This window comes from Streptomyces sp. NRRL WC-3742 (assembly GCF_000720635.1).
In the GTDB taxonomy this organism is placed as follows: domain Bacteria; phylum Actinomycetota; class Actinomycetes; order Streptomycetales; family Streptomycetaceae; genus Kitasatospora.
Genome location: NZ_JOCF01000003.1, coordinates 57,672 through 115,342 on the forward strand (window position 1 = coordinate 57,672; position 57,671 = coordinate 115,342).

At 74.0% G+C, this 57,671-nt stretch carries 43 protein-coding genes, 1 pseudogene and 1 riboswitch (1 of these 45 only partly in view); of the genes and pseudogenes, 33 read left to right on the plus strand and 11 right to left on the minus strand.

The annotated features are described in order from the left end of the window. The first annotated feature begins 52 nt into the window (after positions 1–52). Positions 53–2,038: a TIM-barrel domain-containing protein gene (locus tag IH61_RS0102715; protein WP_078910775.1), complete on the plus strand. Its 1,986-nt coding sequence runs from the start codon at positions 53–55 to the stop codon at positions 2,036–2,038. Positions 2,039–2,126: 88 nt separating this feature from the next. Here the strand turns inward: IH61_RS0102715 and IH61_RS0102720 are convergent, their stop codons facing one another. Then, positions 2,127–2,780: a GOLPH3/VPS74 family protein gene (locus IH61_RS0102720; protein WP_031064282.1), complete on the minus strand. Its 654-nt coding sequence runs from the start codon at positions 2,778–2,780 to the stop codon at positions 2,127–2,129. A gap of 157 nt (positions 2,781–2,937) precedes the next feature. Then, a complete protein-coding gene (gene xylA, locus IH61_RS0102725) occupies positions 2,938–4,110 on the minus strand; it encodes a xylose isomerase (RefSeq protein WP_031064283.1) in 1,173 nt (390 codons plus the stop codon). Between the two features lie 99 nt (positions 4,111–4,209). Between xylA and xylB the strand changes: the two genes are divergently transcribed. From xylB to IH61_RS0102745, 4 genes are all read left to right on the plus strand, one after another. Next, positions 4,210–5,640, plus strand: a complete 1,431-nt coding sequence (gene xylB, locus IH61_RS0102730; RefSeq protein WP_031064287.1) for a xylulokinase — start codon at positions 4,210–4,212, stop codon at positions 5,638–5,640. Between the two features lie 12 nt (positions 5,641–5,652). After that, the gene (locus IH61_RS0102735; protein WP_031064290.1) at positions 5,653–6,882 is read left to right on the plus strand and encodes an ROK family protein; all 1,230 of its coding nucleotides are present in this window, start codon (positions 5,653–5,655) and stop codon (positions 6,880–6,882) included. Positions 6,883–6,923: 41 nt separating this feature from the next. After that, positions 6,924–7,868 (plus strand): alpha/beta hydrolase fold domain-containing protein, encoded by a 945-nt coding sequence (locus IH61_RS0102740; protein WP_031064293.1) that lies wholly within the window; start codon positions 6,924–6,926, stop codon positions 7,866–7,868. A 105-nt stretch (positions 7,869–7,973) separates the two neighbouring features. Beyond that, a complete protein-coding gene (locus IH61_RS0102745; protein ID WP_031064295.1) occupies positions 7,974–8,762 on the plus strand; it encodes an SDR family oxidoreductase in 789 nt (262 codons plus the stop codon). Between the two features lie 18 nt (positions 8,763–8,780). Here the strand turns inward: IH61_RS0102745 and IH61_RS0102750 are convergent, their stop codons facing one another. Further along, complete coding sequence (locus tag IH61_RS0102750; protein WP_031064298.1) at positions 8,781–9,956, minus strand: serine hydrolase domain-containing protein; 1,176 nt, start codon at positions 9,954–9,956, stop codon at positions 8,781–8,783. A gap of 184 nt (positions 9,957–10,140) precedes the next feature. Beyond that, positions 10,141–11,400, minus strand: a complete 1,260-nt coding sequence (locus tag IH61_RS0102755) for an MFS transporter (RefSeq protein ID WP_420713820.1) — start codon at positions 11,398–11,400, stop codon at positions 10,141–10,143. A gap of 230 nt (positions 11,401–11,630) precedes the next feature. Between IH61_RS0102755 and IH61_RS0102760 the strand changes: the two genes are divergently transcribed. Then, positions 11,631–12,161: a hypothetical protein gene (locus IH61_RS0102760; RefSeq protein ID WP_031064303.1), complete on the plus strand. Its 531-nt coding sequence runs from the start codon at positions 11,631–11,633 to the stop codon at positions 12,159–12,161. A 151-nt stretch (positions 12,162–12,312) separates the two neighbouring features. Here IH61_RS0102760 and IH61_RS0102765 read toward each other — a convergent pair whose 3' ends face one another. Both IH61_RS0102765 and IH61_RS0102770 read right to left on the minus strand, forming a co-directional pair. Continuing rightward, entirely contained in the window at positions 12,313–14,457 is a 2,145-nt protein-coding gene (locus IH61_RS0102765; RefSeq protein ID WP_051836148.1) for an alpha-galactosidase, read from the minus strand. Positions 14,458–14,787: 330 nt separating this feature from the next. Further along, entirely contained in the window at positions 14,788–16,977 is a 2,190-nt protein-coding gene (locus IH61_RS0102770) for a glycoside hydrolase family 9 protein (protein WP_031064309.1), read from the minus strand. Positions 16,978–17,322: 345 nt separating this feature from the next. On the opposite strand from IH61_RS0102770, the gene IH61_RS0102775 reads away from it, so the two are divergent. Continuing rightward, positions 17,323–18,588 (plus strand): cation:proton antiporter, encoded by a 1,266-nt coding sequence (locus IH61_RS0102775; RefSeq protein ID WP_234326996.1) that lies wholly within the window; start codon positions 17,323–17,325, stop codon positions 18,586–18,588. 9 nt (positions 18,589–18,597) lie between these two features. Here the strand turns inward: IH61_RS0102775 and IH61_RS0102780 are convergent. Continuing rightward, positions 18,598–19,062, minus strand: a pseudogene (locus tag IH61_RS0102780) (LuxR C-terminal-related transcriptional regulator); the annotation flags it as partial. Positions 19,063–19,234: 172 nt separating this feature from the next. Between IH61_RS0102780 and IH61_RS0102785 the strand changes: the two are divergent. Both IH61_RS0102785 and IH61_RS0102790 read left to right on the plus strand, forming a co-directional pair. Continuing rightward, complete coding sequence (locus tag IH61_RS0102785) at positions 19,235–22,297, plus strand: glycoside hydrolase family 2 TIM barrel-domain containing protein (protein ID WP_031064317.1); 3,063 nt, start codon at positions 19,235–19,237, stop codon at positions 22,295–22,297. 340 nt (positions 22,298–22,637) lie between these two features. Next, positions 22,638–24,128: an APC family permease gene (locus tag IH61_RS0102790; RefSeq protein ID WP_031064319.1), complete on the plus strand. Its 1,491-nt coding sequence runs from the start codon at positions 22,638–22,640 to the stop codon at positions 24,126–24,128. 58 nt (positions 24,129–24,186) lie between these two features. Here IH61_RS0102790 and IH61_RS0102795 read toward each other — a convergent pair whose 3' ends face one another. Together IH61_RS0102795 and IH61_RS0102800 are read right to left on the minus strand one after the other, a co-directional pair. Further along, complete coding sequence (locus tag IH61_RS0102795; protein WP_031064323.1) at positions 24,187–25,305, minus strand: fatty acid desaturase family protein; 1,119 nt, start codon at positions 25,303–25,305, stop codon at positions 24,187–24,189. An 8-nt stretch (positions 25,306–25,313) separates the two neighbouring features. Continuing rightward, complete coding sequence (locus IH61_RS0102800; RefSeq protein ID WP_031064325.1) at positions 25,314–26,375, minus strand: ferredoxin reductase; 1,062 nt, start codon at positions 26,373–26,375, stop codon at positions 25,314–25,316. A gap of 87 nt (positions 26,376–26,462) precedes the next feature. Here IH61_RS0102800 and IH61_RS0102805 point away from each other — a divergent pair, with 87 nt between their 5' ends. Both IH61_RS0102805 and IH61_RS42405 read left to right on the plus strand, forming a co-directional pair. Then, on the plus strand, positions 26,463–27,602 hold the full coding sequence (locus IH61_RS0102805; protein WP_031064327.1) for a PucR family transcriptional regulator: 1,140 nt from the start codon (positions 26,463–26,465) through the stop codon (positions 27,600–27,602). A 254-nt stretch (positions 27,603–27,856) separates the two neighbouring features. Next, positions 27,857–29,533, plus strand: coding sequence for a caspase, EACC1-associated type (locus IH61_RS42405; protein ID WP_078910777.1), 1,677 nt, complete (start codon positions 27,857–27,859; stop codon positions 29,531–29,533). Between the two features lie 37 nt (positions 29,534–29,570). Here the strand turns inward: IH61_RS42405 and IH61_RS0102815 are convergent, their stop codons facing one another. Then, positions 29,571–30,023: a MarR family winged helix-turn-helix transcriptional regulator gene (locus IH61_RS0102815; RefSeq protein WP_031064333.1), complete on the minus strand. Its 453-nt coding sequence runs from the start codon at positions 30,021–30,023 to the stop codon at positions 29,571–29,573. 114 nt (positions 30,024–30,137) lie between these two features. Between IH61_RS0102815 and IH61_RS0102820 the strand changes: the two genes are divergently transcribed. The 4 genes from IH61_RS0102820 (at position 30,138) to IH61_RS0102835 (ending at position 33,001) form a co-directional block, all read left to right on the plus strand. Beyond that, positions 30,138–30,524 (plus strand): nuclear transport factor 2 family protein, encoded by a 387-nt coding sequence (locus IH61_RS0102820; protein WP_031064336.1) that lies wholly within the window; start codon positions 30,138–30,140, stop codon positions 30,522–30,524. A gap of 78 nt (positions 30,525–30,602) precedes the next feature. Continuing rightward, entirely contained in the window at positions 30,603–31,796 is a 1,194-nt protein-coding gene (locus IH61_RS0102825) for a hypothetical protein (RefSeq protein WP_031064338.1), read from the plus strand. Continuing rightward, the gene (locus tag IH61_RS0102830; RefSeq protein ID WP_031064341.1) at positions 31,780–32,535 is read left to right on the plus strand and encodes an alpha-ketoglutarate-dependent dioxygenase AlkB; all 756 of its coding nucleotides are present in this window, start codon (positions 31,780–31,782) and stop codon (positions 32,533–32,535) included. The genes IH61_RS0102825 and IH61_RS0102830 overlap by 17 nt, the downstream gene beginning before the upstream one ends. 325 nt (positions 32,536–32,860) lie before the next feature. Continuing rightward, complete coding sequence (locus tag IH61_RS0102835; protein WP_158844558.1) at positions 32,861–33,001, plus strand: hypothetical protein; 141 nt, start codon at positions 32,861–32,863, stop codon at positions 32,999–33,001. A gap of 330 nt (positions 33,002–33,331) precedes the next feature. Next, positions 33,332–33,522, minus strand: a riboswitch (cyclic di-AMP (ydaO/yuaA leader). Between the two features lie 269 nt (positions 33,523–33,791). Here IH61_RS0102835 and IH61_RS0102840 read toward each other — a convergent pair. Beyond that, positions 33,792–34,634 carry a hypothetical protein gene (locus IH61_RS0102840; RefSeq protein ID WP_031064346.1) on the minus strand — a complete coding sequence of 281 codons (843 nt, stop codon included), beginning with the start codon at positions 34,632–34,634 and terminating at the stop codon, positions 33,792–33,794. Positions 34,635–34,780: 146 nt separating this feature from the next. Between IH61_RS0102840 and IH61_RS0102845 the strand changes: the two genes are divergently transcribed. The 18 genes from IH61_RS0102845 to IH61_RS0102930 form a co-directional block, all read left to right on the plus strand. Beyond that, positions 34,781–35,380, plus strand: coding sequence for a DUF4255 domain-containing protein (locus tag IH61_RS0102845; RefSeq protein ID WP_031064350.1), 600 nt, complete (start codon positions 34,781–34,783; stop codon positions 35,378–35,380). Between the two features lie 11 nt (positions 35,381–35,391). Next, entirely contained in the window at positions 35,392–36,240 is an 849-nt protein-coding gene (locus tag IH61_RS0102850; RefSeq protein WP_158844561.1) for a hypothetical protein, read from the plus strand. Between the two features lie 36 nt (positions 36,241–36,276). After that, the gene (locus tag IH61_RS0102855) at positions 36,277–38,169 is read left to right on the plus strand and encodes a phage tail sheath family protein (protein WP_031064356.1); all 1,893 of its coding nucleotides are present in this window, start codon (positions 36,277–36,279) and stop codon (positions 38,167–38,169) included. A gap of 38 nt (positions 38,170–38,207) precedes the next feature. Next, positions 38,208–38,663: a phage tail protein gene (locus IH61_RS0102860; RefSeq protein WP_031064358.1), complete on the plus strand. Its 456-nt coding sequence runs from the start codon at positions 38,208–38,210 to the stop codon at positions 38,661–38,663. Continuing rightward, positions 38,660–40,618 (plus strand): phage tail sheath C-terminal domain-containing protein, encoded by a 1,959-nt coding sequence (locus IH61_RS40255; protein WP_037971462.1) that lies wholly within the window; start codon positions 38,660–38,662, stop codon positions 40,616–40,618. Before IH61_RS0102860 ends, IH61_RS40255 begins: the two co-directional genes overlap by 4 nt. Positions 40,619–40,621: 3 nt before the next feature. Next, positions 40,622–41,182, plus strand: a complete 561-nt coding sequence (locus tag IH61_RS0102870; protein WP_031064363.1) for a phage tail protein — start codon at positions 40,622–40,624, stop codon at positions 41,180–41,182. After that, on the plus strand, positions 41,182–42,486 hold the full coding sequence (locus IH61_RS0102875; RefSeq protein ID WP_031064365.1) for a hypothetical protein: 1,305 nt from the start codon (positions 41,182–41,184) through the stop codon (positions 42,484–42,486). The genes IH61_RS0102870 and IH61_RS0102875 overlap by 1 nt, the downstream gene beginning before the upstream one ends. Beyond that, complete coding sequence (locus tag IH61_RS0102880) at positions 42,483–42,668, plus strand: hypothetical protein (protein ID WP_158844564.1); 186 nt, start codon at positions 42,483–42,485, stop codon at positions 42,666–42,668. Before IH61_RS0102875 ends, IH61_RS0102880 begins: the two co-directional genes overlap by 4 nt. Next, entirely contained in the window at positions 42,661–43,746 is a 1,086-nt protein-coding gene (locus tag IH61_RS0102885) for a phage late control D family protein (RefSeq protein ID WP_031064371.1), read from the plus strand. Before IH61_RS0102880 ends, IH61_RS0102885 begins: the two co-directional genes overlap by 8 nt. Next, positions 43,746–44,411: a phage baseplate assembly protein V gene (locus IH61_RS0102890; protein WP_051836150.1), complete on the plus strand. Its 666-nt coding sequence runs from the start codon at positions 43,746–43,748 to the stop codon at positions 44,409–44,411. Before IH61_RS0102885 ends, IH61_RS0102890 begins: the two co-directional genes overlap by 1 nt. Continuing rightward, on the plus strand, positions 44,408–45,997 hold the full coding sequence (locus IH61_RS46695; protein WP_031064375.1) for a hypothetical protein: 1,590 nt from the start codon (positions 44,408–44,410) through the stop codon (positions 45,995–45,997). The genes IH61_RS0102890 and IH61_RS46695 overlap by 4 nt, the downstream gene beginning before the upstream one ends. Before the next feature lie 31 nt (positions 45,998–46,028). After that, positions 46,029–48,734 (plus strand): hypothetical protein, encoded by a 2,706-nt coding sequence (locus IH61_RS42410; protein ID WP_031064378.1) that lies wholly within the window; start codon positions 46,029–46,031, stop codon positions 48,732–48,734. Positions 48,735–48,770: 36 nt separating this feature from the next. Next, complete coding sequence (locus tag IH61_RS0102905) at positions 48,771–49,220, plus strand: GPW/gp25 family protein (RefSeq protein ID WP_078910778.1); 450 nt, start codon at positions 48,771–48,773, stop codon at positions 49,218–49,220. 21 nt (positions 49,221–49,241) lie between these two features. Beyond that, entirely contained in the window at positions 49,242–51,434 is a 2,193-nt protein-coding gene (locus tag IH61_RS0102910) for a putative baseplate assembly protein (RefSeq protein WP_031064385.1), read from the plus strand. Next, positions 51,434–53,554, plus strand: coding sequence for a phage tail protein (locus tag IH61_RS0102915; protein ID WP_031064388.1), 2,121 nt, complete (start codon positions 51,434–51,436; stop codon positions 53,552–53,554). Before IH61_RS0102910 ends, IH61_RS0102915 begins: the two co-directional genes overlap by 1 nt. 133 nt (positions 53,555–53,687) lie before the next feature. Further along, on the plus strand, positions 53,688–55,253 hold the full coding sequence (locus tag IH61_RS0102920; RefSeq protein WP_158844568.1) for a hypothetical protein: 1,566 nt from the start codon (positions 53,688–53,690) through the stop codon (positions 55,251–55,253). Positions 55,254–55,322: 69 nt separating this feature from the next. Further along, positions 55,323–57,404 (plus strand): ATP-binding protein, encoded by a 2,082-nt coding sequence (locus IH61_RS42415; RefSeq protein WP_031064392.1) that lies wholly within the window; start codon positions 55,323–55,325, stop codon positions 57,402–57,404. Then, a protein-coding gene (locus IH61_RS0102930; protein ID WP_031064395.1) for a hypothetical protein crosses the window boundary here: on the plus strand, positions 57,401–57,671 show its 5' end (the start). It continues 1,235 nt past the right edge of the window; the window shows 271 of its 1,506 coding nt (coding positions 1–271); its start codon is at positions 57,401–57,403; its stop codon lies beyond the right edge, outside the window. The genes IH61_RS42415 and IH61_RS0102930 overlap by 4 nt, the downstream gene beginning before the upstream one ends.

The following is a 57,671-nucleotide window of genomic DNA, read 5'->3' on the forward strand; positions in this document are numbered from 1 at the left end:
CAGTGGACCGCCGCCGCGTCCGGGCGGTCGGGACGACCAGAGGAGCCGACCCTTGTCCTACACCATGCGCGCGGGCGGCCTGGAACGGCACACGGCCGCGGAGATCCTCCGCATCGAGCCCTGGGGACCGGACTCCGTCCGGGTACGGGCGTCGTCCGGGACCATCGACCCTACTGCCCCCGGTGCGTTGGAGAGCCCCGCGCCCTGCCTGGACGCCAAGGTGTCCGTGTCGGACGACGGGCGCGCCGGCCTGGTCAACGGCCGCATCGCCGTGGAGGCGTCGGCGGACGGCCGGCTGACGTTCCGCCACGCCGCGTCGGGCCGCGAACTCCTCGCCGAGAAGAACCCGCGCCTGCATCCCGCCGGCCCCCGCGTCCACGCGGCGGGCGGCCGGACGGAGCAGCACTTCGAGGCGTACGACGGCGAACGGCTGCACGGCCTGGGGCAGCATCCGCACGGCCGCCTGGACCAGAAGGGCTGCGTGATCGACCTCGTCCAGAGCAACACCGTCGCCGCCGTCCCCTTCCTGCACTCCTCGCGCGGGTACGGACTGCTGTGGAACAACCCCGCCACCGGCCGCGCCGAACTGGGCGCCGACACCACCCGGTGGACCGCCGACGCCGGCGGGCGCATCGACTACTGGATCACCGCCGGCGACACCCCGGCCCGGATCCTCGACGCCTACACCAGGGCGACCGGCCGCCCGCCCCTCCTGCCCGAGTGGGCCTCCGGCTTCTGGCAGTCGAAGCTGCGCTACCGCACCCAGGACGAACTCCTGGCGGTGGCGCGGCAGTACAAGCAACGCGGACTGCCGCTGTCCGTCATCGTCTGCGACTTCTTCCACTGGCCGAGGATGGGCGACTGGCGCTTCGAGGAGAGCGAGTGGCCCGACCCCGCCGCCATGGTCAAGGAGCTGGACGATCTCGGGGTCAAGCTCGCCGTCTCGGTGTGGCCGACCGTCGAGCCCGGTAGCGACACCTACGACGAACTGCGTGCGAATGGACACCTCCTCCGGGACGCGCACGGCGGTCTGCTGACCTTCCCGTGGCCGTCCCGGTACGCCGGGGAGGCGTTGCTCCGCCCGATGGCGTACTACGACGCCACCCACCCCGGCGCCCGCGCCGCGCTCTGGCAGCGGCTGAACGACAACTACCGTTCGCTGGGCGTGACCTGCTTCTGGCTGGACGCCTGCGAACCCGACCTGCTGTCCCGGGAGACCGCCGGGCGAGCCGTCTACGCTGCCGGGCCGGCCGCCGAGGCCGCGAACCTCTACCCGCTGGAGCACGCCCGCGCCGTGGCCGACGGCCTGCGAGCCGACGGCGAGGACCGGCCGCTGTCGCTGATCCGCTCCGCCTGGGCGGGCAGCCAGGCCCACGGGGCCCTGCTCTGGTCCGGGGACATCCCCACCACCTTCGACTCCCTCGGACGCCAGATCAGGGCCGGGCTGAACGTCGCGATGAGCGGCATCCCCTGGTGGAACACCGACATCGGCGGCTTCTTCGGCGGCGACCCCGACGACCCGGCCTACCGCGAGCTGCTGATCCGGTGGTTCCAGTACGGCACCTTCAGCCCCGTCATGCGGCTGCACGGGGACCGCGCGCCCAACTTCCCCGCCTTCTCGGCTGACATGACCGGCGGCCCCAACGAGGTCTGGTCGTACGGGGATCAGGCGTACGGCATCCTGCGCACCCACCTGGCCCTGCGTGAACGCCTGCGCCCCTACCTGAGGATGCTCTCCGAGGACGCCCACCGCACCGGAGCCCCGCCGATGCGCCCGCTGTTCTTCGACTTCCCCGAGGACGAGCGCGCCTGGGACGTGGACGACCAGTTCCTCCTCGGCCCCGACGTGCTGGTGGCACCCGTGTACGAGGCCGGCGCCCGCTCCCGCCGGGTGTACCTGCCCGCCGGCGCCCGCTGGGTCGACCCGGTCACCGGGATCGTCCTGGACGGTGGGACGACGCTCGACGCGGACGCCCCGCTGGAACGCCTCCCGGTCCTCGCCCGGGAAGGGGCGGAGGTCGCGGGCCTGCTCCGCTGACCCGGGCCGGGGCCGGTCAGGCCGTGTCCTTCGGCCCACGCCCGGCGGCGACCGCCCGGCGTGGGCCGAAAGGCACGGGTCAGAACGCCTAGCTCCCGCCCATGCCGCCCTGGGCGGCGACCATGGTCAGGTTCAGCCCGTTCACCGCCCGGGCCAGGCCCGGGGTCCCGTCGGCGAGCCGGGCGGTGAGCGCGGCGATCCGCTCGCCGTGGGCATGGCGCTCGTGCCCCGGGAGCACCAGCCGCAGGTGTCCGTGGGCGGCCAGTGCCGCGAGGACCGCGTCGGCGTACGGCACCTGGGCGACCGGTGCGCCGCCGCGGACGGCCTCGGCCACCCGCGCCTGGAGGTCCAGCGCCTCGCGCGGATCGTCCACCGCCACCGTCCGGTGCGGCGCGACCGGGCCGTACGGGTCGCGGTCGGCCATGGTCACCACGCCGAGCACCGCGAGCCGCTCCTCGACGGCCTCCAAGGTGTCCTCGCGGCCGCGCCTGATCCACGCCTTCCAGGAGCGGGGCCGCTCGGCCACCTCCGCGAGCAGTGCGTCCAGGACCGGGTCGCCGGTGGCGGCGGCGGAGACGATCCGCACCCGGCCGGCCCCGTCCTCGTCGACGGCACCCCGGTGGGCGAGCTCGGCCAGGGCGGCGGCGCGCACCAGGAAGCCGGCCCGGGCACGGTCCTGGAGCGACTGCGCCCGGGTGTCGAAGGCCAGCAGGTAGGCGTCCAGATGGAGTCCTCGGCTCATGACCCCGACGATACGGCGCGCCGGGCCGACCGCCGTCGACCTGCGGGACGACCCGCCCTCCACCTGCGGGAGCACGGAGAAGGACGGCGCCCCTGTGCGTGGAGCCGGCGAGCCGGGTCGTGCCGTCCGCACGACCCGGCCGGGGCGCCGGTTCCGGTCAGCGGGCGCCGAGGAGGTGCTCCAGGGCGAGCTGGTCCAGCTGCTCGAAGGCCATGCCGCGCGCGGCGGCCGTGTCGACCTCGAACTCCTCGAAGGCGGAGCGGTCGGCCAGCAGCCCGGCCAGGCCGTCCTGGGCCGTGGGAACGGCGAGTTCGGGCAGCCGGGAGGCGGCGAGCGCGGCCTGCACCTCGGGGTCGGCCCGGAAGGCGCGGGAACGCTCCGCCAGCAGGAGGTAGTTGCGCATGCAGGCCGCCGCCGAGGCCCAGACGCCGTCGAAGTCCTCGGTGCGCGGCGGCTTGAAGTCGAAGTGCTTCGGGCCGTCGTAGCCGGCCGACTCCAGCAGGTCGACCAGCCAGAACGCCTGGCGCAGGTCGCCGGCGCCGAAGCGGAAGTCCTGGTCGTACTTGATGCCGGACTGGCCGTTGAGGTCGATGTGGAACAGCTTGCCGTGCCACAGGGCCTGGGCGATGCCGTGCGGGAAGTTGAGCCCGGCCATCTGCTCGTGGCCGACCTCGGGGTTGAGGCCGACGCGGTCGGGGCGCTCCAACTCGTTGATGAACGCCAGGGCGTGGCCGACCGTGGGCAGCAGGATGTCCCCGCGCGGCTCGTTGGGCTTGGGCTCGATCGCGAACCGCAGGTCGTAGCCCTGCTGCTCGACGTACTCGCCGAGCAGGTCGAAGGCTTCCTTCAGCCGGTCCAGCGCGGTGCGCACGTCCTTGGCCGCGCCGGACTCGGCGCCCTCGCGCCCGCCCCAGGCGACGTAGACCGAGGCGCCGAGTTCGGCGGCCAGGTCGATGTTGCGGATGGTCTTGCGCAGCGCGTAGCGCCGTACGTCGCGGTCGTTGGCGGTGAAGGCGCCGTCCTTGAAGACCGGGTGGGTGAAGAGGTTGGTGGTCGCCATCGGGACCTTCAGCCCGGCGGCGTCCAGCGCGGCGCGGAAGCGCTTGACGGTCGCCTCGCGGGTGGCGTCGTCCGCGCCGAAGGGGATCAGGTCGTCGTCGTGGAACGTCACGCCGTGGGCGCCGAGTCCGGCCAGGCGCTGCACGGTCTCGACCGGGTCGAGGGCGGGGCGGGTCGCGTCGCCGAAGGGGTCGCGGCCCTGCCAACCGACGGTCCACAGGCCGAAGGTGAACTTGTGCGCGGGGGTGGGGACGAGCGGGTCACTGGACATGGAGCGGCTCCCGATCAGTGCCAGGGGGTGTTTGTCAGGACTCTCAACAAATTAGTATGCCGGGACGTCGGAAGGAAACCCCCCGCACCGGAGGAACGCATGGCAGAGCAACGCGTCGTGATCGGCTTCGACAGCTCGACGCAGTCCACCAAGGCCCTCGCCGTCGACATCGACACCGGCACCGTCCTGGGCCAGGGGCGCGCCCCGCACACCGTCAGCACGGGCGCCGGCCGCGAGAGCGACCCCGAGCAGTGGTGGCGGGCACTCGGCGAGGCCGCGGCGGCGACGGGCTGGGCGGACCGCGCGGCCGCCGTCTCGGTCGCCGGCCAGCAGCACGGCCTGGTCACCCTCGACGCGACCGGTGCGCCGGTACGCCCGGCGCTGCTCTGGAACGACGTCCGCTCCGCGCCCCAGGCCGCCGCACTGTCGGCCGCGATCGGCGCGGCGGAACTCGCCCGCCGCACCGGCAGCGTGCCCACCGCCGCCTTCACCGCCCCCAAGTGGGCCTGGCTGCGCGCCCACGAGCCCGCAGCCGCCGAGCGGGCGGCCGCCGTACGGCTGCCCCACGACTTCCTCACCGAGCGCCTCACCGGGACGGCCGTCACCGACCGGGGCGACGCCTCGGGAACGGGCTGGTGGGGGCCGGACGGCTACGACCGGGACATCCTCGACCGGATCGGCCTCGACCCGGGCCTACTGCCGGAGGTCCTGGCCCCGGGCGCCCGGGCCGGCACCGTGCGCCCCGGAACGCCGCTGCGCGAGGGCACACCGGTGGCCACCGGCACCGGCGACAACATGGCCGCCGCCCTCGGCCTCGGCCTGCTCCCCGGCCAGCCGGTGCTCAGCCTCGGCACCTCCGGCACCGTCTACGCCGTGGGCCGGGCCAGGCCCGCCGACCCGACCGGCACCGTCGCGGGCTTCGCCGACGCCCTCGGCGACTGGCTGCCGCTCGCCTGCACGCTCAACTGCACCCTCGCCGTCGACCGCTTCGCCGCCCTCCTCGGACGGGACCGCGAGGAGGTCGAGGAGGGCGGCACCGCCGTCGTCCTGCCCTACCTGGACGGCGAACGCACCCCGGACCTCCCGGGCGCCTCCGGCCTCGTCCACGGGCTGCGCCACGACACCACCCCGGGCCAGCTGCTCCAGGCCGCCTACGACGGCGCCGCCCACGCCCTGCTCGCCGCCCTGGACGGGGTGCTGAGCGAGGGCGGCGCCGACCCGGCGGGCGAGGAGCCGCTGCTGCTGATCGGCGGCGGCGCCCGCGGCCGCGCCTGGCAGCGGACGGTGCTGCGGCTCTCCGGCCGGGCCGTCCAGGTGCCCGAGGCGCAGGAACTGGTTGCGCTCGGCGCGGCCGCCCAGGCCGCCGCACTGATCACCGGCGAGCGGGCCGACGAGGTGGCACGCCGCTGGCGGACGGCCCGGGGCCCGGTGCTGGAGCCGGTGAAGCGGGACGAGGACGCGCTGGCGCGGATCGGCGATACCCTGCGTCGGGCCGGGGCCTTGCAGGGCGCCCCGGCCGGGGACCGGTAGGAGGGACGGCGCGTGACAGCGGTCGGCAGGGCGGCGAGCAGGGGAGCGGAGCACGGGCCCGCCTCGCTGCAGGACATGCGGCGGCAGAACCTGGCGGTCGTCCTCTCCGCCGTCGCCGCGCACAGCCCGCTCTCCCGGGCGGACGTCTCCGGGCGCGTCGGACTGACCAGGGCGGCCGTCTCCTCACTCGTCGACGAGCTGATCGGCCGCGGAGCGGTGACCGAGGCCGCGGCCACCGCCAGCGGACGGGTCGGCCGGCCCGGCCGCGCCCTGACCGTGGCCGGCGAAGGCCCGGCGGGCCTCGGCCTGGAGATCGGCGTCACCCACCTCGGCGCCTGCGTGGCGGACCTGCGCGGCGAACCGCGGCTGTGGCGCCGGGTGGAACGGGCCAACGCGGGCAGGCCGGCCGAAACCGTCCTGGCGGAACTCGCCGCGCTGGCCGACGAGGCGCAGGCCGAGGCCGCCGCCCTCGGGCTGCGCGTCGCGGGCCGCGTCCTGGCCGTGCCCGGGGTGGTGCCCAACACGCCGCACGGACTGCTGGAGCGCGCGCCCAACCTCGGCTGGCACGGTGTCCGGCTCGCCGACCACTGGCCGGACCCGGACACCGTGCCCGACCCCGAGAACGAGGCCAACCTCGGGGCGCTGGCCGAGTACTGGAACGCCGGGAACCCGGAGGAGACCTTCGTGCACGTCTCCGCCGGGGCCGGGATCGGCGCCGCCCTGGTCATCGACGGGCGGCTGTTCCGGGGCGCCCGCGGCTTCGCCGGCGAACTCGGCCACATCCCCGTCCACCCGGACGGCCCCCGCTGTGCCTGCGGCGCCCGTGGCTGCCTGGAGCAGTACGCGGGCGAGGCGGCCGTGCTGCGCGAGGCCGGCCTCACGCAGCACGGCGCCGCTGCCACCGGCGACCCGGTCGCGCTGCTCGCCGAACGGGCGGCGGCCGGCCACCCGCCGACCCTGGCGGCGCTGGACCGCGCGGGCCGCGCCCTCGGCCTTGCCCTCACCTCCGCCGTCGACCTCATCGACCCGGACCGGCTCGTCCTCGGCGGCGCCTACGCCGAACTCGCCGGATGGCTGCTGCCGTCCGTCCGCGCCGAGCTGGCCGAGCGCGTCACTGTGCGGCCCTGGGCCGAGGAGGCGCTGCGCCCGGCCGCCCTGGGGCGGCGCGGGCCCCTGCTCGGCGCGGCGCTGACGACGGTCCGTCGCATCATGGCCGATCCGACGCTGCTGCCCGCCGGCTGACCAGGAGCCCGTGTCGCCGACCACATGTCCGGAGCACCCCCATGCCTCTCGATCCCTTCCTCGCCGACAAGATGCACCTCCTCGACGGCCTCGACAGGCCGGACGCCCACAGCGACCCGCAGTCCGCAGCGCGGCTGAGGGAGTACCTCCGCGATCCCGGCGAGTGGACCGCCCCGGACGTCTCCGTGGAGGACCGCACGGTGCCGGGCCCCCACGGGCGGATCCCGGTCCGGATCTACACCCCCGCCACCGAGCCCGGCCGGGCGCTGCTGTGGCTGCACGGAGGCGGTTTCACGGGCGGCGACCTCGACATGCCCGAAGCGCACCAGGTGTCCGCCGAACTCTCCGCCCGGGCCGGAGCGCTGGTGGTATCGGTCGACTACCGCCTGGCCGTGGACGGCACGCACTATCCGGTTCCCGTCGACGACGCCCACGCCGCCTGGCTCTGGCTCAACGAAACCCTGCGGCTGCGCTCCGGCCCGTCCGGCTCGTTCGGCCCGGTCGCTCTCGGCGGCGCGAGCGCGGGCGCCGCCATCGCCCTGTCCACGGCGATCCGGCTCCGCGACCTGGGGCAGTGGTGCCCGGACGCCCTGCTGCTCGCCTATCCCTTCGCACACTTCCCGAACCCGGCGCTGGACCCGGACACCCGGGCCGAGATGGAGCCGCTTCCGCCGCTCCTGCGGTTCACTCCCGAGGGGATCGAGTCCATGGTGAGGAACTACGTGGGGCGCCTGAGCGACCTACCCCCGTCGGCGATGCCCGGAGCGGCCAACCTCCGCGGCCTTCCCACGACCGGAATCGTCCTCGCCCAGTACGACGACCTGAGGCCCTCGGGCGAACTGCTCCAACGGCAGCTGAACGAGGTCGGAGTCGGCGTACGCTCCTACCTGGCCGCAGGCATGACGCACGGCCACCTCAACCGCAGCCCGTCCCTCAAGGAGGTCGACCGCTCCCTCGACTTCCTCGCCGCCGTACTCACCGCCTGACGGAACGGCAGCAGGAGGCACGGGGCGCGTGGGACTGCGCCATGTCGTGGAGGTGCGGAGAAACGGGTTGCGGTGCCCGGGCGGTGGGCCGAAGGATTGCGCCCTGTGACGACCGTAGAGAACAAACCGCCGTCGGATGCCGCCAGGCCGGTCGCGTTGGTGACCGGTGTCGGCCGCTCCGCCGGGATCGGCGCGGGTATCGCGCACCGACTGGCCGAGGCGGGCTGGGACCTCGCCTTCACGTACTGGACGCCGTACGACGCCCGAATGGCCTGGGGCGCTGAGGCCGGGGCCGCGGACGCCATCGCCGCAGCCCTCGCCGAACGGGGCGCCGCCACGGTGGGGGTGGAGGCCGATCTCGCCGACCCCGCAGCCCCGGAGCGGGTCTTCGAGGAGGCCGAGCGCCGCCTCGGCACCGTCAGCGCCCTGGTGATGTGCCACTGCGAGTCCGTCGACTCCGGCCTGCTCGACACCACGATCGAGAGCTTCGACCGCCACTTCGCGGTCAACGCGCGCGCGACCTGGCTGCTGGTCAGGGAGTTCGGCCGTCGCTTCCGCGGGACGCCGGGAACCGGCCGCGTCATCGCTCTCACCAGTGACCACACCGTCTTCAACCTGCCCTACGGGGCGAGCAAGGGCGCGCTCGACCGCATCACCCTGGCGGCCGCCCACGAACTCGCCCACCTCGGCATCACCGCCAACGTGATCAACCCGGGACCGGTGGACACCGGCTGGATGTCCGAGGAGATCCGCGGCCAGGTCCTGAGCGGAACCCCGGGCGGGCGACTGGGCAGGCCGCAGGACACCGCTCACCTCGTGGAGTTCCTCTGCTCGCCGCAGGGCGAGTGGATCAACGGGCAACTGCTGAAGAGCAACGGCGGCTTCGCCTCCTGACCGGCTGCCCGTGGGGCGTCAGTTGGGGGCGTCCTTGCACAGGGCGTTGTCGACGAGGGCCTGGTAGAGCCGGTCGGTCCGCTCGGGGTCGCTGCGGTCGTACTCGGTGACGGACAGGGCGAGTTGGCGGCTGCCGTCGGCCGTGCCCAGCAGGGCGGTCGAGTAGCCGGGCATGTCGCCGATGTGCCCCCAGGCGACGCCGCAGGAGAGCTGGTAGCGGGTCACTCCGAGGCCGTACTCGTCCTTGCTTCCGGGGACGTCGGCGGTGGTGGTCATCTCGGCGAGCTGGGCCGGGGCGAGCAGTCGGCCGCCGAACAGGGCCGCGTGGAAGCGGTTGAGGTCGGCGGTGGTGGAGACGGCGGCGCCGGCCGCGTCCGCGACCGTCGGGGAGATCCGGGTGATGTCGGCCGGGCCCTCGGGGAGCTGGACGTAGGCGTGCGCGTGCGGGCCGGGGATTCCGGTGGAGGTGGCGGGCAGGGTGGTGTGGCGCAGCCCGAGCGGCTGCAGGATCCGCTCGCGCACCTCCTCCCGCCAACTGCGGCCGGTGACCTGCTCGATGAGCATGCCGACGAGGACGTAGTTGGTGTTGGAGTAGTGGAAGCCCTGGCCGGGGGCGAAGTACGGCGGCATGGCGGTGCCCATGTCCACCAGCTTTCGCGGGCTGTAGCGGACCCACCGGCCGGCGGCGAGGTACGCCCGCTCGCCCGCGTCGTCCCGGGGGCGGATCCGGGGATCGTCGGAGTAGTCGTGCAGCCCGCTGGTGTGGTTGAGGAGTTGGCGCACGGTGATGCCGTCGCCTCCGGGTACGACGCCCGGCAGGTAGTGCTCGATCCGGTCGTCGAGCGCGATCCGCCCCTCGGCGACCAGCTGGAGGGTGGCGGTCGAGACGAGGATCTTGGTGACGCTGCCGGCCCTGAACCTCCCGTCGGCGCGCGCAGGGCGCCGCGTGACCAGGTCCTGGACACCGGCCGCTGCCCGCCAGCGGACCTGCCCGTGGTCGCGCACCTCCGCGAGCGCGGCCGTGCCGCCGCCCTGTTCGACCAGGGCCTTCAGCTCGGGCGGTGGGCCGAAGGTGCGCCCGGGTGGGGCGGGCGGAGCGGCCACGGCGGCGGGGGCGAGCGCGGTGACGGCGACGGCGGCGACGGCGGCCGAGGCGAGCCGTACACCGGGACGGCGGGAACGATCGACTGTCATATCGTCAGACTCGCAGCGAGGGAGGTCGGTTGGCATCGTCCTGCCGGTGTCCTCGCTTCTGCATCTTTCGGTGGACGATCGACCACCGGGGGAGGGGGCCCGAGGGCGCTCCGGACCCGTCAGGTGGCTGGGGCTGGGGCTGGGTCCGTGGCGTCGGCGGGCCGGGGCCGGGTGCGATGCGCCGTCACCGCAGGTCCCGGCCCGGACGGGTGGCGCGCACGAGCCAGAGCGTCGCGGCCAGGCACAGGGCGGAGACGGCGCCGAGCACCAGCGGGACGGAGCGCACGCCCAGCGAGTCGATGCCCGCGCCGAGGGCCGGCCCCGCGACGACACCGCCCACCATGGAGGCGGCGATCACCAGCGCGCCGGCCCGGCGGGCCCGCGGCGCGGCCCGGTGCAGCCAGGGCAGCCCGGTGGGGAAGATCGGCGCGATGAACAGCCCGACCCCCGCGTAGGCGTACGGGGCGATGCCCGGGACGGCCGCCAGCGCGAGACAGGCCGTCATCCCCGCGCAGGACACCGCGATGATCGACTCCGCGGAGTGGCGCAGCGCGATCGGGACCACCAGGAAGCGGCCGACGGTCATCATCAGCCAGTACCCGGAGGTCGCGGTGGCGGCGATCCCGGCGCCGTAGCCGACCGTCTCCAGATGGGTGGGCTCCCAGCCGCCGACCCCCGCCTCGACGCCGACGTGCAGGACGTACAGGGTGACGAACACGGCCAGCACCGAGCCCAGGCTGCGGCGCAGCGCGCTCCCGGCGGCCCCGCCCGTACCGCTGTGACCGGTCGGGCGCTCGCCCCGGTCGCGCACGTCGCCCCGGTCGCGCACGTCGCGCACGTCGCGCACGCCGCGCAGGCACAGCAGCAGCGGCAGGTTGGCCGCGGCGAAGGCGAGGAAGACCGCGGGATAGCGGTCGGCGCCGACCGCGCCCACGACGGCGGGCCCGAGGATCGCGCCGATGCCGAAGTGGGCGTTGAGGACGTTCAGCATCGCCGCCGAGCGATGGCCGAAGCCGGTGGCGAAGAGCTGGTTGAGGCCGTAGTCGATGCCGCCGAAGCCGAGGCCCGCGAGCAGCGCCGTGGCCAGGGCGAGCGGCCAGTTCGGTGCCAGGGCGAAGCCCGCCGCGCCCACCGCCATCAGCAGGTAGGACGCGCCGAGGATCACGCGGTTGCCGATGCGCCCCAGGAGCCGGTCGAAGAGGAGTACGCCGGCGACACCGCCGACGAAGTGGGCACTCAGGCCGAGGCCCGCGGCCGCGGGGGAGAGGTGGAAGGTGTCCCGGAACGCGGGGACGGCCGGCCCGTACAGCGCCTGGAGCGCTCCGATGAGCACGAATCCGGCGCAGGAGGCCACCACCGCCGCCGGACTGAACGTCCGTACGTCGGGGGCGGTCGGGATGGTCGGGGCGGTCGCGAGGGGTGGGGCGGTGGAGTGGTCGGTCACGTGATCTCCGGAGGATGGGCCACGGTCTCGTGGGGGCGTGATCATTCCCTGCCGCGCGGCCCGCGCCGCGTACCGGCGGGGGTGCCGCATGCCTGGGGATGTGAACGCTCCCACTCTTGCTCGGCGCGAGTCAAGGGTGTGCGAACTGACCGGCGGAGTAAGGCGGTTACGCCAGAGGTGAGCCGTGCGTCCGGTTCGGTCAGGTGCACCAGAACAGGAACGGCTTGCAGGTGGGCGTCGCCGTTGCCGTGGGCGCGGTCGGGCTGGGCGAGTGCCCGGTGGGCGGCGCCGTGGTGGGCTGCGGAGCGGCCGGCTCGGTCGAGGCGGCGCGCGACGGAGCGGCGGTCGTCCGCGACTCGCTGGGCCGGGCGGTGGTGGCCGACGGCTGCGGCGTGGTGCTTGCGCTGCGCGGTGCGGCACTCGCCGTGATGGGAGCGCGCACATTCGCCTGGGCGGACGGCGTGGCCGCCGAGGAGGACGCCGTCGTGTCCGCCGGGGGAGGGACCGCCGCGCCGTCGTCCTGGGCGAGGGCCACCACGGCGGTGGCCAGTCCGCCTGCCACCACACCGAGTGCGGCCAGGGCGAGCCGGGCGCCGCGCCGCCGGGTCGTTCGCCGCCTGGCCCTCCGGGGCGCGGAAGCCATGGCGGGCCGGTCCGCGACCGGGCGTTCCGGCTCCTGTCGCGGGAGTTCCTCCTGCGGCCGCCCGCAGCCCGGGCAGGAAAGCGCGCCGTTGAGGTGGCGTTGGCAGAGCGTGCAGTAACTCATTCGATCTTCCGTAGGCGCCCGTGTGTCGCACCGGGTCATCTGCGGAGCGTACGCAGATCCACCCCGCTCGCGACACCGGTCCGGGGCGAGGCTTCTGCGGAGATCACGTGTGGTTCACGTGATCTCCGCCGAGGAACGGGGCGGGGTCACTCCTGCGGGGCGGGCACCTGCGCCTGCGCCTCGACCACCAGGGCGTGGCCGGGGAGGTGGGCCAGGCCCGGGGCCGCCAGGCCGACCTGGGCGAGGTACCGGCCGGTCAGGGTGAGCGGGGTCGTCCGCCGGGCCCAGGCGGGCCAGGTGGGCTCGGGGGACGAGAGCTCGGGGCGCACCCGCAGGGTGTAGCGGGTTCCGGGCTCCAGCCCCGGGAGGCGCACGGGCGCGCCGTTCTCTGGGACGGAGGTCTCCAGCTGGACGTACGCGAAGAGGGCGTGGGCCCGGTCCCGCGAGACGACGCCGTGGACCCAGGCGGCCGGGTCGGGGTGGTCGGTGCGCACGACGTCGCCGCCGTGGAGCAGCGGCCGCAACTGCTTGTAGGCGTCGATCCACGCGGCGAGCGCGGCCAGGTCCTCCTGCGGCCAGCCGGAGATGTCGGACTCGATGCCGGCGTGACCGAACAGGGCGGTGGCGCAGCGGAAGGCGAGTGCGGTGTCGCGGCGGGTGATGTGGGCGGGGGAGGAGCCGACGTGGGAGCCGATCAGCTCGTAGGGCAGGAGCAGGCCGGTCCAGCGCTGGATGGCCTGGCGCTCGATCGGGTCGATGTTGTCCGATCCCCAGATCCGGTCCGTACGTTCGAGGATGCCGAGGTCGGCGCGGGCCCCGCCGGAGGAGCAGGACTCGATCTCCAGCCCGGGGTGGCGGCCGCGCAGTTCGTCCAGGAGCCGGTAGACCGCCGTCGTCTGGGCGTGCACGCCGGGGCGGCCGTCGTGGACGGCGTCGGCGAGGTCGCGGTTGTGGTCCCACTTGACGTAGTCGATGCCCACCTCCCCGACGAGGGTGCTGATCCGCTCCAGCAGGTAGGCGTAGGCGTCGGGGTTCGCGACGTCCAGGACGTGCTGGTTGCGCTGCTCGTACGGGAGGCGTTCGGGGTCGGCGAGGAACCAGTCGGGGTGGGCGCGCGCCAGGTCGGAGTCGGGGTTGACCATCTCGGGTTCGAACCAGAGGCCGAACTGCATGCCGAGGCCGTGGACGTGGTCGGCGAGCGGGCGCAGGCCGTCGGGCCACACCTTCTCGTCGACGTACCAGTCGCCGAGGCCGGCCCGGTCGTGGCGGCGGTGCAGGAACCAGCCGTCGTCCACGACGAACCGTTCCACGCCGACCTCCGCCGCGGTCCGCGCGAGGGCGTGCAGCCGTTCGGGGTCGTGGTCGAAGTAGACGGCCTCCCAGATGTTCAGGGTGACGGGCCGGGCGGTGGCCGGGTGCTGCGGCCGGGCCCGGAGCATGTCGTGGAATCCTCGGCTGATCCCGTCCAGGCCCGTGCCGGAGGCGGCGAAGTACACCCACGGGGTCCGGTAGGACTCGCCCTCCACCAGCCGGACCTCACCGGCGTCCAGCAGTTCGCCGCCGCCGAGGACCGTCGTCCCGTCGGCCAGCCGCTCCGCGTACTGGACGTGGTTGCCGCTCCAGGCGGGGTGCACGCCCCAGACCTCGCCGTGCCGGAAGCCGAAGCCCTCGGTGCCGGTGAGCAGGAGCCCGGCGTCGAAGCCGGTGCGGCCGCGGCGGTTCTCCCTCGACCAGACGCCGTGCCGCAGCGGGGCGCGCTGCGGGGAGCGCTCACGGGCCCAGCGGCCGGTGAAGTCCAGCAGTTCCGCGGCGTGGGCGGGTACCGGCAGCACGCACGCCAGCACCTCCAGGGTGTAGGGGTCCGGCGCCGTGTTGGTCAGGGTGTGGCGCAGCCGCACCACGCCCTGTTCCGTCATCTGGAGTTCGGTGTCCAGGGCGAGCCCCGCGCCGGGGTCCAGCGCCCGCACCTGGACGGTGCCGCCCCGGCCGTCCTGGGCGCGTACGGCGACCGGTTCGGCGAGTCCGAAGCGCGGGGGGCGGACCCGGCCGTCGCGGTGCCCGGCCAGGGCCGGGCGGCCGAACCAACCCCAGCCCCGCCCCTGGGAGGGCATCAGGCTCCCGGCCTGGTGGCGCGAGGTCCGGCCCATGGCGTCGAGCACCTGCTCGGCGTCACCGGAGCGGAAGCCGGGGTCGACGCCCCAGTGCAGGACCCGGGGCAACTCGGGTCCGGTGACGTCGAGCGCGAGGGCCGCATCACCGGCCGACAGCACGACGAGGTTCGCCTCAGTCATTTCGTCCTCAGTTCAGGGGGTGGTCCTGGACCGCTGGTTGTGGGAGCTGTGTGAGCGTTAACAAGCACTTCAGGCCGACGCGTTCGCCCGGTACGGACCCCGCGATCGGCGGGCCGATCCTGGGCCCCCGCCGACAGCGTGCACCCCTAGAGATAGCACGTTCGCCCTTCCACGGACATCCCATGTCCAGAACCCAGACGCGCGGGTCACGGCGTCGAGCCAGGGCGCACGGATCGGCTCAACAGGCGCTGTCACGAGCAGGATTGAGGAACCGGCAGCAGACCACCGCGGTCCATGGACATCCGATGTCCATGGACCGCAGGACTGCGCTCAGGCGCAGCCGGCGCCGTTCAGGGTGAAGCCGGCCGGCGTCGGGTTGGCGGCGGAGTACGTCGCCTGGAAGCCGAAGCTCGCACTCCTTCCGGGCGCCAGCATGCCGTTCCAGCCGGAGTCCCGCGCGGTGACGGTGCTGCCCGACTGGGCCACCGCCGCGTTCCACGCGTTCGAGATCCGCTGGTCACCGGCGAAGCTCCAGCCGAGCGACCAGCCGGGGACGGTGGAGGTGCCGGTGTTGGTCACGGTCACCGTCGCCGTGAACCCGTTGTTCCAGGCGTTGTCGACCTTGTACGCCACCGAGCAGGACGCCGTGGGCGGCACCGGCACCGGCACCGACGGCCGCTCGGCGGCGAAGGCCGCGAGCCACGCCAGGGAGGCGTTCCAGTTGATCGCCACCTCGTTGGTCGAGTACGAGCCGATGTCGTCCACGTAGCACGCCGCCGGTGCGCAGCCGGGCAGCTGCGCCTTCGCCACCGGGTCCTCCAGTCCCTTGTTCGGCCCGCCCGCCAGGGAGCCCGCCGGCGGGTGCGGCAGCGAGGGATCGTTCTGGTGCGCCCAGAACCGGTGGTGCTGGTTCTCGGAGGCACGTGGGCCGTAGCCGGTGACGTACGAGTGGTCCAGGGCGTTGCGGCCCAGCAGGTAGTCCAGCGACTCCAGGGCTCCCGTGCGGTAGCGCTGTCGGCCGGTCAGCTCGTACGCGACGGCCATCGTCGTCGCGTTGTTGAGGACCGAGCTGTTGGAGCCCCACACGTAGCCGTCGGCGGGGATCGGCACCGCATAGCCCTGGCCCGCCATGGTGGTGAGGTAGCCGTCGGCCGCGGAGGTCAGCAGGCCGCGCAGCCGGGCGAGGTCGTCGGCGGGCAGGGCGACGCCGGGGACGGTGGCAAGGGTGATCCGTCCGAGCGTCGCGGTGCCGCCCCACCAGAACGCGCCGACGGCTCCGGTGTGGTGCGGGGAGGACGTCACGGCGTCCCGGTACTGCGACTCGCCGGTGGTGGCGAGGAGTTCGGCCGCCGCCCAGTAGAACTCGTCGGAGACGTCGGCGTCCTCGTACGCGCCACCGCCGGTGTTGTCGGTCGCCGGGGCGAGCACGGCCGGATTGGCCTTGGCCGCCGCCCAGGCACGGCGCGCCGAGTCCAGGCAGCGGGACGCGAAGGCGGTGTCGTACGGGGCGTACACCCGAGCGCACTGAGCGGCGGTGGCGGCCAGGTTCAGCGTGGCCGCGGTCGAAGGCTTGTGCAACTCGCGTCGCTCGGGGTCGAGTTCGGGACGGGTCGGCAGGGCGGTCCACTGGGCGTCGTGAACCTTGTGAAAGGCCATCCCGGCCATCGGCCTGTCGGCCGGGACCTGCATCCGCATCAGGAACTCCAGCTCCCAGCGGGCCTCGTCCAGTACGTCCGGCACGCCGTTGCCGCGCTCCGGGACCCGCAGCGTCGAATCGCCCAGCGCCGCGTCCCCGCCCGAACGGCGGGCCCGCTCGAAGGAGTTGACCAGTTGCCAGGTCGCGATCCCGCCGTTGACCACGTACTTGCCCTGGTCGCCGGCGTCGTACCAGCCGCCGCGGACGTCCATGGTGTAGTCGCAGACCCCGGCCTGGCAGGGCACGCTCGTGTCGCCCCTGTTCGGCGCGACGCCCAGATGGCCGGCCGGGCGGGCGTACGCGCTGCCTGCCAGGGCGGCGTCGATCGCGATGCCGCTGCGCTGCTGGTAGAAGAACGACATGCTGTCGGCGCGGAGGCCGTCGTACAGAGCTGCCGAGATGTCGAACGGGTGGCTGGCCCGGTCGCCGACGACCAGGGTGAAACCGGTGCCGGTGCCGGTGTACGCGCCGAAGTCCACCAGGTGCGTGGACTGGCCGGATGCCTGGTCGGCGCCGTACGGGACGGTGGTGCCCGAGGCGACCTGTGCGCCGGAGGCGTCGCGCAGGTGCCAGGCGAGCGGGGCGGTGGCGGAGCTGACCACGGTGGCCCGCTTGGGGCCGTCGGGGAGGTAGCCGAGTTGGTTGACCCGGACGGGGAAGTCGGCGGCAGCGGCGACCGGTGCGGCTGCGGCGACCGGTGCGGCCGCGTTGGCGGGGCCCGCCGTGAACGCGGCCGAGGTGGTAGCGCCCGCGGCCAGGGCGAGACCGGTCAGTAACGCGGCGACGCGCCGCGGCCGGGCGCGGCGCGAGGTGACAGAAGGCACGGGGGAGTCTTCCTTCGGGGGGAGTGGGCAGGAGCTGGGCGTCCAGGGTGGGAGCGCTCCCATTTCCCCATCAAGCCAGCCCCCGGAGGGCGCGTCAAGATGCGCGGGCGGAACGGATTCCGCCTTCGGCCACCACCTGGCAGGGGTGTTCCCGACGGGCGGCGGAGTGACCACGGGTGGGCAGCGGGGTGGGATGGGGACGGCCGACCGCGACACGCGGCGGCGAACCGCCGGCCTGCGCCCGCCCGGGCCGTGCCCGGCATCTACTGAAGACCCACGGACACCCCATCGCCCAGCGGGGCGGCGGGGTGTCCATCCTGTTGTCGTCCGGAAGCGGAAGTTCCCTTGCTGATCCCTGTTCTGATCGTGATCACCGCGGTGGCGGCGGGCTGGTCGCTCGTCGCCGGACGGCTGGAGCGCCGGCACGTCCGCGCGCCGCTGGTGCTGGTGCTCGCGGGCGTGGTCACCGGCCTGTTCACGCACAGTGAGATCGCCGCTACCCTGAACTCCCAGATCGCCCAGCGCGTGGCGGAGATCATCCTCGCCGTCCTCCTCTTCGTGGACGCCACCGAACTGCGCGGGGGACGGCTGTTCGGCCGGGACCCCGGTGCGGCGGCCCGGGTGCTGCTGGTCGCCATGCCGCTGAGCCTCGGCGCGACGGTTCTGCTCGGCGGGCTGCTGCTGCCCGAACTGCCGGTCGCCGCGCTGCTGCTGATCGCCTGCATCGTCATCCCGACGGACTTCGCCCCGGCCGAGATCCTGGTCCGCGACCGGCGCATCCCGGCCCGGGTGCGCAGCGTGCTCAACGTGGAGAGCGGTTACAACGACGGCATCGTGTCGCCGCTCTTCCTGTTCGCGCTGGTCCTGGCCGGTTCGACGACCGAGAAGCGCACGCCGGGGGAGGCGCTGGCCACCACCGTGCCGTTCGCGCTCAAGGCGCTGGTGGCCGGCGCCCTGATCGGCGCCCTGCTCGCATGGCTGATGAACCTCGCCCAGCGCGCCGACTGGATGACCGCCCAGTCCGGGCGGATCACCGTGCTGGTCGTCCCGCTGCTGGTCTACACCTCGACCACCGCGATGCACGGCAACGGCTTCGTCGCCTCGTTCGTCGCCGGCGTCGCCTTCCGGTACGTCCGGCGGGCACCGCAGCGCCACGGCGCCGCCGAACCGGGCGGCTCGGAGTTCCAGCTGATCGAGGACACCAGCGCCCTGATGACCATGGTCATGTGGTTCTTCTTCGGCAACGCGGTGGTCTTCACGTTCGTCGTCGGCCCCGACTGGCAGGTGCTGCTGCTGTGCGCGGCGGCGCTCACCGTGCTGCGGATCGGGCCCGTCCTGCTGTCCCTCCTCGGCTCCCGGCTCGGCCGGCGCGAGCGGCTCATGGTCGCCGCGCTCGGGCCGCGCGGCACCACCTCGATCGTGTTCGGCCTGCTCGCCTTCAACGCCCTGCCGGACGGGACGGCCGCCAACAGCGCGCTCGACTCCATGGTCCTGGTCGTCCTCGGCAGCATCCTGCTGCACGGCGGCGGGTCGCTGGCCATCGCCCGCGCGCTGCGCGGTTCTCCCCGGTCCCGTCGGGAGCAGGCGCCGGCCGACGCACAGCGCGGCTGAGCGGGGGGACTACGGGCGGGCCGGGCCCGCCGACCGCCGCGAGCCGTCGTCCGCGAGCAGGCCCGCGCGCTGGGTGAGCAGCGCGGCCTGGACCCGCCCGCCCATCCGCAGCTTGGCCAGGATCGCGTTGACGTGGTCCTTCACCGTGCCGGTTCCCAGGTGGAGGCGTACGCCGATGTCGGCGTTGGACAGCCCCTCGGCGGTCAGGACCAGCACCTCCCGCTCGCGGTCGCTGAGCCGGTCGACCCGCGCGACCTGTGGGTCGGCCATGTCCGGCCCGCTCCCGGGGTGGCCGCGCAGCAGGCTCCGCGATGCCTTCGGCGACAGGACGACCCCGCCCGCAGCCAGGGTGCGCACCGGCGGGGCGAGTTGCTCGGGCTCGGTGTCCTTGAGCAGGAAACCGGCGGCACCGGAGTTCAGCGCCGTCAGGATGTACTCGTCCGTGTCGAAGGTGGTCAGCATCGCCACCACCGGATGCGTCCTCCGCGCCGTGCCGAACTCCTGCCGTACCGCCCCGTGATCCCGTGCCCGCCGACCCCGGCGCGCACGGGGGCACCGGCTGGAGGCGGCAGGGCGGCACTTCCCGCAAGAAGTCTTCGATAGTACGGTCGCGCGCAAAAGCCGAGACCCTCCGGAGGAATTCCGCATGTCGGCACGCTACTTCGAGGACTTCGCGACCGGCCGTGGCGGGCTCGCCCCGCGCGCGGTCCTGGACTCCGACGCTCCTGTGATCGATCTCAACGGGCAGTGGGCGTTCCGGTTCTCGCCGACGCTGCGCAGCGAACCGGACGGCTTCCAGGACCCGGAGTTCGACGACGGATCCTGGGGCGCCCTGCCCGTTCCCTCGCACTGGCAGCTGAACGGCCACGGCCGGCCGATCTACGTCAACATCGCCTACCCCATCCCCGTGGACCCGCCGTTCGTCCCGGACGAGAACGAGACCGGGGACTACCGCCGGGTCTTCGACCTGCCCGAGTCCTGGGACGGCGTGCCGGCCGTGGTGCGGTTCGAGGGCGTGGACTCCTGCGCCCGGGTCTGGCTGAACGGCACGGAGCTGGGGGTGACCTACGGCAGCCGCCTGCCGGTCGAGTTCGACGTGAGCGCCGCGTTGCGGCAGGGCCGCAACGTCCTGGCCGTGCGGGTGCACCAGTTCTCCGCCGGCACGTACCTGGAGGACCAGGACACCTGGCGCCTGTCGGGCATCTTCCGCGACGTCCGGTTGCTGGCCCGCCCGGTCGGCGGCCTCCGGGACGCCTTCGTCCGGGCCGACTACGACGCGGCCACCGGGGCGGGCGTCCTGCGGGTGAGCGCGGATGCGGACGCGCCCGTGAGGATCACCGTGCCCGCCCTCGGGATCGACGGAGAGCCGCTCGAGGGCGAGTTCCGGGTGCCGGAGGTACGGCCGTGGAGCGCGGAGGACCCGCACCTGTACGAGGCCGAGCTGTCCACCGCGACCGAACGCGTCCGGATCAGGTTCGGGTTCCGTACCGTCGCCGTCGACGAGGACGGAGTGCTCCGGGTCAACGGGCGGCGCGTCGTGCTGCGCGGGGTCAACCGGCACGAGTTCGACCCCGACCACGGCCGCGCCCTCTCCCCGGAGAGCATGCGCCGCGACGTGGAGCTGATGAAGCGGCACAACATCAACTCCGTCCGCACCTCCCACTACCCGCCGCACCCCGCCTTCCTCGACCTGTGCGACGAGCTCGGGTTGTACGTCGCGCTCGAATGCGACCTGGAGACCCACGGGTTCGAGTGGGCCGACCAGGAGCGCTGGCAGCGCAACCCCTGCGACGACCCCCGCTGGCTCGGCGCCTGCCTGGACCGCATCGAGCGCACGGTCGAGCGGGACAAGAACCGCCCGAGCATCATCCTCTGGTCGCTGGGCAACGAGGCCGGGGACGGCCGGAACCTGCGGGCGATGGCCGACTGGGTCCACCGGCGCGACCCCTCACGCCCGCTCCACTACGAGGGCGACCGGCTCGCCGAGTACACCGACGTGTTCGGCGAGATGTACCGCCCGCCCGCGGCCGTGGCGCGCATCGGCCGGGGGGAGCTGCTTCCGGGCGAGATGTCGTACCCCGCGCGGGCCGGCTCCGGGGACCCGGCGGACGACCCGCGCAACCGCAAGCCGTACCTGCTCACCGAGTTCGCCCACGCGATGGGCAACGGCCCGGGCGCCCTCGCCGAGTACGAGCGGCTGTGCGACGAGCACCCGCGGGTGCAGGGCGGCTGGGTGTGGGAGTGGATCGACCAGGGGCTTCGCATCCACGGCGCCGACGGGCGCGAATTCTTCGGCTACGGCGGCGACTTCGGCGAGGACCTGCACGACGGCAACTTCATCTGCGACGGCCTGGTCTTCCCCGACCGCGTCCCCTCTCCCGGGCTGCTGGAGTACGCCAAGGTCAACGAGCCCGTCCGCATCGGCCCCGGCCCGGAGCCCGGGACGCTGAGCGTGGAGAACCGCTACGAGGTGCTGGACCTGTCCCACCTGCGGTTCACCTGGTCGCTGGAGCGCGAGGGCACCGAGCTGGCCCGGGGCGACCTGCCGACGCCAGGGCTGGCCGCCGGGGAGCGCGGCCGGCTGCCGCTGCCCGCTCTCGACCTGCCTCCGGGGGAGGACGGGGCGGGCGAACTCTGGCTCACCGTACGGGCGGAGCTGGCCGAGGCCACCGCCTGGGCTCCTGAGGGCCACCTCGTCGCCTGGGGCCAGTTCCCGCGCTCCGCACCGGACCGAAGCCGTTCGGAGGGTCCGATTGTGAGCGCTCACAATTATGTGAGCGCTCACACCGAGGGCGGGCACATCCGGCTCGGCCCGGGCCGCTTCGACCCCGCGACCGGGCTCCTGCTCGGCCTCGGCGAACTTCCCCTCCAGGGGCCGAGGCTGAACCTGTGGCGCGCGCCCACCGACAACGACCGCGGCGGCTGGCCCCAGCCGGACGCCGCCTACTGGAAGGACCGCGGCCTGGACCGGCTGCGGCACCGCACGGTCTCCGTCACCCCCGGCGCCGACGGCCTGACCGTCGTGGTCCGCAGCGCCGCCGCCGCCGTCAGCTGCGGCTACCTGACGACGTACCGCTGGACCAGCGACGGGACGAGCCTGCGGCTGCGCGTGCGCACCGAGCCGGTCGGCGACTGGCCCGAGCGGCGGGACGACTCCGCCGAGAGCCTGGTGGACGCCGCCCTGCCGCCCGGGGAGTTCCGGGAACTGGTACGCCGCGGCGCATCGCGGTCCCTGGCCAGGATCGGCCTCGACTGGCAGTTGCCCTCCGACCGGTCGCTTCTCGTCGAGTGGTTCGGCGCGGGGCCGGGCGAGGCGTACCCCGACTCGCGGCACGCGACCCGGGTGGGGCGCTTCCGTGCCACGGTCGACCAGTTGCAGACGCCCTATGTGCGACCGCAGGAGAACGGCAACCGGGCGGACGTGCGGTGGGCCGAGATCAGCGGCGGGGCGGCAGGGGGTGCCGAGGGTGTCCGCATCCAGGGCGGGGAGCTCTTCCACCTCTCCGCCCGCCGCTGGACCGACCGGCAGCTCGCCGAGGCCCGGCACCGGACGGAGCTGACCCCGGGGCCGGTGGTCCACCTGCACACTGACCACGCCCTCCACGGCCTGGGCAGCGCCGCGTGCGGCCCCGGCGTCCTGCCGGAACACCGGCTCGAACTCGGCACCGCCGAGTTCACCCTCGTCCTCACGCCGTTCCACCGGCCTTAGAGTCGCGTCGGGCAAGAGAAACCGCCGCGTGGCGGGGCTCCTCGGCTCCTCGGGTTCCGGCTGTGAGCGTCGGCCGGGTCGGCGGTCGCGGGCGATGACCGGGCTGGTCAAGTGTCTTGACGGAACGCCGATTCCGGTTCTACGCCGCCCCTCCCCGCGTGCGGCCGGCCGGGCACTCCGGCCGGCCGCACCTCGCGTGCGCGGGGCCCGGCGACCGACGTACCGACGCGCCGTCAACTCGGTGGAGCCGGGCACCGCAGGCATTTCCCGCCCGGCGGCGCCGACGCGCCCCACACTGGGCCTACTCCGCGTGTGCGGAGCCGACCGAGGGGAGTCGTCGATGCTCGAGCAGTCCACCACCGTCCAGGGCCCGCCCCGGGTGCACTCCCTGAAGGCCGGGTCCGTGGGCCTGGTCGGGGTCGTGTTCATGGCCCTGGCCAGCGCCGCGCCGATCACGGCGATGACCGGCAACCTGCCGGTGGTCATCGGCGGCGGTACGGGCCTGCACGCTCCGGCGGGCTTCGTGTTCGTCACCCTGGTGCTGACCGTCTTCACCGTCGGGTACGTGGCGATGGCCCGGCACATCACCACGGCCGGGGCCTTCTACGGCTTCGTCTCGTACGGCCTGGGCCGGGTGGCCGGCATGGCCTCGGGGCTGCTCGCAGTGCTCGCGTACGTGGTGTTCGAGGCGTCGGTGGTGGGGATCTTCGCGTACTTCGCCCAGCAGACCGCCCGGTCGCAGTTCGGGGTGCAGTGGCCGTGGGAGGTCTTCGCGCTGGCGATGCTGGCGGTCACGGCGCTCCTGTCGTACTTCGACCTGGAGGTGGCCGCCAAGGTCCTCGGGGTGTTCCTGGTCGGCGAGGTGCTGATGCTGCTGCTGTGGGGCGGCGCGGTGCTGGTGCACGGCGGCGGGGACGGGGGCCTGCGGGCGGGCGCGCTGAACCCGGCCGGGGCGTTCTCCGGGGTCAACGCGGGGGTCGGGCTGTTCGCCTGCTTCTGGTCGTGGATCGGCTTCGAGTCGACGGCGATGTACGGCGAGGAGTCCCGCAACCCCAAGCGGATCATCCCCCGGGCGACGCTGGCGGTGGTGGTCGGGCTGGGCGTGCTCTACACCTTCGTGGCCTGGATGGTGGTGGCCGGCAACGGCGCCGGGGCGGTCGACGTCGCGGCCGGGTCAAGCCCGCTCGACCTCTTCCTCGCCCCCGCGCGCCGACTCCTCGGCCCCTGGGCGGTGAGCACCTTCCAGTGGCTGATGTGCACCAGCGCCTTCGCCTGCGGGATGGCCTTCCACCAGTGCGCCTCCCGCTACCTGTATGCGCTCGGCCGCGAGGGCTTCCTGCTCCCGGCGCTCGGGCGCACCCACCCCCGGCACGGCTCGCCGTACGTCGCCTCCGGCGTCCAGAGCCTGATCGCGCTGGCCGTCGTCGGCGGGTTCCGCGCCGCCGGGCAGGACCCGTACGCGAGCCTGTACACGCTCACCGCGATCCTCGGCACGCTGGCGCTGCTGGTGGTGCAGACGCTCTGCTCCTTCGCGGTGATCGCCTACTTCCGCCGCCACCACCCCGAGACCCGGCACTGGTTCCGCACGTTCACCGCTCCGCTGCTCGGCGGGCTCGGCATGATCGCCGCCATCGTGCTGCTGGTGATGAACCTGGACACGGCGGCCGGTCCGGCCTCGAGGACGCTGTTCTTCCGGCTGATCCCGTGGATCGTCGGGGCCGTCCTCCTCGGCGGTGTCCTGTTCGCACTGTGGATGCGGGCCCGCAGCCCGCGCAGGTACGAGCTCATGGGACGGCTGGTGGTCGAGAACACCCGGGAGCGGGAGGGCTGAGCGACCACGGGCCGGCCGAAGGACTCGAACCCCTGCCGGGGAGAACCTCTGCCGGGGATCAGGCCGCGACGAGGTCCCGCTCGCGGTCCGGCGCCTCGACCTTGGGCTTCCTGTTCGGCAGCGAGAGCCGGAAGACCTTGCGCCACGCGGAGAACACCTGCTTGGGCAGCGGCCCGGTGACGTACTCCAGCTCGTACTTCTCGAACAGCGCGCGCACCTTCACCGCGACCTCGGCGTACCGGTTGCTCGGCAGGTCCGGGAACAGGTGGTGCTCGATCTGGTGCGACAGGTTGCCGGTCATGAAGTGCATGGCCCGGCTGCCGCTGATGTTCGCCGAGCCCATCATCTGGCGCAGGTACCACTGGCCGCGCGTCTCGCCGTCGATCGACCGGCGCTCGAAGACCCGGACGCCCTCGGGGAAGTGCCCGCACATGATCACCGAGTGGGTCCAGACGTTGCGGACCAGGTTGGCGGTGAACGTGGCGGCGAGCGTGGTGAGGAACGACGGGCCCGACAGCAGCGGGTGGATCACGTAGTCCTTGAGCACCTGCTTGCGAATCTTGCGGCCCACGGCCCTGGCCCGCGCGCGGAACTCCGGGGTCCTGCGGCGGTCCTTGCGCAGGTTCTTGCCGAGCTCCAGGTCGTACGCGGCGATGCCGTACTCGAAGAAGCAGGCGTTGACGAGGTTCCACAGCGGCTGGCCGAGGTGGAACGGGTACCACTTCTGGTCCTCGTCGACGCGCATGATGCCGTAGCCGAGGTCGTTGTCCTTGCCGATCACGTTGGTGTACGTGTGGTGCAGCTCGTTGTGCGAGTGCTTCCACTGCTCGGACGGCGAGACGTGGTCCCACTCCCAGGTGGTGGAGTGGATCTTCGGGTCCCGCATCCAGTCCCACTGGCCGTGCAGGACGTTGTGGCCGATCTCCATGTTGTCCATGATCTTCGCCACGGACAGGCCGGCGGTGCCGAGCAGCCACGCGGGCGGGAAGATCGAGAACAGCAGCACGCCCCTGCTGGCCAGCTCCAGCTTGCGCTGCGCCGAGATGACCTTGCGGATGTAGGCGGCGTCCTTCTCGCCGCGGTCGGCGATCACCTCGTCGCGGATCGCGTCCAGCTCGCGGCCGAGCTCCTCGATCTGCTCCGCGGTCAGGTGGGCGGTGGGGTCGATGGCGGTCAAAGGCGCTTCTACCGTTCGATGTCGCAGGGGCCCGCCGCGGCGGACACACAGGTCTGGATGAGGACGCCCGGCTCGGCCTCGGTGATCTCGCCGGTGCGCAGGTCGCGGACGGCGCCCGCCTTGAGAGGCGTGACGCAGCCGAAGCAGATGCCCATGCGGCACCCGGAGGGCATGAGCACGCCGGCCTCCTCGCCGACGTCCAGCAACGGCGTGGTGCCGTCCGCGTCGACGGTCCTGCCGGTGGTGCTGAACGTGACCTCGCCTCCGCTGTTGTCGCCGCCGCCGACGATGCGGGGGCGGAAGCGTTCGGTGTGCAGGCGCTCCGGGACGCCGTGCTCGGCCCAGTGCTCCTCGGCGGCGTCGAGCAGTCCCGCGGGCCCGCACGCCCAGGTCTCGCGCTCGGCCCAGTCGGGCACGAGTTCGCCGAGACGGGCGATGTCGAGCCTGCCGTCGGTGTCGGTGTGCACCTCGGTGAGGCGCAGCTTCGTGTCCGCGACCAGGCCGTGCAGGTCGTCGCGGAAGATCACGTCCTGCGGCTGCGGTGCGCTGTGGACCATGACGGCGTCATCGAGCCCGGTGTCGCGCAGCATGCCCATGACGGGCGTGATGCCGCTGCCGGCCGTCAGGTAGAGCACCTTGGCGGGCATGGCGCGCGGCAGGACGAAGTCACCCGTCGCCTGGTCGAGCTGGATCATCGTGCCCGGTGTCGCCCCGCGGACCAGGTGGTTGCTGACCTTGCCGTCCGGGATCGCCTTCACGGTGATCGTGATGCGGCCGTCCCGGCGGTTCGTCGGTGAGGTGATGGAGTAGGCACGCCACAGGCGCACCCCGTCGACGTCGACCCCGATCCGCACGTACTGACCGGCCGTGTGGCCGCGCCAGCCCCGCCCCGGCCTGATCACGACGGTCGCGGCGTCACCCGTCTCGGGGTGCACGGCCTCGATGCGCCCACGCAGGTCGGCGCCCGCACGCAGCGGGCTGACCAGGTCGAGGTAGTCCGACGGCAGCAGCGGCGTCGTGACCATCTCCAGCAGCTTCCATGCCCTGCTGCGGAGGGCTGCACTCGTCATGACTCCAGCTTGCTGCGCCTCCGGGCGTAAAGTCCTGACCGTAGGACGTAAATCTGGTCGGCCGAATTGTTCGTAGGGAACAGGAACGTGAGCCATGCAATCCGGAGGGCCAGCGAACTGGTCCTGGACGAGACGACGGTCGCCGCGCTCCGGGCGGCGCTGGCGGCCACCGCCGACGAGGTCGTCGAGGCGATCATCGACGAGGTCCCTCCCTACGCCAACGCCCTGTCGGGCCGCATGGGCTCCACCATCCGCCGGGCCGTCCGCACCGCCCTGGGGCACTACCTGGACCTCGCGAGCGGGAACGCCACGGGTGGCGACGCCGGTGACGCGGCCTACGAGCTGGGCCGCGGCGAGGTGCGCGACGGCCGTTCGATGGACGCCCTGCTCAGCGCCTACCGCGTCGGCGCCCGCGTGGCCTGGCGATGCCTGGCAGCGGGTGCCGTACCCGCGGGTCTGCCCGCCGCCGAGGTCGCCAAGTTCGCCGAGCTGACCTTCGCCTACATCGACGAGCTCTCCGCCGCGAGCGCCGCGGGCCATGCCGACGAACTGGCCGCCCGGGGCAGGGCCCAGGAGCGCCACCTGGAACACCTGGCCCGCGACCTCCTCGCCGGTGCGAGTCCGGACGTGCTGCTGGCCTCCGTGCAACGGGCCGGGTGGCAGCCCCCGGGTTCGCTGACCGCGGTCCTGCTGCCCGCTGACCAGGCCCGGCCCGCCTACCGCGCGCTCGACCCGGGCACTCTCGTTCTCGACGACCTGCCGGACGCCACCGGTGTGCTGCTCGTCCCCGACGCCGACCGGTCGCACCTCCTGCGGCAGCTGACCGACCGCACCGCCGTGGTCGGCCCGGCCCGGCCGTGGACCCGTGCGTCCGCCTCGTACGCGCGGGCCGTCCGCGCGCGCTCCCTCTCCTCCGACATCCGCGACACCGAGGACCACCTGCCCGAGCTGGTGCTGAGCGCCGACGCGGACGCGTTCGCGGACCTGCGTGCCCGAGCCCTCGCACCGTTGCTGGCCCTGCCCGCCGCGACCGCGCGGCGGCTGGAGGAGACGTTGCGGGCGTGGCTGCTGCACCAGGGCAGGCGGGACGAGGTGGCGGCGGCGCTGTTCGTCCATCCCCAGACCGTCCGGTACCGGATGGCACAGCTGCGGGAGCTGTTCCCGGATCTCGCCTCGCCGCACCGGGTTCTCGAACTGACGCTGGCGGTCGGTGTCCGGGCCGGCTGACGGCTTCCCCGGCGCTCGCCCGGAACTCGCCCGGAACTCGCCCGGCGCTTCGCTCGGCACCCGCCCGGCGCTTCACCCGGAATCCGTTTCGGTGATGGAGTGACAAGACATAATGACGGCACGTCAGTTCACACCAGCGGTGAGCTGCGACCGAGGGGGAGGAACGGGCGTGCCGGAGTACCGCATACGCGTGGACGGCGAGTCGTCGGGCCGGGACCTGCGCCGGCTCGCGCCGGAAGGCGAGTAACCGGCGGATGCCGCTGCCTCGTCCGGAAGCCTCCCGGGTGGTGCTGGCCGGGGTCGCCTACTACGACCACCTGCCGCCCCTGCCGGCGGTCCGGAACAACCTCGCGGGCCTGGCCGGCTTCTTCACCTCGCGGTTCGGCTGGGGCCTGCCCCCGTCGCACTGCACGGTCGTCACCGACCCCCGCCACACCTTCGACCTCATCGACCCCGTCCGGCGGGCCGCCGCCGAGGCCACCGACACCCTGCTCGTCTACTACGGCGGCCACGGCCACCTCGACGAGGAGCTCCGGTACTCGATCTCGCTCGCCGGCTCCCGGCAGAACGAGCCGTGGACCTGCATGCCGTACACCTGGCTGCGGTCCGCGCTCACCCAGACCCGGGCGGAGCGCCGGGTCGTCATCCTCGACAGCTGCTTCAGCGGGCAGGCCCACGGGCTGATGGCCGACGAGGCCGACGCGCTGCGCGCCCAGGTGGCGACGGCGGGAGCGGTGGTCATCAGCTCCGCCCGCCACGACCTGCCCGCGCTCGCCCCGGTCGGCGAGCCGTACACGGCGTTCACGGGTGAGCTGCTGCGGGTGCTCGTCCACGGCATCGCGGGCGGGCAGGCCGAGATCACCGTCGACACCGCGTACTCCCAGGTCAAGGCAGCCCTGGCCGAGAAGGGCCGGCCGACCCCGGACCGTACGGGCACCGACACCTCGGGCGCCCTGGTCATCGCCCGTAACCCGGCGTTCCGGCCCAGCGCGCCCGAGGCCGCGCCGCGCCCCGCCCCGGGCGCGCACCTGCGGGCGCTGGCGGAGCGTCGGCTCCAGCGGCCCGTGGGCGGCTGGAGCTACGCGGGGCAGAGGACGACCGGCGTGCACCAGGCGCCGGAGGCGACCGGGAAGCGCTACGAGACCGTCTCGCTGATCGGCCAGGGCGGCATGGGCGAGGTCAAGCTGGCCTTCGACCGCTTCCTGAGCCGGATGGTCGCGGTGAAGATGATCAAACCGCGCGGGGACGAGGAACCGTTCGAGCAGCGGTTCTTCTGGACGGAGGCCCGGGCGGTCGCGGCGCTCAACCACCCGAACGTGGCCGCGATCTACGACGTGGGGGAAGGCGAGGCCGGGCGGTTCATCGTCATGGAGTACGTCTCCGGGGCGCCGCTCTCGGACCTGGCCGGGGACGGGAAGCTGTCGCCGGACGAAGCGGCGGAGGCCGTCCACGACGTGCTGGCGGGGCTCGACGCCGCCCACCGGGCCGGGGTGATCCACTGCGACATCAAGCCCCACAACCTCATGCTGACGCCGGACGGCACGGTCAAGATCCTCGACTTCGGGATCTCCCACTTCCAGGGGGAGATCTCCCTCTACGAGGAGGGGACGGTGGTGGGCACCCCCGCCTACATGCCGCCCGAGATCTACGCCGGTGCGGAGCCCACCGCGGCCACCGACATCTACCAGGCCGGGGTCACGTTCTACGAACTGTGCACCGGGGAGAAGCCGTTCACGGGAACGACCGTCTACGAGGTCTTCGCCCGAGTCCTGGAGGGGACCGTCGTCCCGCCGAGCGAACTCACCCCGGAGCTGCCCGCCGCGTACGAGGCGGTGATCCTGAGGGCCCTGGAACGCGAACCGCAGGACCGGTACGAGAGCGCCGCCGAGATGCGCGCGGCCATCGCGGCCGCGCTGTACGGGACGGGCTGAGGCGGCACGGGTGATCCTGGCGGCCCCGGCCGCTTGGTCATGACCGTTGTGAGAACGGGCCCGTGGTGACGAAGCGGTGGAGCTGCCGCGCGAAGCTGCGGGCCTCCTCGGGCGGCCAGGAGGCCAGGGACTCCTCGATGTGCGAGGCGAGCCGACGGCGGGTGGTGTCGACCACCCGCCGTCCGTCGTCGGTGAGGGCGAGGAGGGTGGCGCGGCGGTCGTGCGGGTCGGGCTCGCGGCGCAGCAGTCCGGCCTCCTCCAGGCGGGTGGCCCGGCGGGTCACGCCCGAGCGGTCGAGGCCGATCTCGCCCGCGAGGTCGGCCGCGCTGCGCGGGCCGGTGCGGTCGAGGCCGCTGAGGACGGGGTAGGTGGTCTCGTCCACGGCCTCGCCGAGGCCCTCGGTGAGGCGGCTGTAGAGCTGGGCCCGGGTGCCGCGCTTGAGCAGCGTTCCGAGTGCGTCGGCGATCTCGTGTCCTACGTCTTCCGGCATGGCCCCAAGTTTAGCGTGCGCAGCGCACGCAGTTTGTCGTATGCTGCAGATGCGTGCTCGACGCACGCATTTCTCGCCCTTCGTGTGACCTTTGCGACCATTGGGAGACCTCTCATGACCGACATCGCCACCGCCCTCACCGACCTGCTCCTCACCCCCGGCCTCGCCCTGGACGAGGCCCTCGACCGCCACTTCGCCCCCGACTACCGCCAGCGCACCGACGGCAGCTGGGCCGACCGCGCGGAGTTCGCCGCCCACATCGCCCACCTGCGCGAGATCGTCGCCGGAGGCGAGGTCCAGGTCCTGGAGGAACTCGCCCAGGGCGACCTCTACGCGGACCGCCACATCGTCGACGTCCGCAAGACCGACGGCTCCTCCGTCCGCATGGAGGTCTACGTCTTCGCCGAACTCGCCGCCGACGGCCGCTTCCGCCGCATCGAGGAGACCACCCTGCTGCTGCAGGGCGCCGACACCGACCGGGACCTCGGCAGCGCACGTTGACCTGCGGAACCGCCTGAGCGCGTGCTGCGTCCCGTCGGAAAAGGGGTCAAGATCCACGGGGGACGGTAGGTGCCGTTGATGAACGCAGCAGAGCCGACGGAAGCGCGGATCGAGGACGCGGGCAACGTACTGGTCGCGCCCTCCGGGGTGATCGGGGACTTCTTCGGGTCCCGGATCACCCCGGAGGAACTCGCCGCAGGCGCGCCCGACCTCGCGGGGAAGACCGTCTACCTGTGCGGCGACATCTCCGGAACCGGCCAACTGCACGGCGCCACCCGGGTGTTCGTCATCCGCGAACTGTCGGAGGGCTACGGCGGGAAACCGTGGACGGTGATCGGCCTCGGCCGGGTGCCCCTTCGCGTCCACGGCGTCGGCGTGTACTACCGCCGCTTCTTCGACCCGGGCGACGACCACTTCGCGCGCATCCGCGCCGAGCACGAGTTCCAGTCCCTGACGGAATCCACCAAACCCGGCACCGCCCACCGCAGCGGCATCTACCTCACGCCCGTCACGCGGGACGGCGACGACCTGCACTTCCGCCTGCTCCGCTGCTCCACCAACCTGTCCGGGCCGACCGAGGGCTTCGGCCCGACCGACACCGACATCGTCGGCGACCTGAACCGCGAGGCCGACGCCCTCTTCCGGGGCCACGCGCCCCTGAACCACGTCCTCGCGCAGACCTACCACAACACCCCGGCCACGGCCGAGCGCAAGCAGTCCAAGGCCAGGATCTCCTCCCACGCCGACAAGACCAAGGACATGCCCGGCAACGGCATCATGGCCTTCTGCACCTTCTACGACGGGCTCGACCGGCTCCAGCCCCTGGCCGAGGACGACTTCGACCTGGGCGTGAAGGGCGTCAGCGGCCTCACCCGGCTGCAGTTCCGCCTCAAGGACTCGGCGGCTCGGGACGCTTCGCTGCCCCCGCAGTTCACGGTGACGCTCCACCCCGGCTCCGTCTTCTTCATGCCGCTCTCCACCAACCGCCTCTACACCCACGAGATCCGGCCCTCGGCCCTGGACGCCGCGCTGCTCCCCACCCGGCTGGGGTACGTGGTGCGCTGCTCGAAGGCCGAAGCCGTCCACAAGGACGGGCTCACCTACCTCAAGTCGGCCGATGGCCTGGTGGAGTTGGAGCCGCCCACCGAGGCCGGCATGGAGGAGCTGCGCAGGCTGTACGCGGAGGAGAACCGGTCCGCGTCCGTCATCGACTACGGCGACGAACTGCTCTTCAGCATGAACACGGGAGACTACGGTGCACCCCGGATCTAGCGTCGCCACCTTCGCCCTGCCGACCGACCCGGACCTCTTCGCGGAACTGTCCGAGTCCGTCCGCTGGGAGGACACGGGCAAGGGCCGCCGAGGCGCCGTCCTCACGAGAGTCGACGGGACGGGCGGCGTGCCCCTCGTCCGCACCACCACGCGCTACGCCACCCCGGCGCAGCGCTTCGCGGCCGTGCACGAGCGGCTGGCGCAGCGGATCCGGCAGCACGCCTCGCTCCCGCACGCCTTCAACAACGCCCTCATCGAGACCTACACCAACACCTACCGGACGATGGGCGCCCACTCCGACCAGGCCCTCGACCTCGCCGACGACTCCTCCATCGCCGTCTTCTCCTGCTACCGCCACCCCGAAGCGGGCCCGCCCCGGAAGCTGATCTTCGAACCGAAGGAGCCCGACGGCGGCGAACCGTTCGAGATCCCCCTCACCCACCACGGCGTCGTCGTGTTCTCCACCGCCACGAACCGGCGGCTCAGGCACCGGATCGTCCTGGACACGCCCGCCACGGACAACCAGTGGCTGGGCGTCACCTATCGCACGTCCAAGACCCTCCTCCACTTCCACGACGGACACCCGCACCTCCCGAACGGCGCCCGCCTCACCCCGGCCGACGACGACCAGCAGCGCGAGTTCTACGCCCTGCGCCGCCGCGAGAACACCGAAACCGACTTCAGCTACCCGCCGCTGACCTGCACCGTCAGCGCGAGCGACCTGACGCCGCCGGTCTGACCTGCGTCGGAGGAGGAAGACTCCGACCGTGGTTGCGAGGAGCAGGACGGTGACGACGGGCCGGTAGAGCAGTCGGGCGGCCATGTTGCCGTTCCAGTCGAGGAAGGCGAAGCGGCGGGTGGAGGTGTACTTCGCATCCGCGTGACGACACTGTCCTCCTCGCACGTCGGCATGGCTCCGGTCAGCCCCGGCCTTGAGACCGTCGAAATCGCTCTCGGCTCATGGCCCACCGTGCAAGCATCAGGAGACCAGGCGAGCAGGAGCAGAAGGAGTGGCGATGACAGTAACTCAGTGGGAATACAGGGTGGTTAGCATCGGACGTGACATGCAGAGCGCTGTCGTCAACCTCAATATCCTGGGCAGGCAAGGTTGGGAGGCGGTCGGCTTCAGCAGCGCTTCATCGACTGCTCGCGCGGGCAGCGAGACCTTCAACCGCGACCTGTTGTTGAAGCGCCCCTTGCAGTGAACGATGAGGCGGGCCCCGCTGGTGCCGAGCCCTCGAGAGGGCTCGGCACCAGCTGCCAGGCGAGCGTCACCCTGAACGGTCACCCCCGTTACTACCAGCAGCGGAGGCCGGCTGACCTGTACCCAGGACGAGCCGAACCCCGTTGATGATCTGACTGAGAAGCTTCCTGACCGACGCCTGCCGGGCGTCACTCAGGAAGACGTAACAGACCCAGGAAGGAGCGGACAGGACCACCACCGCCAGGAGGAGAACGATGCAGAGGGCAGCGACAAGTGCCTTCTGGCTCCGAACACCGACAGCCAGCAACGATTGCACGACAGGAATGCGTGTTCCTCAACGGACTGCTGCCTACCCGGTGAGCTGACGGGTTCGGGCCGAGCGACGACGCCCTACGATGCCTCCGCAGACCGTTCTTGGCCGCCCTGGCACCGATTCACCCCGGAGGAACATGGTTCCCGGGCTCCGACTCGCTGCACGGACCCCAAGGCCGGACAGGTTGTGAGACTCGGCAGACAGAAGCCTCTACTGCCTCTTGCAGTAGGCGAAGGCTTCCGTGCGGCCCAGCCTAACAAGCGAGTTGAGTCGTCCGGCTCAGCCGGCCGACTCTGCCCTGGCGTGTCGTCCCCCCGGGTGCAACGAGCTTCGGTGAGGCCGGACTTAAGGAGCGGACGGGCCTCCCGTTGCGGTCGGCCAGTGCGGCGATGCCCAGTGGCATAGCACCACCACCAGCGCCGCCGCGACGGACGGTCCCGCGGCGGCGCTGGTCGTGCGGCCCGGTGGGGGCGGGGGATCAGCAGGAGCCGCAGTCGCCCGGGGGGCATTTGGCGACCTCCGCGCGGACCTCGTCCACGGTGTGTTCGAGGAGGTGCTTGCACTGGTCGTCGTGGGCCTTGTCCTTGCAGGCGCGGACGGCGAGCCAGCCCTCGAGGATGACGACCGCCTCCCAGCCCCTGAGGATGAACATCAGCGTGCGGCACAGGCAGTCGACGTAGTCGTGCACGCCCGGGAAGCCGTTCCAGACGCCCTTGACCTGGCGGTCGAGCACCAGCAGCCGCACGTACAGGTCGACCGGGGGCTGGGCCGGGTCGGCGGCGTCGTGGGTGAGCTGGGTGGCGTCGGCCTTGAGCTGGGCGGCGCGCTTGGGGAGGGCGGTCAGTTCGGCCTGGAGGACGTCGGTGAAGTACTTGGAGGCGGCGGAGACCTCCTCCCGGTAGTGGGCGATCAGGCCGGCGAGCTTGGGGGCCGGGTCGCCCTGGTGGCCCTCGGTGGGGAAGTCGCAGGTGTACTCGCGGCAGCCGGGCTCGCCGACGCACTCCTCGATGCGGGTCCAGACCTTGTGGACCGCCCGCTCGACGCACTCGCGCTGCTCCTCGTCGAGGCGGCAGCGCAGCGTCTCGCGGACGGCCTTCACCTGGTCCTCGGCCGTCTTGACGTCGGGTTTGGCGGTGGCCCGGGCCTTGCAGTAGTCGGTCTTCGCGGTGGCGAGGGCGGCCCGGAACGGGGTGAGGGTCTGCAGGCTCTCGTCGGTGACGGCGGCCTGCCGCTTGATGCCCGCCGCCTTGCAGGTGAGCTCGTCGATGGCGTCCACGTCGCAGCAGCCGTGTCCGGAAGGGGGCGGGGTTCCGTAGGTCATGGGCGTACTCCGGGGTGGGAGGGGGCTCCTGCGTACGGGAGCGCCAGGCCCGTCGAGTGTGCGCCGGGTACTGTCACCGCACCGTCGCCCGGGCATCGCCGGGCGGCGGCAACGCTGCGGTGACGGCCGGGGCCGAGCATCGGACCATGGCTGGATACCGGGCACTCGCCGCCGTCGGACGCAGCGTGGTCGCGCTGCTCAACCGGCGTTTCACGGAGGAGATCCCCGACGGCCGAGGCAGGCGGCCGCTGGCGGTGCTCGCCGGGCCGCTGGACTTCGAGAAGGTCGACACCCCCGGCGCGGTGATCGCCTACCCGGCCGTGTCGGTGTACTGCTACCGGCTCAGCATCGACCGCGAGACCAGGGCCGGCTGGGGCGCCGTCTCGGCCCAGGACGGGCTGCCGCGGCTGCCGCTGCGGATGCACATGATGCTCGCCGCCTGGGACCACACCGTCGACCACGAGCTGGAGTGGCTGGGCCTGGCCGCGCGCACGCTCGAGACCGAGGCCGTCCTCACCGGCCCGACGCTCGACCCCAGCGGCGCCTGGGAGCCGGGCGACACGGTCCAGGTCGTCTCGGACGAACTGGCGATGGACTCGCTGAGCGAGGCGTTCCAGGCGATGACCACCGACTACCGGCTCTGCCTGCCCTACCTGGCCCGGGTGGTACGGATCGACGGCGCGCCCCAGCCCGTCGCCGAGCAGGTCACCACCGTGACCTCCCGCCTCTCCCGGACGAGCCGATGACCGACGGGCCGATGACCACCGCCCCCGGCGCGGGCGACGCGATCACCGTCGACGCCGGCCGGGTGGACGTCCTGCACCGGCTCGCCCTCGCCGTCCGCCCGATCGACGCGCGCACCACCGGAACGGCCGGCGGCGTCCGGATCGGGCGCGAGGCCCCGGCACCCGGCGGGCCCGTCAGGCTCCTGGAGAGCCACGGCGCCGCCGGGTGGGTGCTGCGCTACGGCAGCGGGACCGGCGGGGTCCGGAGCCGGGTGGTCGTGCTGCGCCTCGACGACCCGGACCGGCGCTTCGTCCCGCGCCGCTTCCGGCTGCCGCTGTGGACGCTCGCCGAGCTCACCGGCGCGGACGGGCGCCCGCCCACCGCCGCCTACGTCCCGGCGGCCTCCCGGCTGTTGCGGCCCTGGCTGCTGCCCGGCGTGGCGTACCCGGTCACCGGCGGCGTCACGGGCCTGCGGCTGCGCGTCACCCACCGGGGCGCGCCGGTGCGCTGGCCCAGGGTCGAGGCGTTCGGCGCGGGCGGGATGCGGGTCGGCTGGGCGCACGGGGACGAGCACGGCCAGGTGCTGCTGCTGGTGGACGGCATCGGCGCGCTGGCGCCGCCCACGCCCTCCGTCTTCGACGTGGTGCTGCGCACCGCCGTCCCGGACCCGGCGGCGGCCGTCGACCCGGAGGACCCGCTGGCCGACCTGGTGGTGGAGGACCTCCCGCGCAGTCAGGCCCCGCCCACCGACCAGGACCTCGACAACCCGGTGCTGCGGGGCCTCGCCCTTCCGCCCGGCTACCGCAGCTCCACCCGGGACGTCCTCCGGAGCCTGACCGTCGGCCGGGTGCTGCCCGCCACCGACCTGCCCCACACCTGACCCGAGTCTGACCCGAGACCGAGGAGGCCCCCGCGCATGCCCGAGTACCTGACCCCAGGCGTCTACGTCGAGGAGACCAGTTTCCGCTCCCGGTCGATCGAAGGCGTGCCCACCAGCACCTTCGGCATGGCCGGGCGGACGGCCTACGGCCCGGTGCCGTACCAGATCCCCGGCGGGCCGGTCCTGGTGCCCGGGCCGACGCTGGTGACCAGCTTCACCGAGTACGAACGCGCCTTCGGCGGGCTGACGTTGGACGACGACACCGTCAGCCAGGTGGCGCTGGCGGCCCGCGCCTTCTTCGCCAACGGCGGGCGCCGGCTGTACGTCTCCCGGGTCTTCCCGTTCGTCAGGAGGACGACGAACGGCGTCACCGACATCGACGTGCCCAAGAACTTCGCCTCCCTCGCCTCCCCGGCGACGGGAACGCCCCTGGTGCGCTGGTGGGCCCGCTGGCCCGGGGCGGCCGGGAGCCGGATCAGCGTCGCCGTGGCCTTCCGGCGCAGCAAGAACGTCCTGATCTCCTCCAGCGCCAACGGCACGACCGCCGTCAGGCTCACCGGAGTCCAGCCGGGCGTGGCCGTCGAGGTGCTCGACCTGGGCGCCGACGGCAGGCCCGCGCCGCCCGACGACCGGACGCAGCCGGCCCCGGCCACGATCAGGATCGTGGACCGCATGGCCGACGGCACCCTCGGCTACCGCAACGCCCAGGGCGGGGTCGACGCCCCCGCCGCGGGCAAGGCCGCGTTCCACATCACGCTGGCCGTCAGCGTCCAGCTCGGCACGGACCGGGTGGACGTCTACAACGAGCTGGAGCTCGACCGGCTCCACCCGCGCTCGGTGGAGAACGTGCTCAAACCCCGGGACCCGGCGGACGAGTTCTCCCTCGTCTGGCTGGAGCTGCCGCCCGCCGCCGCCGGGGCCACCGTCTCCCCGGGCGACCGGCTGACCGAGCTGCTGAAGCTCGACGCCCGCCACCGCGGCTTCCTCACCGGCGGCGGCAACGGCGAGGACCCGACGGCCGACGACCTGCTGGGCCAGGCGGCCTCCCCGGACGACCCGCACCAGCCCGCCGCCGGCCTGACCGCGCTCGGCGAGGTCGACGACATCGCCGTCGTCGCCATGCCCGACACCGTCGCCCTGCCGGAGCAGCAGGAGCAGACGGCCGTGGACGGGCTGATCGCCCACTGCGAGCGGCTGCGCTACCGGATGGCGATCGTCGACCCGCCGGCCAACAGCTCGATCTCCGGTGTGCGCCGCTTCCGCTCCCAGTTCGACAGCACCTACGCGGCGCTCTACTACCCGTGGCTGCGGATCGTCGACCCGACCAGGCGGCCCGACCCGGGCGGGCCCACGCCGATGCTGGACGTGCCGCCCTCGGGCTTCGTCGCCGGGATCTACGCCCGCAGCGACATCGAGCGCGGGGTGTTCAAGGCCCCGGCCAACGAAGTCGTGCACGGGATGAGCGAGTTCGTCACCAACGTCACGTACGACCGGCAGTCCGTGCTCAACCCCGAGGGGATCAACGCGCTGCGCTTCTTCGAGGGCCGGTCCAACCGGGTCTGGGGCGCGCGCACGATGAGCTCGGACCCGGAGTGGAAGTACGTCAACGTCCGGCGGCTCTTCATCTACCTCGAGCACTCCATCGACAAGTCGACCCAGTGGGCCGTCTTCGAGCCCAACAACGAGCGGCTCTGGGCTTCCGTCAGGCAGTCGGTCGAGGACTTCCTGCTGGTCACCTGGAAGAGCGGCGCGCTGATGGGTACCAAGCCCGAGGAGGCGTTCTTCGTCCGCTGCGACCGCACCACCATGACCCAGAACGACATCGACAACGGCCGCATGATCTGCCTGGTCGGGGTGGCCCCCACCTACCCGGCCGAGTTCGTGATCTTCCGGATCGGCCAGTTCACCGCCGACGCGCCGGCCGTCTGAGCGGCGCGAGCATCCCGTCCCTGATCAGGAGGCAGCACATGGCCGTCCGCAACAACCCGTACGGGGCCTTCAACTTCCTCGTCAAGCTCGGCGACGCCGGGGGAGAGGACCAGATCGCCGGCGGCTTCTCCGACTTCACCGGCGCGGGCAACGAGGTGAAGTTCTCCGAGTACCGCAACGGCAACGACAAGGAGAACCACGTCCGCAAGATCGCCAACACCAACGTCACCGACGACGTCACCCTCAAGCGCGGCATCATCGGCGACCTGCGGCTCTTCAACTGGATCAAGGACACCCGGGAGGGCCGCCACGACCCCCGCACCGTCGTGGTCACCCTCTACGACGAGGCCCGCACCGCCGTCTGCGCCTGGACCCTGCACGCTGCCCAGCCCAAGAAGTGGGTCGGCCCCACCCTGGCGGGCAAGGGCGGCGGCGAGGTGGCGATGGAGGAACTGCACCTCGTCGCCGAGCGGATCGACTTCGCCTCGCTATGAGCACGTCGACCAGCACGTCGACCAGCCCGCCGACCAGTACGCCGGGGCTGGCGCTCGGGGCGCCGGGCGTCTACCGGGACGCGCGGCGGCCGGCGCCCGCGTTCCGGCCGGTGCGGCTGGACGTGGCCGGGTTCGTCGGGGTGGCGCCGCGCGGGCCGGTGGACCGGCCGGTGGCCGTGGAGCGGTGGACGGAGTACGTCCAGCGGTTCGGGGCCTTCGAGGGCCGGGGCCTGCTGCCGTACGCCGTGCGGGCGTTCTTCGCCCAGGGCGGCAGCCGGGCGTACGTGCTGCGCGTCTCGCCGCTGCCGCGCGCGCCCGACCCGGCGGCCCTCGCGGCTGTCGCCCGCCATGTCATCAGGCTGGCCGGGCCCGTGGAGCTGGGCCTGCTCGCCGCCGACGAGGGGCGGTGGGGCGAACTGCTCTCCGTGCGCTGGGAGTTCGCCGCCACCCGGAGCTTCGCCGGACGGGTGGACGGGGACAGGCTGGCCCTGCCCGAGGCGCTCGCCGCGCCCGTCGGCACCCTGCTGCGGCTGCGCGGGCCCGGGCTGGCGCCCGCCGGGGAGTTCTACCGGGTGGTCCGATCCGCCGGGCGGGCCGCCGTTCTGGACCGGCCGCCCGCCGCCACGCCCGGCGCCGCCCTCGACGTGGGCGTCATCACCGCCACGGTCACCGTCACCGACTCCGACCCGGGCCTCACCCGGCAGGAGAGGTTCACCGACCTCGGGCTCTGCGCGGAGCACCCGCGCTTCGCCGGGGACGTGCTCGCCGCCGAGTCCCGGCTGATCGCGCCCGACACCGGCTGGCCCGGCGTGCTGCTGCCCCCGGACGCCACCCTCCCGGCCGTCGACTCCGCCCCCGACCGCCTGGGCGCGGACCGCTGGTCGGCGATCACCGCCGACAGCCTCTTCGGGGACGTGCCGCCCGAGCTGTTCCCCGTCGGCGGCCCTCAGAGCGCCGACGACACCGCCGCGTTCATCGGCCTGGACCGCCTCGCCCTGGAACCGGAGGTCGCCCTGCTCTCCGTGCCCGACCTGTTCTGGGACTACCTGGTGCCCGGCCGCACCACCGAACCCCCGGAGCGGCCCGGCGCCGGGGTGCCCTGCCCGCCGCCGCCCGTCCCGCTGGTCTACCCGGCGCGGCCCGAACGCGCCGTCCTGCTCGACGGCCGCAGCCCGGACGGCCTCGCGGAGATCCTGCGGCGGCAGCGGCGGCTGGTCGACCTGGCGGAGCGCCAGCGCCGCTTCGTCGCCCTGCTGGACGTGCCGCCCGGGCTGGCGCTGCGGCAGATCGCCCACTGGAGGGCCGCGTTCGACAGCTCCTATGCCGCTGCCCACCACCCGTGGCTCGGCGTGGTCGACCCGGAGGACCCGCAGCTGCGGGCCGTCCTGGTGCCGCCCTCCGCGTTCGCCGCCGGGATCGTCGCCGACCGCGAGCACCGGCTCGGCATCCCCTGGGGCCCGGCCAACGCCCTGGCCGTCGACGCGGTGACCGCCGCGGACCTGCCGGTGGCGGCCGAGCGAGACGAACTCCACCTGCTCGGCGTCGACGTCTTCGCCGCCGAGCGGGACGGCTTCCGGCTGGCCTCCGCCCGCACCCTCTCCGGCGACCCGGACTACCGGCAGCTGAGCGTGCGCCGGCTGATGACCATGCTGCGGCTGGTCCTCGAACGGCAGGCGCAGAGCCTCGCCTTCGAACCCAACTCCCCGCAGCTGCGCGCCGAACTGCGCGGCGCCGTCACCCAGTTGCTGCGCGACCTGTTCCGGGGCGGGGCGTTCGCCGGGGCCACCGAGGCGCAGGCGTTCTTCGTCCGCTGCGACGAGGCGCTCAACCCCGGCTGGTCGCAGGGGCTCGGCCGGCTGGTCGCCGAGATCGGGGTGGCGCCCGCCCAGCCCCTGGAGTACCTCGTCCTGCGGATCGCCCAGGACGCGGACGGCGACGTCGACGTGACGGGGTGAGCGATGGCCGACCTGGTCCAGGGGTTCAACTTCCGCATCTCGCTGGGGCGCAGCACCTCGCCCGGCCCGAGCGCGGCCCCGCCGCCCGCCCTCACCGGCGCGCCCTCCCGGGCCGCGCGCACCGGCGCCGGAGCGCGCGCCGACGGGCCCGACCGGCTCGGCGACGGCGGCTTCCAGGAGTGCTCGGGCCTGGAGCTGGAGATGGAGGTCGGCGACCACCCCGAGGGCGGCCGCAACGACGGACTGGCCCGGGGGATCGGCAGGGTCAAGCTGCAGCCGATCGTCCTCAGGCGCGGGATGCTCGTCCCCACCCCGGGCGGCCGCGCGGACTCCGCGTTGTGGGACTGGCTGTACGGCATCGTCGGCGGCGAGAACCGCTCCGTCCGCTACGACGGCGACATCGAGGTGCTGGACCCGACGGGAGCGCGCACCCTCGCCCACTGGCGGTTCGTCCGGGGCCTGCCCGTCAAGGTCGCCGGGCCGGCGCTGAACGCGAGGACCGGTGAGATCGCCATGGAGGAACTGCACATCGCCCACGAGGGCCTGCGACTGGAGGGCACCTGATGTCGGAGCTGGCCCACGCGACCCTGCAACGCCTGGCCGTCACCAAGGCCGGGGCGAAGGACCAGCCGCCCCGGGTCAAGGGCGAGGGGCCCGTCGTCGAGGTGCAGTTCAACCCCGTCTCGCTGCGGCTCAGCCGCAACAACAACGTCGACCGGGGCGGCACCAGCACCCGCACCCAGAAGCGCCAGAACCCCGCGCAGGAGGGCGCCACCCTCTCCTTCGAGCTGGCCTTCGACACCGCCGAACAGGGCGGGCCCGGCGAGTACGTGGACGTCCGCGCGTGGACGGCGGTGGTGCGGCAGTTCGTCGAACCGCCGCCGCAGAAGCAGGGCGATCCGCCGCCCGTCGTCCGCTTCGTGTGGGGCACCTTCCGCTTCAACGGCATCGTCACCCAGGTCACCGAGGAACTCGACCTGTTCGCCCCGGACGGCACCCCGCTGCGGGCCAAGGTCGCCGTCACCATCGCCGAGCAGGACTTCGCGTACGAGGCGAACGAGAAGGGCGCCGGACGGCGCGACGCCCGCGCCGCCACCGACCCGGGCGCGACCCGGCCCGGCACCGCCCCCGGCACCGCAGGGACGGCCCGGCCGCGGCAACTGGCCCAGGCCCAGGCCGGGGAGAGCGCCCAGCAGTTGCTCGCCCGGCTCGGGCTCGACCCGGCGGCCTGGCGCGGGGCGATGCGGGGGCTGGACAGCCCGCTCACGCTCGCGGCCGGGTTCAGCGTCCAGCTCGGGGTGGAGGTGGAGGCGGGCGGGGGCGTCGGGCTCTCGGCGGGCTTCGCGGGAGAGGCGGCGGCGACCTCGGTCGCGGGGCTGGCGGGGGCGCTGGGGCTGGGATCGCCGGTGGACGGCACGGGGACGGAGGCGGGGACGGACGCGGGGACGGGGACCGGGACGGAGGCGGGCTTCGTGCTCTCCGCCGGGGGCGGGATCGCCGCCTCGGCGAACACGGTGACCGGCGCCCGGACGGCGCTGGCGCTCGACCGGGCGCGCGGAGCCTTCGCCGTCCCGGCCTCCGGGCCGACAGCCGCGGCCGACCCCCGCGCCCTCGGCTACGGCCGGGGCGTCCCCCTGCGCAGCCGCGCCGACCCCGGCACCCTCGCCGAGGTCACCGCAGGCGGCGCCCCCGGCCTCAACCGCCGCGCCCGCGCCCAGGAGACCCCGCAGCCCGACGGGGTGACACCCCCGTGGGAGCGCCTGCCCCCGGTGACGCCCGCCCGCCTCGCCGCGGACTGCGAGCAACGCCGCCGTGACGCACCGCCGAGCACCCTGAGGTGGCGACCGCCCGGAGGAGGCCAGCGTTGAGCGTGCACATCGGCGAAGTCCACACCGACGTCGTCCCCGTCGGAGGCGGCCCAGGCCCGGCGGACGCCGGCGGGCAGGGCGGCCCGGTCAAGGAGTCGGAGCTCGCCGAGCGCCTCCGCGACGCGCTCCACCGCACCGGGTGGCTCGCCGCCCGGGTCGCCGCCGAGGGCTTCGATGACTGAGCCCGCCGTCACGGCGGTCGCCCCGGTCTTCACCGTCGGCGGGGACCTCGTCCGCGACCTCGGCCGGGACTGCGTCCGGCTGGAGGTCTGCGAGGGCGTCGAGGGCCTGCGCACCCTCCGGGCCACGTTCCTGGCCAGCGGCATCGGCGCCAAGGGCCCGCAGGAGAAGCTGGCCCACCTGGACGGCACCACCGTCGACCTCGGCAGCGCCCTCAGGGTCGCCCTCGGCCCCGACGCTCAGCAGCGCACCGTCTTCGAGGGCGCCGTCTCCGGCCTCGAGCTCGCGCTCGGCGACGGCGACCCGCCCGTGGTCGTGGCCCACGCCGAGGACGCCCTGATGCGGCTGCGGATGACCCGCCGCTCGCGCAGCTACCCGCACACCACCGACGGCGAGATCGCCGAGGCGATCGCCCGCGAGCACGGCCTGCGCGCCGACGTCGACGCGGCCGGCCCGCGCTACGACGTCGTCCAGCAGTTCAACCAGAGCGACCTCGCCTTCCTGCGCGAACGCGCCCGGCTGATCCAGGCCGAACTCTGGTGCACCGGCACCACCCTGCACCTGCGCACCCGCCCCGCCCGCCCCGGCACCGCCGTCACCCTCCTCCTCGGCCGCGACCTGCTCTCCGTCCGGCTGGCCGCCGACCTCGCCCACCAGCGCAGCGAGGTGGTGGTCACCGGCTACGACGCCGACCGCCGCGAGGCCGTCGACGAGCGCGCAGGACCGGAGGTCGTCGAGGCGGAGACCTCCGGCGGCCGCACCGGAGCCCGGCTGCTCGGCCGGGCGCTGGGCCCCAGCACCAGCCTGCGGGTACGCGAGGTGGCCCTCGACGCCGCCGAGGCCACCGCCTGGGCCCGCGCCGAGATGCTCCGGCGCGGCCGGCGCTTCGTCACCGCCACGGGCCTCACCAACGGCACCCCCGACCTCGTCGTCGGCAGCCGCCTCACCCTCCAGGACGTCGGCGCCCCCTTCAACGGCCCCGGCTACTACGTCACCCGGCTGCGCCACTGCTTCGACCTGGAGCACGGATTCCGCACCCGCTTCGAGGCGGAGCGCGCCACCCTGAACGAGGTGCACTGATGGGCCTGCCCACACCGGCCGACGGCGCCGCGCCCGGCTACCACGGCGCCTACCCGGCCCTGGTCACCAGCATCGTCGACGAGCACCGGCTCGGCCGGGTCGAGGTGCGCTTCCCCTGGCTCGGCACCGACGGCGAACGCGACGTACGGGCCTGGGCCACGCTCTGCTCGCCGTACGCGGACAAGGACCAGGGACTGCTGGTGCTGCCCGAGGTCGGCAGCCAGGTGGTGGTGGTCTTCGAGGCGGGCAACCTGCGCCGCCCGTACATCCTCGGCGCCGCCTGGAACGGGCGGGAGAGCCTGCCGCACGAGCCGGAGGCGGCGAACAACATCCGGCTGCTGCGCTCCCGGGCGGACAGCCGGCTGGAGTTCGACGACACCGGCGGCGCGTCGAAGGTGCGGATCACCATGGCCTCCGGCCACGAGGTGAGCCTGGACGACGCCGCGCGGACGGTGACGGTCAAGCACGCGACCGGGTGCGTGATCCGGCTGACCGACACCTCGGTGGAGATCACCGCGAACACCTCGGTGGACGTCACCGCCCCCGTGGTGAACGTCGAGGCGCCGCTGGCCACCTTCAGCGGAACCGTCCAGGTCGGCACCCTGGTCGCCGAGCAGATGGTGATGTCGCCCGCGTACACGCCGGGCGCGGGGAACCTCTGGTGACCGGGGATCACGGGTTCCAGCTGCGCGCGCCCTGGTACGTCTGCGAGCGCGGCCACTACGACCGCTTCGACGACCGGGCCGGGCCGCCCGCGATCCAGAAGTACGACGCACCCGACTTCGTCCGGAGCCTGACGCAGGACCCGCGCCGCTCCCTGACCTTCGACAAGGCCGAGGACGTCTACTCCTACCCGGTGGCCGTCCCGGCGGGCCGGGCCGGGCACGGGCGGCTGCGGTTCGCCACCCACACCATGACCCCGACCACGCTGCGCAAGCTCTACCAGCCCAGCCACAACCGCTTCTACGCCGTGGTCGTCGAGTTGTTCTGCGACCGGCCGGGCCTGCCGCTGCCGGGCGCCTCCGCCGAGGGCCTCCAGGTGCGGATGGTGCTGCGCCGCCAGCAGCAGCTGGTCCCCAAGGGCGCCGAGCAGCAGGTGCGCCGCCTCGCGAAGCAGCTCACCACCGAGCTGCTCGCCGCCCAGGGTGTCAAGCCGCGCCACCTGCACGACCGGGACCTGGTCAACGTGCTCTGGGCCGACCGCGCCTACCGGGCCCGGTTCGAGGCCGAGCACGAGGAGCTGTTCGCCTCGATCCCCCCGCCGGTGCTCCAGACCTGGACCGCCGGCGCGAAGGGGCCGCACTGGGTGCCGCAGGGCACGCTGGACGAGCACGGAAAGCCAGAACCGGAGCAGGAGTTGACGATGTGGCGGATCCCGTCGTCCGCCGCCGGGTGCGACCGGGCGGGCAAGCGCTCGCTCTGGTTCGGCCTCGTCCCGACCCTCTCCGGCGAGCACGACGACCAGGGCGCGCCCAAACTCGACGACCAGCACGTGTACCAGATCCACTGCGTCGCCCGCCGGCCCCCGGCCCCCGGCCACGAGCACTGCCCGCCGCAGGAGTCCTGGAGCGCGCCGACCGAACCGTTCAGCCTGGCCGCCTTCTACGACCCGGAGGGCACCAAGAACCGCAAGGTGTCCATCACCATGCCCGACCTGCGGGCCCTCGCAGCGCGTGCGGGACGCCCCGCCGGGCCGGGCGGGGTGGCGATCGGCAGCCCGCCCGGCTCGCAGCTGCCGACCGGCACCGAGATCCCCAAACCGGGCAGCGGACAGCCCGGCGGCACGGACTTCCGGATCTGCACCTTCGCGCTGGAACTCTTCATGATCGTGGCGTTCTTCCTGTTCAGCCTCTTCCTGCCGATCGTGGTGCTCGCCTTCCAGCTGTGGTGGCTGCTCGCCCTGCGGTTCTGCCTGCCACCGGATGTGGTGGCGATGGGGGCCCTCAAGGCGTACTTCAACGCCAACCCGGGCGCCGTCCTCGCCTCCCTGCCGGACGTCGCCGTCGGCGGGGCGAGCAAGAAGGACCTGGACGCGCTGCTCGGCGCGCCCGACGCCACGGACGCCCAGGTGCCGACCGGCGCCACGGCCGCCATGGCCGCGACGGACCAGTTCAAGGCCGGTACGGCGGACGCCCACGACGCCGCCGTCGACCTGCTGACCACCCTCGACCCGACGACGGCCGCGCCGCCGACACAACCGCCCGTCGAGGACTCCCCGCCGGACCCGCTCTGCGGAGGTGGCCTGCTGTGAGCCCGATCTTCCGTCCCCGCGCCGCCCGCTGATGGCCGCCGCAGCCGGGGCCGCCGCCCGTGAGGCGAAGCCGCCCGTAGCCGCGCCCGCCGTCAAGGCCGCGCCGCCCGCGCCCGCCCCGGCTGCCCCGGTGGCGGGCGGACTCGCGGACCGGCTCTCCGGCGTCGGCCCCAAGCGCCCGGAAGCCCCCGCCGTCGCGCCGGACGTGCCCAAGGACGTGCTGGAGCTCCAGGGCGGCGCGGCCCTCGCGCCCACCCCGGCCGTCGCCGCGTACCTGGAGAACAAGGGCGACGCCGGAGGCCCCGTCCGCGCCCGGCTGGGCACCCTCGCCGGGGGGACGCTGCACCTGCGCAAGGACGGCGAGACGCTCACCACCGGGCCCGGCCAGGAGTGGCAGTGGCTGCCCCTGGCGCACCCGTTCCTCCTGCCGCTCGCGCAGTACGGCATCCAACCGGCGCTCGCCGTACGGGCGGTGGGCGGCACGGTGGAGGGCCACGCCTCCGCCGTCGTCAAGGGCCGACTGCTCACCGGTCCGGCCGAACTGCTCGGCCAAGTCGTCACCTATGCGCAGCAGTTGGGGCTGGCCGGGATCGGCGCGCTGAAACTCGCCGGGGTGGAGAACCGGCTCGACGGGCCCAAGCTGATCGTCCAGGCCAACGGGCTGCACTTCAGCCTCGGCGGCTTCCTCGAGGCCACCGGCTCGCTCGGCCTCGCCAACGAACTGGTCGTCTTCGACGCCACGGCCACCGGTACGGTGCACGGGCTCGCGCCGATCAGCGTGCACATCACCCGGGACGCCGAGGGCAAGCTGACCGGAAGGACCACCGCCGAGGTGGAACTCAAGGGCTTCAAGGGCGCGGTGACCGCCGCCTTCGCCGGGGGCGTCGTCGACGTGCGCGGCAGCGTGCACTACGCCAACGACAAGTTCGACGGCGAGGTGACCCTCGTCGCCACCGACGAGAGGAGCGCCAAGCAGCTGACGGACGGGCAGATCGCGGCGGCGCAGGCGAACACGGCGGGGCCGAAGCCGTCGGTACCCGAGGGGGCGGCGGCTCCGGCGACGGAGGGTCCGCAGCCCGGGCCGCGCGTGGTGGCGGGCTGGGGCAACGTCAAGGTGCAGCTCGCCGAGTGGCTGAGCGGCGAGGCGATGGTGGTGGTGGACCACCACGGGGACGTCACCCTGGTCGGCAGGATCACCCCCAGCATGACCAAGCCGCTGTTCGAGCAGAAGGACTACACCAAGGCGCTGCCCAAACTGGAGGTCCGCGCCCTCTACGGCGTCCCGCTGGTCGGCAACATCTTCGTGTTCGCCGACATCGGCCTGGAACTGGTCGCCGTGCTCGGCCCGGCCACCCTCGACCGGATGGAGCTCTCCGGGACGTGGTCCACCAAGCCCGAGGTGCTCAGGAACTTCGGCATCACCGGCACCCTCCACGTCGACGCCTTCGCCGGTATCCGGCTCGTCGCGGAGGGCGGCGCGGGCCTCGAGATCGTCGGCCACGACATCAAGGCCGGGGTGGCGCTCAACGCCCTCGCCGGAATCCGGGGCTACGTCGAGGCGACCCCGAGGATCGGCTACCGGGAGGTCGCCGACCCGAAGGCGGGCAAACAGGGCGAGTTCTACCTCGGCGGGCACATGGAGATCGCCGCTCAGCCCTTCCTCGGCCTCGGCGGGGACCTGTTCGTCGCCCTGGTGAGCCCCTGGTGGTCCCCGGCCCCGAGCCACCGCTGGACCTGGCCGCTGTTCCAGCTGGAGTACCCGCTGCCCGGGGAGTTCGGGATCGGCGCGGACGTGGAGTACGTGCTCGGCTCGGGCAAGGTGCCGGAGATCACCTTCGGCGAAGTCGCCTTCAGCGCGGACAAGTTCATGGCCGACCTGCTGGGCGACCACACGCAGAAGAAGTCCGGGCACGACGAGAGGAAGCCCGGCGCCTGGAAGGAGGGGCCCGGCGCGGCCCCGGCCAAGGGTGGCCCGGCGAAGGCGGCTGCGCCAAAGCCCGTACCGGGAAAGCCTGTTGGCAAACCGGCCGCGCCCAAGCCGGCCAGGCCCAAGGCCAGGGGCGAGGAGGAGGTGCCGGACCAGGCCAAGGAGAAGCGCTGGCAGGGCGGCATCCAGGCCATCGGCGAACTCGCCCAGCAGTCCCTGAAGGAGCCCCTCGACGAGGACGCCCTGCGCACCGCCCTCGCCGGGATCAGGAAGACCTACGGCTTCTCCCGCCTCGAGGCGCAGCGCGAGGGCGACGAGTCGCTGATCGACGCCCGGATGAGCCCGGCGCCCAAGAAGAAGCCCCGGATCAGGACCGCCAGGTCGAAGTACAAGGGCGGGCTCTACAACGCGCTCGGGGTGACCAACCCCAGCGGCGGCAGGAACCTGGCCACCAAGGGCACCGAACGCAACCACATGCCCGCCTGGGGCGCCATCGCGGAGGCGAAGAACCGCGGTGGCAAGGCCGCCGGGGTGAAGGCCGCACTGGACGCCGTGTCCAGGTACACCGCCCCCGCCGTCGAGATGGAGATCGACGACCACAAGGCCACCGCCAGCTGGGGATCGGCCGGCAAGGGGCACCGCTCGGACCAGGCGAAATTCCTGGTCAAGGGCATGTTCAAGGAGGCCGTGGACATGGACGTGAACGACATCCGGGGCAAGGCCAAGCCCCGCACGAAGTACGACAGGGCCATCAAGGAGATGAAGGACAAGATGCCCGCCGAGTGGAAGGCCCTCGGCGCGCACAGGTAACGCTGCGGTGACACCCCCCTCGCCATCATCGACCGTATGGCAGCAACTGACGCACCGACAGGAGCACCGGCCGACGTCCTGCTCGGCACCGGGGTCCGTCTGCCCTTCCGGCCGCAGCCGGCCGGTGGCGGCCCGGGTGGCGGGACCGGCGGGCCCGGCGGGGGGCTGGCCTGGGCGGGCGGGATGGCGCTGGTCCGGCAGTCGATCGAGACGGTCCTGGACACCGAGCCCGGCGAGCGCGTGATGCGCCCGGACTTCGGCTGCGGGCTGCGGCAGTACCTGATGGCGCCGAACACGGCCGCGACCCGCTCCGCGCTGCGGGAGGAGATCGCCGGCGCGCTGGCCCGCTGGGAGCCGAGGATCAGGGTGACCGAGGTGTCGGTCACCCCCGGGGAGGAGCCGACCATGGTGTGGATCGACATCGCCTACGTCCGGCTGGTGGACCTGCGGCCCGACAACCTCGTCTATCCGTTCTACCTGCGATGACGGGCAGGGGGTGAACCGGCTGTGGCCCTGATCGGTCCGATCCTCGACGACCGCACCTTCGCTCAGCTCCGCGACGAGCTGATCAAGCGCATCCCGGTCTACAACCCCACGTGGACCGACCACAACGCCTCCGACCCCGGCGTGGCGCTGCTGGAGCTGTTCGCGTACCTCGGCGAGTCGCTGCTCTTCCGCTTCAACCAGATCCCGGACGCGACCAAGGTCGCCTTCCTCCGGCTGCTCGGCGTCCGCCCGCGCCCCGCCCAACTCGCCCACGCCCTCCTGGTGTTGGAGACCGACCTGGCAGCCGGAGTGCAGGTGCTGCGCGGCACCGAGGCCCGCGCCGGGGCGCTGCCCTTCGAGACCGAGGGCGAGGTCGTCGCCTGGCCGCTGGAGACGGCGGCCCTCGGCAAGACCGCCGCGCCGCGTGCCGAACCCCGCACCGCCGAGGCCCGCCGCCGGCAGGACGCCGTGGCCGCGCTGCCCCTCGGCCAGCGCAGCCGCGTCCACGCGGGCGTCGAACCCGACTTCTACGTCACCACCGCCGTCCCCACCGACCCGCTCGACCCCGCGCAGCCCCCGCTGGACGTCAGCAGCACCCTCGACCAGTGCCTCTGGATCGCCCTGCTCGCCAAGAACACCACCGACGTCGCCGCCCTGCGCAACCGGGCGATCTTCCTCGGCGTCGTCCAGGACGCCGAACTCCCCAGGCCCTACGACCTGGAGGCGCGCGACCCCGACCCCACCCGGCTGCGCGCCGACGACCTCACCACCGACCCGCCCGCCTTCCTCTGGGAACTCTGGAACGGCCCCGACCGGGCCGGCCACGCCGACACCGCGTTCACCAACCTCACCGTCCTCGCCGACACCACCCGCGGCCTGAGCGCCACCGGCGTCGTCACCCTCCAACTGCCCGACGCCTTCCCCACCCACCCCAAGGCGCCCACCAGCACCGGCGACCTGCTCAGCCCGCCCCCGCTCGACGACGAGAAGACCGCCGCCCGGGTCATCGGCTGGCTGCGGGTGCGCCGCCCCGCCACCGAGAACGACGCCATCCACCGCATCCGCTGGGTCGGCGTCAACGCCGTCGGCGCCGTCCAGGCCCGTACGGCCCTGCCCGAACTGCTCGGCACCGGCACCGCCGAGGCCGACCAGACGTACCGGCTCACCCAACACCCCGTCGTGCCCGGCACCCTGCGCCTGGAGGTCGAGGAACCCGGCGGCTGGCAGCCCTGGACGGAGGTCGAGACCTTCGCCGACACCGGACCGCTCGACCGGCACTACACCCTCGACGACGCCGCCGGGCTCGTCCACTTCCCCACCCGCGGCAAGGTCCCGCAGATCGGCGAGCGCATCCGGGCCCTGACCTACCGCTACGGCGGCGGCGCCGCGGGCAACGTCCCCGCCGGGGCCGTCACCAGCCTCACCGGCGTCACCGGGGCCAAGGTACGGAACGTCCTGCCCGCCGCCGGGGGCGCCGACCAGGCGTCCCTCGCCGACGCCCTCGACAGCCTGCCCGCCGAACTGCACCGCCGCGACCGGGCCGTCACCGCCGACGACTTCCGCGCCCTCGCCCTCGAAGTCCCCGGCGTACGGCGGGCCGAGACCCTGCCCCTGTTCCACCCCGACACGCTCAGCAGGCACGCCGCCGGGGTGGTCAGCGTCCTGGTCTTCCCCACCGAGGACCTGCGCGACCCCGGCGCCCCGCTGCCCGACCTCGCCCTGCTGCGCCGCGTCGCCGGCTATCTCGACCCGCGCCGGCTGCTCACCACCGAGCTCTACGTCATCCCGCCGACCTACCTGGACATCGCCGTCTCCGCGGGCGTCCACGTCCGCGACGGCTACCAGGTGGACGCCGTCCGCCGCTGGGTCGAGCTGATCCTGCGCCAGTACCTCGCGCCCGTGCCCCCGTACGGCCCCGACGGCACCGGCTGGCCCCTCGGCCGGGCCGTACGGCGCGCCGAACTGGAGGCCGTCGCCGTACAGGTGGACGGCGTCGAGTACCTCGACGGCGAACTCCGCCTCGCCACCCGGCCCGGCCCCGGGAGCCCCTGGACGGACGCGGCGCTCGTCGACCTCAAGGCGTGGCAGGTGCCCCGGCTCGCCCAGATCACCGTCGTCACCGGCCCCCCGCTGCCACCCGGCGCCGCCTACGGCCCCACCCCGCTGCCCGGCGGCGACCCGGTCCTCGTCCCGCTGCCCCCGGAGGTGTGCTGATGGACGGCGACCGGGAGATCAGCACCCTCACCGACCCCGACCAGTGGGCCCGCTGCGCCCACGACGGGACGGCGCTGATGGACGGGGGAGGGGTGAGCCTGGCCTGGGAGGCCGCGGCCGTCCCGCCTGCCGGTGTCGGCGAACCGGCCGGGCTGGCCTTCGACCGGTGGGGGCGCGCCTACCGCTCGTACCCCGGGGCGGGGCGGGTCGACGTGCTCGACCCCGATTCGGCGGCCCCTCCCACCGGGTACCCCGGCGCGCTGCTCGTACCCCGGGGCCTCGCCGTGGACAGTGCGCAGCGGCTCTACATCGCCGAGTCCTGCGGCGGCGCCGTCCACGTGGTCGACCTGTGGGCCGAACGGCTGCTGCGCCGCATACCGGTGCGCGGGCGGCCGCTGGACGTGGCGGCGCTCTGCGACGGCGCCGTCGTCCTGCTGGCGGGCCCGGCGGGCCCGGCGCCTGATGCGGCACTGGTGCTGCTGCGCGGACGGCGCGGCCCCGCGCGCGGTCCGGCGCTCGGCGGGGCGCTGCACGCGGCGGGCTGGACGCCCACCCGGGTCGCCGTCCGGGCCGGGCAGCCGTACCTGCTCTGGGTCGCGCCGGGCGGCGGACGGGCCGTGGTCGCCCGGCCCGACGGCACCGACCCGCTCGAGGTCGGCCCGGCGAGCGACCTCGCCTTTGGCGCGGACGGGCTGCTGACCGTCGCGGGCCACCCCGGGCAGCCGTTCCGGCGCTACCGGCAGGACGGGGACGGCTGGTCCGAGATCGAACCGGTCCGGGCCCCCGGCTACGACGGCGGGGCCGTCACCGCCGCTCCTGACGGTCGGACGGCCTTCACCACCGCCCAGGGCCTCGGCTGGACGGCCGGCCCGGCGGCGCGCTACGTCCACGGCGGCCGGGTGATCGGCTACCGGCTCGACTCCGGCGCCTACCGCACCCGCTGGGGCCGGATCTTCCTCGACGCCTGCATCCCCCCGGGCACCGACCTGCGGGTCGGCTTCCTCACCAGCGACGAGGACTCCGTCCCCGACCCGGTGCCGTGGACCCCGGCCGTCCAGGGGCGGCGCGCCGTCCGCCACACGGAGCTGACGCCGCCGCTGCCGTCCGCGCTGCGGCTCGCCCAACTGGGGCCCGGGAGCAGGCTGTTCCGTCGCCCGACCGGACGGGAGTGGCCCTGGGCGCAGATCGCCCCCGACGACGCCTTCGAGACGTACGAGGCTCCCGTGGACGCGCCGCCCGGCCGCTACCTGTGGGTCGTCCTCGACCTCGGCGGCACCGCCCGGCTCACCCCGCGCGTCCGCTCCCTGCGCGTCGAACGCCCCGGCCACCGGCTCCTCGCCCACCTGCCCCGCGCCTTCAGCCGCGACGAGCAGGACGCCGACTTCCTCCAGCGCTACCTCGCCCCCGCCGAGGGCATGCTCCACGACCTCGACGGCCGCGCCGCCCTGCGCGCCGTCCTCCTCGACCCGACCGCCACCCCGCAGGAGGCCCTCGGCTGGCTGGCGGGCCTCCTCGGCCTCGCCCTCGACCGCCGCTGGCCCCTCGACGCCCGCCGCGCCCTCGTCGCCCAGGCGTACGACCTGTACCGGATCCGGGGCACCCTGGCCTGCCTGGAACGCATCCTGCGGATCTACCTGCCGGTCCCGGTCGCCGTCGTCGAGAACTGGCGCATGCGCGGCCTCGGCGGCGCCGTCCTCGGCACCACGCCCGGCGGCCCCCCGGCCCCGGCCGTCGGCGGAGCGGCCCGGGCGACCGCCACCCTCGGCCGCTTCGCGGTCGGCGGGCTCCGGCCCGGGCAGGACGGGTACACGGCGACGGCCCACCGGTTCACCGTGCTCATCGCCGCCCCGGTGGAGGGCGAACGGCTGGAGGTCGTGCGCAGCATCGTCGAACAGCACAAGCCCGCGCACACGTTGGCGGAGATCTGCCCCCTCGGCGTCGGCATGCGGATCGGCCGCAGCCTGCACGTCGACCTGACCTCGGTGGTGGGCCCGGGCGCGGGGTGGGGCCCGGCGGTGGTCGGGCACGTGAGGGTGGGCGAGGACGGCGTGGTCGGCGTCCCGACGGCGGCGGCGAGGGTGGGGGAGTCGGCCGTCATGGGGGCGGTGAGGGTCGGATGAGGGGTGGGGCGGTGGCTGTACGGCCCGGTGCGGCCGTGGGCGTCGGTGCGAGTGGGCTCGGTGCTCGGGCGGTGGTTGTGCGGTCCGTCGGCGGCGGCGCGGCCGGGGCCGAGGCTCGGGCGGGGAGGCGCGGATGAGCGGGCCTGCGGTGGTGATCGGGCGGTTCTCGGCGACGCTGCACGACGACGGCTCGGTCGAGGCCGGGCGGGACGCGCTCGGGGAGCCGCTGCGGCGTGTCGTCGACGGGGGCCTGGAGCGGGCGTTGCGGGACGTGCGGTTGCCGCCCGGGCACTGGTGCGTGAGGCGGCTGCGGCTGTCGGTGCCGCTCGACCCCGCCCGGTCCGGTCCGGCCCTCGGGCAGGACTGGGCGGCGGCGGTGGCCGCCGCGATCGAGCGGACCGTACGCGAGGGGCGCGGCGAGGTCGTCCACTACCGGAATGACGTCGAGTTGCTCGCCGAGGTGGTGGCCGGGGTGGCCGCCGGGCGGCTCGGGCGGCTGTGGGCCTGGCAGCAGGCGGGCGTGGTGCGGACGGGCGATCCGGCGCCGACGGTCGAGCCGCGTGCGGCGGTACTCGCCGTGCTCGGCCGGGCGCCGCAGCATGTGGCGGCCGCTGTCCTGCGGGCGGCGGTGGAGGGCGGATTGCCCTCCCTGGAGCGGTTGTTCGGCGAAGAGGGCTGGCAGGCGGTGGCGGCGCTCGCGGCCGTGGCTTCCTGGTGCGGTCCCGGGCCGGTCGGATCGGGCCCGGGGGCTGCCGCCCCGGCGGCCGCACCCGTTGGCGGGCTCGCGCGGACGCTGCTGGCCGGATCGGTCCTGGTCCGGCTGGCGCGCTCGGCCCGGTTGCGGCCGGGGCCCGGCACCCTGGCGGCCTGGGCGGTGCTGGCGGCGGCCGAGGCCGACCCCGGTTCGCTCCACCGGCGCCCGCACCCCGGGCTCCCGCAGGCACTCGCGGCGGAGCTGGGGGCGGTGCTCGGCCTGGAGGCCCGGCCGTCGGCGGTGGCCCCGACGGCGGCGGAGCCCGTGACGTTCGAGGAAGCGGAGAGCCCGGAGGCGGAGACGGCCAGGCGTCCCCCCGGCGAGGCGGCCACCGTGGAGCCTCAGGAAGGCTCCGACGCCGATCCCTTGGCGGAACTCCCGCTCGATGAAGGGGACTTCGAGGAGGAACCTCAGGCGGTACCGGCGGACGACCGCACCGGCATCGGGACCGCCTGGGCCGGGCTGCTCTTCCTCCTGGCGACCGCCCCCGAAGCCGGTCTCCCGCAGCGAGCCCTGGACGACCCGGCGCTGGGTGCCCGCCCCCTGCGGTGGGTGCTGTACCGGATCGGCCGCGAGCTGCTCCCCGAGGCGCCCCCGGCGGACCCGGCGCTGCTCGCACTCGCGGGCCTCGGCGCCGACCGGGCCGACACCCTCCTCGCCGCCGGGCCGCCCACACACGCCGAGCGTGCCCGCGTACGCGAGCTGGCCGACCGCTGGGCCGAGGTCACCGCCGAACGCCTCGCCCCGGCGGGCGATCCGGCGGATCACCGCGCCGCCGTCCGGCAACTGGCCCGGCGCACCGGCGAGGTGTGCGCCGAGCCGGGGTGGATCGAGGTCCGGCTGCCCGTGGCCGAGACCGACCTGACGGCCCGCCGGGCCGGGCTGGACCTGGACCCGGGGTGGGTGCCCTGGCTCGGCGCGGTCGTGAGGTACGTCTATGAGTGAGCCGACAGCGACAAGCGTGCGCGGTGCGGGGCCGGGTGCCCCGGCTCGGCGCACCTGCGAGGTGCGCCCGTGCATGAGCTGAACGCAACCAGCCACGCCCGCCCCGGAGTTGCCGAAGCCGTCAGCCGCGGCCTCTCCGCCCGCGCCGCCGTGGTCGCACTACGACTCGCCCGGCTGCTCGAGTCCACCTGCGACCGGGAGACCGCCGAGGACCTCGTCGGCTTCCTCCGCAGTTGGGCCGAGGCCGCGGCCGAGGAGGCGCAGCCGTACGCCGCCGATGCCGAGCCCGTGCACCGCCTCGCCTCCCGCCTGAGCCTGACCGGGCCCGAGCTCGACCTGCTCCTCCTCGCCGGCCTCCCGGAGGAGCACGAGGGCCTGGCGAGGATCTTCCGCACCATGCACCCGCGCGGCGACTCCCATCCGAGCGTCGGCCTGGCGGCCCTGCTGCTCGGCGAGGGCCCGCACCGCGAGGCGACCGCGGGCCCGGCCGTCGACCGGGTGGCGCTGCGCGCACTGCTGCACGAGGGCGTGGCCGTCCGCAGCGGCGCCCTCGCGGTCACCGGCGAGGGGACGTTCCACGACCGCAGTCTCCGCCTGGCCGACCAGCTGTGGGAGGCCCTGCACGGCTGCGCGGCCTGGCCGGGCGCGCTGACGGAGGTGGAGGCCGGGCCGCCGGTCGCGGGTCTGGAGAGCTGGCTGGCCCGCCCGGCCGCCCGGCGCGCCGTCGCCGCTCTGCGTTCCACCGCGCCGCGCACGGTGATCGTCACCGCGCACGACGAGACGGTCGCGCTCAGCCGCTGCGCCGCCCTGGCGCGCGCCGCCGGGCTGCGGCCGGTCGCGGGCCGCACCCGCCCCGAGTACCCCTCCGGCCTGGGCCTGCTCGGCCTGCACGCGGCGGCCCGTGGCGGGGTGCCCGTCCTGGTGGCGCCGCGGCCGGAGGAGGGGGCCGGGCCGACGCTGCTGGACCTGCGCCGGGTGGTGGGCCCGATCCTGGTGTGCGCCGAGCCGGGTGCCGTCCGGCCGGGCCCGGAACGGGCGGTGCTGACCGTCCCCGTCGGGCCGATCGACACCGAGGACCGCCGGGCCGCCTGGCGGGCCGCCCTGCCCGACGCGGCCGGGCGGGCCCCGGAGCTGGCCGCCCGTCACCCGCTGGACCCGGCACTGACGGCGCAGGTGGCGCTGGACGTGCACAGCAGCGCCGAGCTGGCGCCGGACGGCGAGCCGACGGACGTCTCCGCCGCGATCCGGACCAGGGCCGGCGCCGTCCTGCCGCCCGGAGTGGACCTGCTGAGCCCGAGCGCGCCCTGGGGGCGGCTGGTGCTCGCGGAGGAGTCGGACCGCCAACTACGCGACGCCGTCTCCCGGTTGGCGTACCAGTCGCTGGTCCTGGACGACTGGCGGCTGCGCGAGAGCGCCCGCGCCGACCGGGGGGTGCGGCTGCTGTTCAGCGGCGCCCCCGGCACCGGCAAGTCGCTCGCCGCCGAGGTGCTGGCGACGGCCGCGGGCACGGACCTGCTGGTGGTGGACGTCTCGCGGGTGGTCTCGAAGTGGATCGGGGAGACGGAGAAGAACCTCTCCGCCGCCTTCGACGCCGCGGAGCGGATGCAGGCGGTGCTGTTCCTGGACGAGGCGGACGCGCTGTTCGGGACGAGGACGGAGATCTCGGAGGCCAACGACCGGTTCGCCAACCTGGAGACGGCCTACCTCCTCCAGCGGCTGGACCGCTTCGACGGCCTCGCCGTGCTGGCCACCAACCTGCGGCAGAACATCGACGCCGCGTTCGTCCGCCGGATGGACTTCGTGGTCACCTTCGACCTCCCGGGCGAGCCGGACCGGCACCGGCTCTGGCGGCTGCACCTGCCGGCCGCCGTACGGGACGAGGACGTCGACCTCGCGGCGCTCGCCCACCGCTACCCCGTGCCCGGCGGCTGGATCCGCAACGCCGCGATCGCCGCCGCCTTCCGCGCGGCGGAGGCCGGCGGGCGGGTCGGCCAGCGGCAGCTGATCGACGCGATGCGGCGGGAGTACGCCAAGGCGAACCGGCCGTTCCCGGCGGAGTCGGCCGCCCCACCCGGGGCGGTCGCGGACGAGCGGGCGCTGCGGGCGCTCGGCGCGGCCACCACCGGGTCCACCAGGGAGGAGAGGTCATGACGGCGCTCGGCAGCAGCAGCGCACCGTGCGGCTGCGGCGGTACCACGACGACAGCGGGGACCGGGACGTCCGGCCCGTGCGGCCCCTGCGGCTCCGGAGGCGGGTCCGGAGGCGGTTCGGGAGGTGGCCCCGGAGGCGGCGCGGCGAGCAGCCCCGGCGCCGCCGACCCCTGCCAGCAGGGCGACCTGCCGGTCACCCCGTACCAGTCCCTGCGGGTGGCCTTCGGCATGCTGCTCGGCGAGGACGACTTCCGCGTGCTGATGGGCA

Excerpts from the sequence above, each read along its gene's own strand:
- IH61_RS0102720 (WP_031064282.1), bottom strand. The coding sequence starts at position 2,780 with ATGAGCCGAGGACTCCATCTGGACGCCTACCTGCTGGCCTTCGACACC.
- xylA (WP_031064283.1), bottom strand. The coding sequence starts at position 4,110 with ATGTCCAGTGACCCGCTCGTCCCCACCCCCGCGCACAAGTTCACCTTC.
- xylB (WP_031064287.1), top strand. The coding sequence starts at position 4,210 with ATGGCAGAGCAACGCGTCGTGATCGGCTTCGACAGCTCGACGCAGTCC.
- IH61_RS0102740 (WP_031064293.1), top strand. The coding sequence starts at position 6,924 with ATGCCTCTCGATCCCTTCCTCGCCGACAAGATGCACCTCCTCGACGGC.
- IH61_RS0102750 (WP_031064298.1), bottom strand. The coding sequence starts at position 9,956 with ATGACAGTCGATCGTTCCCGCCGTCCCGGTGTACGGCTCGCCTCGGCC.
- IH61_RS0102765 (WP_051836148.1), bottom strand. The coding sequence starts at position 14,457 with ATGACTGAGGCGAACCTCGTCGTGCTGTCGGCCGGTGATGCGGCCCTC.
- IH61_RS0102785 (WP_031064317.1), top strand. The coding sequence starts at position 19,235 with ATGTCGGCACGCTACTTCGAGGACTTCGCGACCGGCCGTGGCGGGCTC.
- IH61_RS0102790 (WP_031064319.1), top strand. The coding sequence starts at position 22,638 with ATGCTCGAGCAGTCCACCACCGTCCAGGGCCCGCCCCGGGTGCACTCC.
- IH61_RS0102800 (WP_031064325.1), bottom strand. The coding sequence starts at position 26,375 with ATGACGAGTGCAGCCCTCCGCAGCAGGGCATGGAAGCTGCTGGAGATG.
- IH61_RS42405 (WP_078910777.1), top strand. The coding sequence starts at position 27,857 with ATGCCGCTGCCTCGTCCGGAAGCCTCCCGGGTGGTGCTGGCCGGGGTC.
- IH61_RS0102815 (WP_031064333.1), bottom strand. The coding sequence starts at position 30,023 with ATGCCGGAAGACGTAGGACACGAGATCGCCGACGCACTCGGAACGCTG.
- IH61_RS0102820 (WP_031064336.1), top strand. The coding sequence starts at position 30,138 with ATGACCGACATCGCCACCGCCCTCACCGACCTGCTCCTCACCCCCGGC.
- IH61_RS0102825 (WP_031064338.1), top strand. The coding sequence starts at position 30,603 with ATGAACGCAGCAGAGCCGACGGAAGCGCGGATCGAGGACGCGGGCAAC.
- IH61_RS0102835 (WP_158844558.1), top strand. The coding sequence starts at position 32,861 with ATGCAGAGCGCTGTCGTCAACCTCAATATCCTGGGCAGGCAAGGTTGG.
- IH61_RS0102840 (WP_031064346.1), bottom strand. The coding sequence starts at position 34,634 with ATGACCTACGGAACCCCGCCCCCTTCCGGACACGGCTGCTGCGACGTG.
- IH61_RS0102845 (WP_031064350.1), top strand. The coding sequence starts at position 34,781 with ATGGCTGGATACCGGGCACTCGCCGCCGTCGGACGCAGCGTGGTCGCG.
- IH61_RS0102850 (WP_158844561.1), top strand. The coding sequence starts at position 35,392 with ATGACCACCGCCCCCGGCGCGGGCGACGCGATCACCGTCGACGCCGGC.
- IH61_RS0102855 (WP_031064356.1), top strand. The coding sequence starts at position 36,277 with ATGCCCGAGTACCTGACCCCAGGCGTCTACGTCGAGGAGACCAGTTTC.
- IH61_RS0102860 (WP_031064358.1), top strand. The coding sequence starts at position 38,208 with ATGGCCGTCCGCAACAACCCGTACGGGGCCTTCAACTTCCTCGTCAAG.
- IH61_RS40255 (WP_037971462.1), top strand. The coding sequence starts at position 38,660 with ATGAGCACGTCGACCAGCACGTCGACCAGCCCGCCGACCAGTACGCCG.
- IH61_RS0102870 (WP_031064363.1), top strand. The coding sequence starts at position 40,622 with ATGGCCGACCTGGTCCAGGGGTTCAACTTCCGCATCTCGCTGGGGCGC.
- IH61_RS0102875 (WP_031064365.1), top strand. The coding sequence starts at position 41,182 with ATGTCGGAGCTGGCCCACGCGACCCTGCAACGCCTGGCCGTCACCAAG.
- IH61_RS0102885 (WP_031064371.1), top strand. The coding sequence starts at position 42,661 with ATGACTGAGCCCGCCGTCACGGCGGTCGCCCCGGTCTTCACCGTCGGC.
- IH61_RS0102890 (WP_051836150.1), top strand. The coding sequence starts at position 43,746 with ATGGGCCTGCCCACACCGGCCGACGGCGCCGCGCCCGGCTACCACGGC.
- IH61_RS42410 (WP_031064378.1), top strand. The coding sequence starts at position 46,029 with ATGGCCGCCGCAGCCGGGGCCGCCGCCCGTGAGGCGAAGCCGCCCGTA.
- IH61_RS0102905 (WP_078910778.1), top strand. The coding sequence starts at position 48,771 with ATGGCAGCAACTGACGCACCGACAGGAGCACCGGCCGACGTCCTGCTC.
- IH61_RS0102915 (WP_031064388.1), top strand. The coding sequence starts at position 51,434 with ATGGACGGCGACCGGGAGATCAGCACCCTCACCGACCCCGACCAGTGG.
- IH61_RS0102920 (WP_158844568.1), top strand. The coding sequence starts at position 53,688 with ATGAGCGGGCCTGCGGTGGTGATCGGGCGGTTCTCGGCGACGCTGCAC.